Annotated in this window: 48 protein-coding genes and 1 pseudogene (1 of these 49 running past the window's edge); 19 read left to right on the forward strand and 30 right to left on the reverse strand. The window is 50.9% G+C overall.

The window, feature by feature from the left end:
- Window positions 1-1,074, forward strand: a complete 1,074-nt coding sequence (locus IAI47_RS21335; protein ID WP_008926788.1) for a RepB family plasmid replication initiator protein — start codon at window positions 1-3, stop codon at window positions 1,072-1,074.
- Between the two features lie 1,337 nt (window positions 1,075-2,411).
- Here IAI47_RS21335 and IAI47_RS21340 read toward each other — a convergent pair.
- The 4 genes from IAI47_RS21340 to IAI47_RS21355 form a co-directional block, all read right to left on the reverse strand.
- Window positions 2,412-3,599: a diguanylate phosphodiesterase gene (locus IAI47_RS21340; RefSeq protein WP_003850648.1), complete on the reverse strand. Its 1,188-nt coding sequence runs from the start codon at window positions 3,597-3,599 to the stop codon at window positions 2,412-2,414.
- 251 nt (window positions 3,600-3,850) lie between these two features.
- Window positions 3,851-4,057, reverse strand: a complete 207-nt coding sequence (locus tag IAI47_RS21345; RefSeq protein ID WP_008926787.1) for a DUF1471 domain-containing protein — start codon at window positions 4,055-4,057, stop codon at window positions 3,851-3,853.
- A 197-nt stretch (window positions 4,058-4,254) separates the two neighbouring features.
- Window positions 4,255-6,039 (reverse strand): GGDEF domain-containing phosphodiesterase, encoded by a 1,785-nt coding sequence (locus IAI47_RS21350; protein WP_003850652.1) that lies wholly within the window; start codon window positions 6,037-6,039, stop codon window positions 4,255-4,257.
- A 542-nt stretch (window positions 6,040-6,581) separates the two neighbouring features.
- A complete protein-coding gene (locus IAI47_RS21355; RefSeq protein ID WP_003850653.1) occupies window positions 6,582-6,782 on the reverse strand; it encodes a DUF3606 domain-containing protein in 201 nt (66 codons plus the stop codon).
- A gap of 367 nt (window positions 6,783-7,149) precedes the next feature.
- On the opposite strand from IAI47_RS21355, the gene IAI47_RS21360 reads away from it, so the two are divergent.
- Both IAI47_RS21360 and IAI47_RS21365 read left to right on the forward strand, forming a co-directional pair.
- Complete coding sequence (locus IAI47_RS21360) at window positions 7,150-7,389, forward strand: hypothetical protein (protein ID WP_008926786.1); 240 nt, start codon at window positions 7,150-7,152, stop codon at window positions 7,387-7,389.
- A gap of 175 nt (window positions 7,390-7,564) precedes the next feature.
- Entirely contained in the window at window positions 7,565-8,053 is a 489-nt protein-coding gene (locus IAI47_RS21365; protein WP_008926785.1) for an Hsp20 family protein, read from the forward strand.
- A gap of 71 nt (window positions 8,054-8,124) precedes the next feature.
- Here IAI47_RS21365 and IAI47_RS21370 read toward each other — a convergent pair whose 3' ends face one another.
- The 3 genes from IAI47_RS21370 to IAI47_RS21380 all read right to left on the reverse strand — a co-directional run bounded on the left by IAI47_RS21370 (window position 8,125) and on the right by IAI47_RS21380 (window position 10,689).
- Complete coding sequence (locus tag IAI47_RS21370) at window positions 8,125-8,889, reverse strand: MerR family transcriptional regulator (protein ID WP_003850659.1); 765 nt, start codon at window positions 8,887-8,889, stop codon at window positions 8,125-8,127.
- Between the two features lie 198 nt (window positions 8,890-9,087).
- Complete coding sequence (locus IAI47_RS21375) at window positions 9,088-9,297, reverse strand: CsbD family protein (RefSeq protein WP_003850662.1); 210 nt, start codon at window positions 9,295-9,297, stop codon at window positions 9,088-9,090.
- 174 nt (window positions 9,298-9,471) lie between these two features.
- Entirely contained in the window at window positions 9,472-10,689 is a 1,218-nt protein-coding gene (locus tag IAI47_RS21380) for a diguanylate phosphodiesterase (protein ID WP_008926784.1), read from the reverse strand.
- 955 nt (window positions 10,690-11,644) lie between these two features.
- On the opposite strand from IAI47_RS21380, the gene IAI47_RS21385 reads away from it, so the two are divergent.
- A complete protein-coding gene (locus IAI47_RS21385; RefSeq protein WP_008926783.1) occupies window positions 11,645-11,878 on the forward strand; it encodes a hypothetical protein in 234 nt (77 codons plus the stop codon).
- 82 nt (window positions 11,879-11,960) lie between these two features.
- Here IAI47_RS21385 and IAI47_RS21390 read toward each other — a convergent pair whose 3' ends face one another.
- Window positions 11,961-12,290, reverse strand: a complete 330-nt coding sequence (locus IAI47_RS21390; protein ID WP_008926782.1) for a hypothetical protein — start codon at window positions 12,288-12,290, stop codon at window positions 11,961-11,963.
- A 625-nt stretch (window positions 12,291-12,915) separates the two neighbouring features.
- Between IAI47_RS21390 and IAI47_RS21395 the strand changes: the two genes are divergently transcribed.
- Together IAI47_RS21395 and IAI47_RS21400 are read left to right on the forward strand one after the other, a co-directional pair.
- Window positions 12,916-14,574, forward strand: a complete 1,659-nt coding sequence (locus IAI47_RS21395; RefSeq protein WP_008926781.1) for a methyl-accepting chemotaxis protein — start codon at window positions 12,916-12,918, stop codon at window positions 14,572-14,574.
- A 589-nt stretch (window positions 14,575-15,163) separates the two neighbouring features.
- The gene (locus IAI47_RS21400) at window positions 15,164-17,089 is read left to right on the forward strand and encodes a methyl-accepting chemotaxis protein (protein ID WP_008926780.1); all 1,926 of its coding nucleotides are present in this window, start codon (window positions 15,164-15,166) and stop codon (window positions 17,087-17,089) included.
- Window positions 17,090-17,148: 59 nt separating this feature from the next.
- On the opposite strand, the gene IAI47_RS21405 is transcribed toward IAI47_RS21400, so the two are convergent.
- From IAI47_RS21405 to IAI47_RS21415, 3 genes are all read right to left on the reverse strand, one after another.
- Complete coding sequence (locus tag IAI47_RS21405; RefSeq protein WP_008926779.1) at window positions 17,149-17,949, reverse strand: MBL fold metallo-hydrolase; 801 nt, start codon at window positions 17,947-17,949, stop codon at window positions 17,149-17,151.
- Between the two features lie 77 nt (window positions 17,950-18,026).
- Window positions 18,027-19,142, reverse strand: coding sequence for a metallophosphoesterase (locus IAI47_RS21410; protein WP_008926778.1), 1,116 nt, complete (start codon window positions 19,140-19,142; stop codon window positions 18,027-18,029).
- A 242-nt stretch (window positions 19,143-19,384) separates the two neighbouring features.
- Window positions 19,385-21,712 (reverse strand): FdhF/YdeP family oxidoreductase, encoded by a 2,328-nt coding sequence (locus IAI47_RS21415; protein ID WP_008926777.1) that lies wholly within the window; start codon window positions 21,710-21,712, stop codon window positions 19,385-19,387.
- A gap of 341 nt (window positions 21,713-22,053) precedes the next feature.
- Here IAI47_RS21415 and IAI47_RS21420 point away from each other — a divergent pair, with 341 nt between their 5' ends.
- The gene (locus IAI47_RS21420; protein WP_008926776.1) at window positions 22,054-22,497 is read left to right on the forward strand and encodes a cyclophilin-like fold protein; all 444 of its coding nucleotides are present in this window, start codon (window positions 22,054-22,056) and stop codon (window positions 22,495-22,497) included.
- 173 nt (window positions 22,498-22,670) lie between these two features.
- Here IAI47_RS21420 and yajD read toward each other — a convergent pair whose 3' ends face one another.
- Window positions 22,671-23,018, reverse strand: coding sequence for an HNH nuclease YajD (yajD, locus tag IAI47_RS21425; protein ID WP_008926775.1), 348 nt, complete (start codon window positions 23,016-23,018; stop codon window positions 22,671-22,673).
- 496 nt (window positions 23,019-23,514) lie between these two features.
- Between yajD and IAI47_RS21430 the strand changes: the two genes are divergently transcribed.
- Window positions 23,515-26,616, forward strand: a complete 3,102-nt coding sequence (locus IAI47_RS21430) for an efflux RND transporter permease subunit (protein WP_008926774.1) — start codon at window positions 23,515-23,517, stop codon at window positions 26,614-26,616.
- Between the two features lie 59 nt (window positions 26,617-26,675).
- Here IAI47_RS21430 and IAI47_RS21435 read toward each other — a convergent pair whose 3' ends face one another.
- On the reverse strand, window positions 26,676-27,701 hold the full coding sequence (locus IAI47_RS21435; protein ID WP_008926773.1) for an alpha/beta hydrolase: 1,026 nt from the start codon (window positions 27,699-27,701) through the stop codon (window positions 26,676-26,678).
- Between the two features lie 65 nt (window positions 27,702-27,766).
- Window positions 27,767-28,891, reverse strand: a complete 1,125-nt coding sequence (locus IAI47_RS21440) for an MFS transporter (protein WP_223296464.1) — start codon at window positions 28,889-28,891, stop codon at window positions 27,767-27,769.
- A 202-nt stretch (window positions 28,892-29,093) separates the two neighbouring features.
- On the opposite strand from IAI47_RS21440, the gene IAI47_RS21445 reads away from it, so the two are divergent.
- Window positions 29,094-29,990 (forward strand): LysR family transcriptional regulator, encoded by an 897-nt coding sequence (locus IAI47_RS21445; RefSeq protein WP_008926771.1) that lies wholly within the window; start codon window positions 29,094-29,096, stop codon window positions 29,988-29,990.
- Between the two features lie 74 nt (window positions 29,991-30,064).
- Here the strand turns inward: IAI47_RS21445 and IAI47_RS21450 are convergent, their stop codons facing one another.
- Window positions 30,065-30,241, reverse strand: coding sequence for a general stress protein (locus IAI47_RS21450; protein ID WP_008926846.1), 177 nt, complete (start codon window positions 30,239-30,241; stop codon window positions 30,065-30,067).
- A 575-nt stretch (window positions 30,242-30,816) separates the two neighbouring features.
- On the opposite strand from IAI47_RS21450, the gene IAI47_RS21455 reads away from it, so the two are divergent.
- Both IAI47_RS21455 and IAI47_RS21460 read left to right on the forward strand, forming a co-directional pair.
- On the forward strand, window positions 30,817-32,790 hold the full coding sequence (locus IAI47_RS21455; RefSeq protein ID WP_008926845.1) for a methyl-accepting chemotaxis protein: 1,974 nt from the start codon (window positions 30,817-30,819) through the stop codon (window positions 32,788-32,790).
- 104 nt (window positions 32,791-32,894) lie between these two features.
- Window positions 32,895-33,911, forward strand: coding sequence for an NAD(P)-dependent alcohol dehydrogenase (locus IAI47_RS21460; protein ID WP_008926844.1), 1,017 nt, complete (start codon window positions 32,895-32,897; stop codon window positions 33,909-33,911).
- A gap of 207 nt (window positions 33,912-34,118) precedes the next feature.
- Here the strand turns inward: IAI47_RS21460 and IAI47_RS21465 are convergent, their stop codons facing one another.
- The 3 genes and pseudogenes from IAI47_RS21465 to IAI47_RS21475 form a co-directional block, all read right to left on the reverse strand.
- Complete coding sequence (locus tag IAI47_RS21465) at window positions 34,119-34,586, reverse strand: hypothetical protein (RefSeq protein WP_008926843.1); 468 nt, start codon at window positions 34,584-34,586, stop codon at window positions 34,119-34,121.
- A gap of 29 nt (window positions 34,587-34,615) precedes the next feature.
- Window positions 34,616-34,945 (reverse strand): tlde1 domain-containing protein, encoded by a 330-nt coding sequence (locus IAI47_RS21470; RefSeq protein ID WP_008926842.1) that lies wholly within the window; start codon window positions 34,943-34,945, stop codon window positions 34,616-34,618.
- 11 nt (window positions 34,946-34,956) lie between these two features.
- Window positions 34,957-35,448, reverse strand: a pseudogene (locus IAI47_RS21475) (Hcp family type VI secretion system effector).
- A gap of 459 nt (window positions 35,449-35,907) precedes the next feature.
- Between IAI47_RS21475 and IAI47_RS21480 the strand changes: the two are divergent.
- Together IAI47_RS21480 and IAI47_RS21485 are read left to right on the forward strand one after the other, a co-directional pair.
- Entirely contained in the window at window positions 35,908-36,687 is a 780-nt protein-coding gene (locus IAI47_RS21480; protein WP_008926839.1) for an MBL fold metallo-hydrolase, read from the forward strand.
- Between the two features lie 90 nt (window positions 36,688-36,777).
- A complete protein-coding gene (locus tag IAI47_RS21485) occupies window positions 36,778-37,782 on the forward strand; it encodes a GlxA family transcriptional regulator (protein ID WP_008926838.1) in 1,005 nt (334 codons plus the stop codon).
- A gap of 79 nt (window positions 37,783-37,861) precedes the next feature.
- Here IAI47_RS21485 and IAI47_RS21490 read toward each other — a convergent pair whose 3' ends face one another.
- Window positions 37,862-38,263 carry an H-NS family nucleoid-associated regulatory protein gene (locus tag IAI47_RS21490; protein WP_008926837.1) on the reverse strand — a complete coding sequence of 134 codons (402 nt, stop codon included), beginning with the start codon at window positions 38,261-38,263 and terminating at the stop codon, window positions 37,862-37,864.
- A gap of 271 nt (window positions 38,264-38,534) precedes the next feature.
- Between IAI47_RS21490 and IAI47_RS21495 the strand changes: the two genes are divergently transcribed.
- Entirely contained in the window at window positions 38,535-38,789 is a 255-nt protein-coding gene (locus tag IAI47_RS21495) for a hypothetical protein (protein WP_008926836.1), read from the forward strand.
- A gap of 341 nt (window positions 38,790-39,130) precedes the next feature.
- Here IAI47_RS21495 and IAI47_RS21500 read toward each other — a convergent pair whose 3' ends face one another.
- The gene (locus tag IAI47_RS21500; RefSeq protein ID WP_003850529.1) at window positions 39,131-39,532 is read right to left on the reverse strand and encodes an H-NS family nucleoid-associated regulatory protein; all 402 of its coding nucleotides are present in this window, start codon (window positions 39,530-39,532) and stop codon (window positions 39,131-39,133) included.
- 1,156 nt (window positions 39,533-40,688) lie between these two features.
- Here IAI47_RS21500 and IAI47_RS21505 point away from each other — a divergent pair.
- Window positions 40,689-40,877: a DUF2256 domain-containing protein gene (locus IAI47_RS21505; protein WP_072040393.1), complete on the forward strand. Its 189-nt coding sequence runs from the start codon at window positions 40,689-40,691 to the stop codon at window positions 40,875-40,877.
- Between the two features lie 57 nt (window positions 40,878-40,934).
- Here the strand turns inward: IAI47_RS21505 and IAI47_RS21510 are convergent, their stop codons facing one another.
- The 4 genes from IAI47_RS21510 to IAI47_RS21525 form a co-directional block, all read right to left on the reverse strand.
- Window positions 40,935-41,240 carry a hypothetical protein gene (locus IAI47_RS21510; RefSeq protein ID WP_008926834.1) on the reverse strand — a complete coding sequence of 102 codons (306 nt, stop codon included), beginning with the start codon at window positions 41,238-41,240 and terminating at the stop codon, window positions 40,935-40,937.
- Between the two features lie 108 nt (window positions 41,241-41,348).
- Window positions 41,349-41,891: a YfaZ family outer membrane protein gene (locus IAI47_RS21515; RefSeq protein WP_003850534.1), complete on the reverse strand. Its 543-nt coding sequence runs from the start codon at window positions 41,889-41,891 to the stop codon at window positions 41,349-41,351.
- Between the two features lie 61 nt (window positions 41,892-41,952).
- Window positions 41,953-42,189, reverse strand: coding sequence for a YgdI/YgdR family lipoprotein (locus IAI47_RS21520; protein WP_003850536.1), 237 nt, complete (start codon window positions 42,187-42,189; stop codon window positions 41,953-41,955).
- Window positions 42,190-43,737: 1,548 nt separating this feature from the next.
- Window positions 43,738-44,214 carry a WbuC family cupin fold metalloprotein gene (locus IAI47_RS21525; protein WP_003850539.1) on the reverse strand — a complete coding sequence of 159 codons (477 nt, stop codon included), beginning with the start codon at window positions 44,212-44,214 and terminating at the stop codon, window positions 43,738-43,740.
- Between the two features lie 323 nt (window positions 44,215-44,537).
- Here IAI47_RS21525 and IAI47_RS21530 point away from each other — a divergent pair, with 323 nt between their 5' ends.
- Together IAI47_RS21530 and feoB are read left to right on the forward strand one after the other, a co-directional pair.
- On the forward strand, window positions 44,538-44,762 hold the full coding sequence (locus tag IAI47_RS21530) for a FeoA domain-containing protein (RefSeq protein ID WP_008926832.1): 225 nt from the start codon (window positions 44,538-44,540) through the stop codon (window positions 44,760-44,762).
- Window positions 44,762-47,089: a Fe(2+) transporter permease subunit FeoB gene (gene feoB / locus IAI47_RS21535; protein ID WP_008926831.1), complete on the forward strand. Its 2,328-nt coding sequence runs from the start codon at window positions 44,762-44,764 to the stop codon at window positions 47,087-47,089. Before IAI47_RS21530 ends, feoB begins: the two co-directional genes overlap by 1 nt.
- Window positions 47,090-47,524: 435 nt before the next feature.
- Here the strand turns inward: feoB and IAI47_RS21540 are convergent, their stop codons facing one another.
- The gene (locus IAI47_RS21540; protein WP_008926830.1) at window positions 47,525-48,562 is read right to left on the reverse strand and encodes a tyrosine-type recombinase/integrase; all 1,038 of its coding nucleotides are present in this window, start codon (window positions 48,560-48,562) and stop codon (window positions 47,525-47,527) included.
- Between the two features lie 622 nt (window positions 48,563-49,184).
- On the opposite strand from IAI47_RS21540, the gene IAI47_RS21545 reads away from it, so the two are divergent.
- On the forward strand, window positions 49,185-49,655 hold the full coding sequence (locus tag IAI47_RS21545; protein ID WP_008926829.1) for an SgcJ/EcaC family oxidoreductase: 471 nt from the start codon (window positions 49,185-49,187) through the stop codon (window positions 49,653-49,655).
- Between the two features lie 296 nt (window positions 49,656-49,951).
- Here the strand turns inward: IAI47_RS21545 and IAI47_RS21550 are convergent, their stop codons facing one another.
- The 5 genes from IAI47_RS21550 to ssuD form a co-directional block, all read right to left on the reverse strand.
- Entirely contained in the window at window positions 49,952-51,163 is a 1,212-nt protein-coding gene (locus IAI47_RS21550; RefSeq protein WP_033743505.1) for a monooxygenase, read from the reverse strand.
- Window positions 51,156-52,616, reverse strand: coding sequence for an MFS transporter (locus tag IAI47_RS21555; RefSeq protein ID WP_008926827.1), 1,461 nt, complete (start codon window positions 52,614-52,616; stop codon window positions 51,156-51,158). Before IAI47_RS21555 ends, IAI47_RS21550 begins: the two co-directional genes overlap by 8 nt.
- A gap of 263 nt (window positions 52,617-52,879) precedes the next feature.
- Complete coding sequence (locus IAI47_RS21560) at window positions 52,880-54,292, reverse strand: LLM class flavin-dependent oxidoreductase (RefSeq protein WP_003850548.1); 1,413 nt, start codon at window positions 54,290-54,292, stop codon at window positions 52,880-52,882.
- A gap of 69 nt (window positions 54,293-54,361) precedes the next feature.
- Window positions 54,362-55,774: an FAD/NAD(P)-binding protein gene (locus IAI47_RS21565; protein WP_008926826.1), complete on the reverse strand. Its 1,413-nt coding sequence runs from the start codon at window positions 55,772-55,774 to the stop codon at window positions 54,362-54,364.
- A gap of 27 nt (window positions 55,775-55,801) precedes the next feature.
- Window positions 55,802-56,974 carry an FMNH2-dependent alkanesulfonate monooxygenase gene (gene ssuD, locus IAI47_RS21570; RefSeq protein WP_008926825.1) on the reverse strand — a complete coding sequence of 391 codons (1,173 nt, stop codon included), beginning with the start codon at window positions 56,972-56,974 and terminating at the stop codon, window positions 55,802-55,804.
- 276 nt (window positions 56,975-57,250) lie between these two features.
- Here ssuD and IAI47_RS21575 point away from each other — a divergent pair, with 276 nt between their 5' ends.
- Window positions 57,251-57,671 carry the beginning of a sigma-54-dependent Fis family transcriptional regulator gene (locus IAI47_RS21575; RefSeq protein WP_008926824.1) on the forward strand. It continues 1,469 nt past the right edge of the window, so only the first 421 of its 1,890 coding nucleotides appear in the window; its start codon is at window positions 57,251-57,253; its stop codon lies beyond the right edge, outside the window.

The following is a 57,671-nucleotide window of genomic DNA, read 5'->3' on the forward strand; positions in this document are numbered from 1 at the left end:
ATGCCAAGAAAAGAACCAGATATCCTGAACATAGCCGATGCGTTTAGCGAAACAGACAAACGCACAGGTGAAGTTGTTACTCTTACCCCCAACAGTAACAACACCGTGCAGCCGGTAGCGCTGATGCGGCTCGGCTTATTTGTTCCGACGCTCAAATCTACGGCGCGCAGTCAGAAAAACCAGATGAATGCCATGGATGTGACACAGGATCTTAAGCAGTTATCCCTGGTCAGGTCAGAAGGCTATGACAACATTAAGATTCTGGGTGCCCGGTTGGATATGGATAATGATTTTAAAACCTGGGTCGGGATCATTCGAGCATTCGCCACGCATGAGTGTCTGGGAGATACTGTAACGCTCTCTTTCGTTGAATTCGCAAAACTCTGTGGCATACCTTCGGTACGACTCTCCTCGAAGCTCAGGAGCCGCCTGGACGCATCCTTGACGCGTATCGCATCGAATACTCTGACCTTTACCAGTAAAGGCGGAGAAAACTACACGACGCATCTGGTGCAGTCGGCTAAATACAGCATCAAGAAAGATACGGTAACGCTGCAGGCTGACCCCAAAATCTTTGAGTTGTATCAGTTCGACAGAAAGGTTTTGCTGCAGCTGAAAGCTATCAATGAGCTGGCCCGCAAAGAATCCGCTCAGGCACTCTACACCTTCATTGAAAGCCTTCCTCCTAAGCCTGCCCCGATATCAATGGCGCGTCTGCGTGCCAGACTAAACCTGACGTCACGCGTGATTACCCAGAATGCGACTGTCAGAAAGGCCATGGAGCAGTTAAAAGAGATTGGTTATCTTGATTACACCGAAACACGGCGGGGCTCGTCAGTCTACTTTTGGGTGCATTATCGTCATCCTAAGCTGCGTCCGGCCGAACTGCCACTCAGCAACTCTGACCTGATCGATGATGAGATCGACGATTATGACGATCTTGATCTTGACCCCGGCGTTATTGATGTCAGCCTGCCTGAACCGATGATCGAAGAGGAGAACAGTGAACTGGTCATGGTGTCTCGTGAGGAAAAAGAATTACTCAACAAAATCAGAAAGCAGAAGAAGCTGTGACAGATTCGCTGTGTCGCTCTCGCCATTTTGCAGGGATAGGCTTCTTTAAAACGGTAACCACTGTAGCGAGTACTGCTACTCGCTACAGTGGTTAGTGAACAGTGATTAACAACAGATATCTTGTCTTAATAGCGTCGCTGCCAGCATGCTCACTTGTCATTTACTCTTTTTCTGAACTGAGTCCGGTGATTTTCATGCTCGCTACAGTGGTTACTCACTGTGTATAGGGACCTGTCTGTTAATCTGTTAAAGCCAGATAACCAAACAATGGCCTGTTATTCACTCGTTACAGTGGTTACTACGTCTGCTTCAGGCTGGCGATCGCTGGGTTAGAGAGACCAGATGCGCTACCGGGATAAAATTTGAGTTTTTATGTTACTCGCTACAGTGGTTAGTCCCTCCTGATTTCTGCTTAATCCTCTGATTTTCCTCTCCGACGCGCTCAGGCTTTACTCGCTATAATGGTTATCAGGCTAATTTTTCGTAAAAACGGCCAGTTAATGCTCAGATAACAACGATCAATAATGAAATGTTCTCGCTACAGTGGTTATTAATTGGGAGCAGAATTGTTTAGCTTACTCTCCATAGTGGTTGTTATTGTCAGGGACTTTTATGCCTGGCAATGAATCCCTGATTAAAGTGATTACTCACTATCATTTAATGCCTCTCCAGGTAAGGTTTTTGTTAACAGCTTCAATTAAACCTCTCCCTGAATTGTTACTCGTTACAGCCGTTAATAAAGATACCCACCTTTAGAATTTCGCTGACAAAATGCTTTATCGCATCCTTAAAAGCTCTTCTGTAAGGCCGCAGACTGCGACAATTGATGCAATCAAGAGTCAACTTTCATTATTGTGAAGGGGATTCGTCTTTTACTCTCTACAGTGGTTAGGGCATGACTAACGTGCACGGGTGCTGTTGAGGTGTGTTTAAAGCCAGAGTGGTTGAGTTGCCCTGAATGCTTTTTTCATTTACTCGCTATAGTGGTTTCCGAAAATCTGCATGAGGCCTGTCTACTCGCTACAGTGGTTAGCTGATGGATTTTGATACGAAATAAGGATCTGCTATCGCTGATTTCTCAATGCAGATGTTAAAAGGTGAGCTTTTCTCACTACAGTGGTTGCTCTGAGATCTTAGCGAGAATGAATAGTGAGACCAGAGATTTATCAACAATTGCAGTAAGAAGTGGCCGGGTTTCCCGATATCACAACACGGAGGGCAGTGGGGGAGGGCATGTTCAGAGGGATGAGGTTAAAGCGCTGAATGACTCTTTAAAGGACAGTTATCAAAGCGGCCGCACCCGGGCGCACCGCTTGATACTGTTCAGGCAGCTTGCCCTATATCGCTTCCCGATATTCGGGCCAGGCGACAGACTGGGCTTCGTAGCGGCCTGCAGCAGCGAACAGCGTGCCCTGGAAATTAATCACACCTGCGGCCTCCAGCCACATCCACTCTTCAGCCTGTACGATCCCTGCGGCAATCACATTGATCTCCAGTGCTGAACAGCATTTGATGATCGCCTGCACAACGGCCTGCTTTGGCCCACTGCGATGGACGTCACGAGTGATACCAGCATCTATGCGAATGCGGTCGGGCTGAATATGAGTCAGTAATGACAATCCTGCGGAACCGTCACCAAAATTGTCGATGGACAGACTAATTCCAGCCGCTTTTAGCGTGCGTACTGCCTCAGAGAAATCTTCCAGCTGCGAGATAACTGCGGTTTCACTTACGCCGATAACGACCTGCTCAGGAACCAGCCCCGCCTGATGAATGGCGGTTACAATCTGCTCAACAGCCTGAGGTATCACCACCAGTGTCATCGGTAACAGACTGACGTAAAGCGTCATACCGTCCGGGCAGACCAGCCCTGCATGGGCAAATGTCGCTTTAACGGTTTCCAGATCGTTAGCATAAAGCTGGTCCCCTGTTGCGTCATCAGCATGCGCAGGCCTCAGTGTGGTTGCTTCAATGGCCGTGACCTGACGAGCCAGGGGATCGACCACTGGACGGAAACTGACGCCTTCTGTCTCGGGACGGGAGTCAGGTACATCATTGTGTTCGGAAATAAACTCCCAGTAACCTGGCGGGAGAACTTCGTAGTAATTCTCTTTTTCACGTGACTCTACGAACGTGCGCAGGAATTGCAGTGCCCGATCATCATAGGTCAGGCGATATTTTGACGTCCCTTTATCCAGCACAGCCTGCAGCAGTGATGAGCGATCGTGTTCACGCAGGTCAAAGAGCGCCATACCCGCGTTACCAAAGCGGCGGTAAGGTGCATAATCGCGCATCAGCTCGACTACATTATGGTGTCGCCGATCGGCGCAAATTCGCTGATAGACAGCCTGAATGCCCGCTTCCGGACCTTCAAGCAGTTGAAAAAAATGGGTACCATTAAATAATAAAATGCCGGTCACGTCGTGAGCCGTATTTATTCTGTTGGCGTTGTCGACCATCGCGGGAATGGTTCTGATCGGAAAATCATCAGAAATATGGCTGCGATAAATTATGGTAGTCAGCATGTGCAGCTCAGCTTTATATGAATGTTGGGTACACGCTAACATTGTTCAATAAATGTTTCATCACTACTTATTCAGTGTCGCACAGACTGCACCAGAGCAGATGGCAGTAAGCGTAACGGCAAATTGATGGAGCGATTTCAATAATCGCTGACAGTATTAAAGACACGGATACTGAACAGACAACTGCATGCCTGCTACATAGTAAAAAAGGCCGCCATAATGGCAGCCTCGTCGTATTAACCTGATAAACGTTATTTAATCAGCTCAGCAGAGACGTAGGCACGGTTATCAACGCGTGCGCCGGTGATTTTATAAGATGCACCAGCATCTTTGGCCAGCGACGCGACTTTCGCTTCAGCAGCATCCAATGTCGAAGCAGTAGCGGTAATACTCTCTGCAAAACTACTAAAAGAAATCAGTAGTGCGGTAACAGCAACGAAATTTTTGATTGTTTTCATGGGCAGAATCCTCAGCATTTTCATTCAGGGAGAGGCGTTTTGCCTCGATGTAATGAATCATAGGCAAGATCATGCCGGACTAAAATAGCTAATATTTGCTGAAGTAATTCAATTATTTTGAATAAATGAATGTGAGGGTGTTTGAGAGGACCAGATGTGCGAAACGCGATCTGATATCAGATCGCGTTCAGGCCAGTTTAATGGCACTCGCCACGTAGCTTCCAGTGAAGCCAGTGATCGAGAGCTTCTTCGCGTAGCGGCTTTGAATAGAAATACCCCTGAGCCTGATCGCAACCATATTCAGTCAGGGATGACACCGCGTCCGGACACTCTACCCCTTCAGCCACCACGGTATAATCCAGCTCTTTGAGCATCGCGATAATGCTACGGGCAATGATGCGTGAAGCGGTATCTGAGGACAGTTCACTGATCAGGGAGCGATCCAGCTTAATCACATCCAGCGGCATACGGCGCAGATAACTGATGTTACTGTAGCCGGCGCCAAAATCGTCGAGTGAAATTTTGAATCCTCGTTCCCTTAGCATCTCCAGCCCGCGCAGAGCGGTGGGGCTTTCGAGAATACGTTCGGTCTCCAGACATTCGATGCCCAGCAGAGAAGTCGGAAGTTTAGATTTCAGCATCTTGCTTTCCAGCGCTGAAGCGAATCCCTCACGCGCAAAGTCGCGCACACTAACGTTTATGGTCAAGGGCAACTGGATACAGTTATTACGCAGCCTGCTGAGACGTTCGACCGCTTGATCGATAATCCAGATGGTCAATACAGAGAGTAGATCGGTCTGTTCAGCCAGCGGGATAAATGCAGCGGGTGAGAGCTCTCCCCGGCTGGGATGTTGCCAGCGGATAAGTGCTTCCAGACCCACCGGTTTACCACTTTGCAGACAAATTTTCGGCTGATAGACCATGTAAAGCCCGGTATTTTCACGTAACGCCGTTTTAAGATCGGTCATCAGCATGAAATCTTCTGAACGCTGGGTTTCCGATGCAATATTAAAGCACTGAGAAGGCAGCCCACGGCCAACAGCTTCATTCAATGCACTAACCGCGCGACGTAATATTTCTGATGCTGGCAGATGGCCGGCAACAAATCCCGTTTCACCAGTATGGGGAGTCAGTGCGACCGACAGACCTTCATCCATGTCTGCGCTGATACCCTCCAGACGACCGGCTACCCAGGCAGCACTGAGCCGGCTGTCCGCTCGCGTCAGGATAGCAAACCGGCCCGTTGCCACGGTATAGATCATCTCGCCAACTGCCGGGCGCAGGCGCAGCGGTAATAGGGTAGCCATATCTTTTAGCAGACTTTCGACCGGTGTCATTCCCATGGTCCGGGCCAGTTCGTAAGCGCGTGACATATCAATGCAGTCAATCAGAACCAGACGGCGTGGCGTCGTATCGCCGGCCAGGGCCAGATACTGCAAATCCCGTATCAGGCGTTGACGATTGGGCAGTCCGGTCACCGGATCGGTAAAACCCGCCGAGTGCCAGGCTTCCAGGAATGACATCACCAGTGTGGAGAGCAACGTCAATATCGTCACTTGCTCACTCGCAAATGCCTGTGGCTGGGTGTCGGTAACACAGAGTGTGCCCAGAATCATACCGTCGCGGGTTTTCAGTGGCACACCGGCATAAAAGCGAATAAAGGGCGAGCCCGTAATCAGAGGATGGGTGACAAAACGCGCGTCATGATATGTATCAGGCACAATAACGGCACTGTCACTGTCAACCACGTGGCGGCAGAGTGAATCTGCGCGGGTTGAGCGTTGCAGATCAAAATTGTGTGATGCCTGTACTGTTTGAAATTCATCATCCAGCACCGAGATAAAGCTGCCCGGGATACCCAGGGCCTGACTGGCTAGCCGGACAAACTTCCGCAGAACCTCGTCGCGGCTTTCATCTGGGGCGCGCAGAGCCTGTAAAGCGCGTCCTCGGCGCTCGTTGTCGCCGTCTGGATTGTTAAGCATGTGTGTAGAACCCCCGCACCGGCTGATTACAGTGCGAAAAAAAGAAAACTGTCCGGAACGAAATGTGATTCGGGCGGCAGGAAATAGAGTGTGATTTTTATTTTCAACTTAATGATAAGGGACTATGCACTGGGTGTCTCTTAATATTTTCTTTAACGCATTAAAAGCGTGTTTACGATTTGAAAATTTAATCGAAGAGGCATGAGACTATTTGAGCTTCTTCATTTTATAAATAAAAAAGGTAATTTTGAGAAGGGCTAATGTTTATCTGTCATCATGAGATGAATAAGCATTCAGGATGGTTAATATTATTTAAAAGGCAATTTTACACCGAAGCACAACGTTTACATGCAGAGCAATGGCAACTTGCGGGTCGAAGGACAGGTAACCGCATAAAAACACTAAGCAAAAGCCAGGATGTGATTTTGAACGGCAGATGTGACCTGTCAGCATAACGCTGTCTGATGCAGGTCAACCCACCGCATGGCTGGCGGAAAACCAGCGCTTCAGTCAGGATTTATTAAACTTTTAGCCCTCTGGGATTATGTTGGACGGCGTGGCGGCGGATTTTGCTCAAGCCAGTCCCGGACCTGTTCTGTCTGCGGCCCCCCCTCCCGGATAGCGCGCGTCAGCCTTTCCTGTGTTGTACCTAATTCCTGGGTCCAGTAAGTGATTTGCCACTGTTCGCGAATTTCCACCTGTGACAAATCATCAGGCGAGCGACGCTGGATAGGATTTTTCATTTATTATCCTCCTCTGGTTTCAATGAAGCAGCCTGAACATAATTCTCAAGCTAAGCATCTATCCTGATGAAGAAAGGCGTAATGAGGTAGCGGATTAATCCCTGAATGGACCTTAAGGCAAATAACAGGATAATTCCTGGCGGGAAGAATAAAGCACTCTAACGAAATAGAAAAATCGCCGATGAGTTGAAATATGCCGCTTCGCTTAAAAAATTTATGTCTGAATCTTAAGTCTGAAAATTTGACATTTATTCAAAATAGTCAATTATTCTCTGGTCTTGTCGTCCTCACCGCTTTCAGATCGCTTCGCTCAGTCAATCGCGAAGCGCTGTGCGTTTTCGTTTCATCGTGTTGAAGGAGTCTTTGTTTGGTTAACCGTCCCCCCCAGTCGCCTGTGGTTGTCCAGAGTAACGTGCGTGAACTTCGTCTTGCCGCCGGCCTGTCGCAGCAGAGTGCTGCTGAGCGTTTTGACCTTAGCCTGAGAGTCTGGCAAACCAAAGAAGCTGCAGGCAATCCAACGTTATTAAGTCAGGGCGAATATGAGTTGCTATTATTATTGGCTGGCCGCCATCCCCATTTCGTTCTTTCACCCCAGAGTAAGAAATAGACGCTGTGTTATCGCCCTTAGTGTTATTCCCTGCAATAACCGGCTGTATGATAACAATAAAAAAAGCCAGTTTCTGGCTTGAAAACTGACTGAACAACCCTATTTAGGAAGTTGACTGGAAGTGTGTTACCGGTCAGATGAACTTTTGGATGAACCTGTTCAGGAGATTATCACTATGTCAGTACAACACGTTTCTGTTTTCCCCTCCCTGTCTGATTCAGTTTTTTCAGACCGCTTTAATCGCATCGATAAGTTGTTTAGTCAGCTTACTGGCGACAGTCCGGTAAGCTCTGTTCCTGCTTATGATCTTAAGCATGTTGAGGAAAACCGCTATGCGTTGACCGTTAGCGTACCGGGCTGGAAAGAGCATGAACTGGAGATTGAGTTACGTGGCGATCGGCTTTCAGTCGCGGGGCACAGAGAACAAGCATCTCAGCACGCATCCGATGAGGCCGGCAAAGAGAGTGGCCGCTGGATACATCGCGGCATTTCCCGGCACGATTTCCAGCTGAGCTTTTCTATTCCGGAGCATATAAAAGTGACTGAAGCCAGCCTGGCGGAAGGATTGCTCAATATCGATCTGCTCCAGGAAATACCAGAGAGTGAGAAACCGCGACGTATCCCGATTGCAATCGGCGGTCAGCGTACGCTGGAACATCAATAATATGAAAAGGGCGGAGACGGCAAAGGCTGTTTCCGCCTTTTAAGTGCCGGCTGGTGAAAAGGTGACGGTGCTCAGGCGCTGGCAAAGATAAGATTATTTTGCGACTGCAAATCGATGTTAGTGCCAGTCAGCATGATGGGTTTACCCGCTTCAAGACTGGCATTAAATGCCGCCTTCATTGAGGCACTAATCCCATCACCACACCACATCAGATGATGTTCAAAACGACATTGTGCCACGGCGGGTTGACCAGAAGCGACTGCGGCCACTTCAACCCGAAAACCCTGTCCATTAAGCCGTATCGCCTCCATCCAGATCTCTGTTTCATCTGTAACGCTGACCGCTTCCAGGAACAAGGGAACCGTGCTGCGTCGACGGGCTGCCAGAGACAGGCGCTCCCATTGCGCGACAACCGCGGCATGAAAGCGTTGCAGACGCATATCCGCTCCATCACTCAGGTCAGCGCGCAGCCAGAGGTTAAGGGGTCGCAGGTAGCAATTAACGTAATCGTCACCACAGTAGTCGGTGTTCATCATTTGAAGTTCGCGATCGATATCAGCATCTGGATTATTGGCCAGCAACTGCAAAATATCCTCTTCGCGACAAGCCCACCCGCCTGACAGTGCCACGTTGGGCCAGTTAATTGCCGTATGGATATCGAACAACGTATGACCTCCTGACGTCATTTCACGCACACATAGCGCACGCGTGAGCTGATTATCTGAGTAGCCAGCAGGACCCGGTGGCGTGATTAGCCCGGCACGGCGCCAGCGACGCAGAGTTTCAGGAAGAACACCGACAAGGCCACATACGGTGTCGGTAGTGTGGTGAGGCATAGGTAATATCCGGACGATTTTGAGGTCCCATGTTCAGGGACGAGAGTCGCAGTATGCGCTTCATCGGCAAATAAAGAAATAATCATTTCCATAATCACTGCCCGCATCAGGCGCAGTTGACACTAAGTCGGGTGAATAAGGATTGAGGGAAATCAAAGCAGGTGCCGGGCGCTGTAACGCCCGGCGATTCAGAACGCATTACCAGTGATACTTATTGGAGTCTTCCCAATCTTTCACTTCTTTTTCAGCACGATCTTTTTCGTAGCCATAGCGTTCCTGAATTTTACCGACCAGTTGATCACGCTTCCCTTCGACAACGGTCATATCATCATCCGTAAGATCACCCCATTTTTCCTTAACCTTACCTTTGAACTGCTTCCAGTTACCGCTGATGCGATCTTCGTTCATGGTGATTCTCCCAATTTCGGTTGTTATCCAGGGACGTGATGAATATCTGTTTTGCCTGTTGGCTGCCAGATGAATAAAGCATGGCACAGCTTTTGCACTTTGCAGCGAGGAGGTGTGAGGCGGGTCAAACTCTGAGTAAAAGAGGAGAGATAAAAGGAACGCTCTCCTCTTTAGTCAGTCCGGGCGGCGCGATGGCCAGCTTACTGCAGGCAGCGCATTCAGGGCCGGGCGGGCAAACAGAAACCCCTGGTAATAGCGAACGCCAGCACCTTCCAGCCAGAGCCACTCTTCAATTTTTTCTACTCCTTCCGCGATGACCGTGATCTCCAGCGCCTGGCAGCATTTAAGAATGGCCAATACTATCGCCTGGCGAGGGCCGCTACGGTGAATATCGGTGATGAGTTTGCGATCAATTTTAACTTTGTCGGGCTGAAAATCGGCTAACAGTGACAGGCCTGCGAAACCGGCGCCAAAATCGTCCAGCGCCAGACTGATTCCGGCAGCTTTAAGTTGCTGTACGGCAGACTGAAACTCGTCAAAGCGCGAAATGATCTCATCTTCCGTCACCTCAATCACGACCTGCTCAGGTCGCAATCCTTGCTGAATGATTTGCTGGATAAGATGGTCTACCGCATGATCGATCACGACCAGCGACATGGGCAGGAGATTGACGGAGAGCGTCAGCTCCCGCAATCCCAGGTGTCTGGCCAACTTGAAAGCGTAGGCTTTAGAGTGCAGATCGGCCTGGTATCGCTCGTTCTCCTGCAATTGTGAAAAATAGTCGGCGGGTGGGGCGCCATGTGGGCCGCGTATCAGGGCTTCACAGGAAACAATCTGACGATTTGTTGCATCGACAATTGGCTGGAGCGCAAATTCACAGCGCTGCCCGGAAGTCTGTTGCCCGGCGGGCTGAACGTCTTGTTTAAGAGGTAAAGTCAGCGTCCATAGACTGGCGGGATCGATCTGAATAAACGTCGCTTTATCACGTCCTTCGACGAAAGAACGCAGGAACTTTACTACCCGGTCTTGTTTGATGCGCTCATCACTCAGAGTCACTCGCTTAAGCAGGGCATCCACCACGGTATGTTGCGGATAGTCACGTAAATCAAACAGGGCCATACCAGCATTTCCAAAGCGACGTGCGGGCGCATAATCTCGCATCAGCTCAATCAGATTAAAGTGTCGATCATCCTGACAGATACGCTGGAAGACAGTCTGGACATTATCGACTTTTCCTTCCAGCACCTGAAAAAAGTACTGCCCATCATAGAGCAGGATTCCAGTGACCTCAGCCTCGGCATTTTTAATACTGGCGCGTTCCACCAGCGCCAGTAATCTCTCTGGCGAGACAGAAGCCACAAGCTGGCTGCGATATATAAGGGTGGAGAGCATAAGCAAACTCATATGGCCAAACATTACTGATTAACCATATCACAGAAAAATTGATGGCTAAGGGCACAACTGTAGCCATTATGACCTTTTGCTTACAGCATTAATCGGGCTATCAATTTATGGCGTGGTCAGGATTGTGAGGATTGACGTATTGCATCGCTCAGGAGCGGGAAGGTGATAAAGGAATGAGTAAAATAAAAAGCCCCCGCAAAAGCGGGGGCGAATATCGGATATAGCGCATTATTATAACGTTACGACATCCCTGGTGAGGCGCCGGTCAAAACAATAGTGACTGATTATTACGCGTTTTTTGTTCTCCTTACCATGGTGATTTGGCGAGCTTTTTTAGCAGATAAGAGTTGTTCTTTAGATATTTCATAAAAAATACCTTTAAATTCAAACAACTGTTTTTAAGTGTTGATAATTTAAGCCCGGCTGATGAATCATCAGGTTACAAATACACCATTTTTCCAGACAGCGCATTAACGTAGTCACCACATTTTCGCTAAATACACGCATATTACCCGTCAGCATAAACTCGCGAATGTCGTCACCTGTGTTATCTGAAAAAGTGCCCCCTGTAAAAGGGGGCAAGGGTAGGAGTCAAATCACTCTGTAAAAGAAGTGGATTTCATTACAGAGCCATTTAAAGATAGGGCAAAACCATCTTTTATGCCGCTGTGTTTAACAGTTTTTTTATTTAGATATCAAATAATTAAAATGCTACTTATGGTACTTGCTTTTTTTATCAATGACTTAATCTGATGTGAAAACGATTTCTAAGATTAGGATTAAAGTCCCCTCAAACCTGCCGCTTCTGCTAAAAGTGGCCGGAACAGTGATGTCTCACAGTGTCTGAATCAGGCTTTTCACGAAGACTTGACCGCATCAAAAACAAATTGTACTGTTTGTATATACAGTTATTTTAGGCCTGAGCCAGAGCGGGGTAAATGTGATGTCACAGGATGATGAGGTCTGGACAGCATTCAGGGAGGCGATGAGGCAGGATGATGTCGGTCAGTGCACAGTAAGCACCCGGGATTTTGTCGCTGAGCTTGAACAGCGAAATGCCTCTTACACATTTCGCGCCGCGAACACCTGGATTGAAATGCATATAACCACTTTCAGCGATATTTCGATTGAGGATGGTGATTGTCGGCTGTTTCAGGTGCCCGCGGCGCGCACTTAAAACGTGCCGCAGAATCGTTATACACAACAGACAAGAGAGCGTTTAAGCCTGCCCGCGTTAACGCTTGCAGGCTGAATAAACATCAGAGCCTTGACGTGTTGTGGCGCAAATCTGACCGATCCTGAAACTTAGGATTGGCGGAATAACTTTTGTCGCACGCCATGCGAGCCAGATTCAAAGCAACTTTGCGTTTTTTAAGCTTTAACTTCGGTAGCCACTCTTTGAACTGGGCTGTCAGTGACGCAGCCTGCTGCTCGTTGGCGACACGGCAGATAAACAGCTTGCTTTTAGTCTGACGGCTGACGTCAATGGCGTAGATTTCAACGCCAGCGCTGCAAAAGTCATATTCAACATCCGTAAACTGCATGTGTGGCCAAAGACCCGTTCTGGTTTCAAATGTGGCTAAATCCATGATTACTACCTTTTTTATTTTAAGCGATATTGCTATCCGACAGACTAAAGCCTGGTCGGGCCAGTGAGCATAGACCAGAATCAGCATTCCGCCAGTCATTTCACTGATTTAATCTGGGCCTGCCACGAATGGCTAAAATCCTATGCCTTCTCCTTTAAGCCTCTGGACAGTCAATAACACATACATCAGTGCCACTGATGATAAACAGAGGTTGTGATTTTGGCTCTCAGTCTTCGCTTAGTAATCCCTTTCCTATTTTTACTGGGTCTGTAGCAAGATTTCTCTGGGGTTGCCCTCCTTCTGACAGATGATTATTGTCAGTCAGGCTGTTGAATTAGCTCGCTAATCATTAGGATCAAATGAATGGCTGATATGTAACAAAGATGACCTTACTGCATGTAAAAAAACACCATTCTGAAAAAGAGGAAATTATGTAAATACGACTAAATGTAAAACTTTATGTCCTGATGGTAAGCATCATTTTGATAGATAGTGCATTCTCTGAGATTCGCCAGAACAATTAAAAAAATATATTTACCCCAATTAATTAAAGCACTGCTGACCAGAGCCGATAAGAACGATCCAGCTTTCGATATATTCAAATTACTCTTTTTTAAGGGCTCGTATGACTATTACACAGCGTCTCGTACTGATTTTTTCACTGCTGGCAATGTCACTGATTGCGCTGGTTATTATCTCATTGTCTGTGATCTCGGGTTTTCAGTCGCGATTTGAATATGTCCAGGTCAACGCGATACCCAGCATTCGTGATCTCAATAAATCAATCAGCGTGACCAATCAGCTAGGTATTGCGCTTTATCGCCATCATAGCACCAGTGATGCGACGAAATTCTCCGCGGCAGAAGAGCGCATTGAGAGTTTGCTTTCGCAGATTAAGTCACTCAATGATTATTATATGGCGAACGACATCTCGAGCGATGAAGATAAAGCGATGACTGAGCAGGCCGATAAAAATCTGGATGCAGTCCGTAACGCATTGCCGGCCTTTATTGCTGCATCACGCGCCCACAATGATGCGGTCACACTGCCGTTATTACAGAGTGAGAATGGGATTGGTGCTGCAGCGCGTAAGATGGAGGCAGATTTCACCCGTCAGATTCAGCTGAACATCGATATTGGCGAACAGCTTAGAACTGAGAATAAGCGTGTTTATAACAAGACGCTGTGGATGATGTCTGGCGGGTCCTTGCTGCTTATTCTGATACTGGCCGCTTTTTCCACGAAGGTGATTCTGGGCATCAAAAAGAGCCTCTCAGGCATGGTGAATACCATGACCCAGGTCAGTCATACGCTTGACCTGACCCACACCGCTGAAGTCCGCAGTAAGGATGAGATCGGTAAAACGGCAATGGCATTTAACCAGCTGCTGGCACGCGTTTCTGGCACGCTTCTGTCGGTCAGTCATGCCGCACAATCGGTCAGTACCGGGTCAACGCAGATTGCCGCAGGCAATGAGGATCTCTCTGCGCGCACGGAAGAACAGGCTGCTTCACTGGAGCAGACGTCTGCCAGTATGGCCACACTGAGTGAAACGGTGCGTCAGAACTCAGAAGGTGCGCATCAGGCCAGCAGCCTGGTGAATAATGCCAATAACATGTCAATCCAGAATGGGTCAGCGGTGAAGCAGATGCTCAGCACTATGGATGAAATCCGCGGCAGCTCTGCCAAAATCTCTGAAATCACCGGCCTGATTGAAGGCATTGCGTTCCAGACCAATATTCTGGCACTGAATGCGGCCGTTGAAGCCGCACGTGCCGGTGAGCATGGCCGCGGCTTCGCCGTTGTCGCCTCAGAAGTGCGTAATCTGGCGCAGCGCTCCTCTTCTGCTGCCCGGGAAATCAAAGATCTTATTTCAACGTCGGTTTCGCAGGTTGAGCACGGTTTAGCGCAGGCCAGCGGCGTTGGTGCAAACAGTGAAAATGTCCGCCAGGCGATTCAGCAGGTGGCCGATCTGGTCAATGAGATTGCCGCAGCAACCTCTGAGCAGAGCAAAGGCATTGAGCAGGTTCATCAGGCAATTGGCCAGATGGATGAAGTGACGCAGCAGAACGCCTCGCTGGTGGAGGAGGCATCATCTGCTTCTAAGTCGCTGCAGGAGCAGGCAGAGACACTGGCAGGGTTGGTGGCGACCTTTACGCTGGAGAGCAATCACCGTGTCGCTCAGCCGCAGCAGGCCGCAGCTCTGCGTCGTCCGGTATTGCAGGCAAAGCAGCCTGAGCGGCAGGCCATCGACATGACGAAGGCGAACTGGGAAAGTTTTTAACAGTTTACCAATAGCATAATGGCCTCCACACTGTGGGGGCTTTTTTTTAGCATTAATCAATAAAATAACTTCTTTTAAATAAAATGAAATCGATTTCATTACTAAAACAGAAGTAACTCTTTAGAGTTATATGATTAGGTTTGTTTTTTTCGTGGTTTTTATATTCGGCTAATAGCGTAATGATAATTAATCAGATAGGGTGCGGATATTTGTTATCGGCGATTTCCGAGTCGACTTTAATTTCTTTATTTTCAAAACAATAATGCTGAAGACACGCTAACGGCTTAATGTGTCCGCCGAAGGGTTTGTTTTTTATCTTTATGATAAATATGGTTATTTTTAAGTTTGAGTTAGGTTAATCTTGCAGTAAATATCGTCATTTTATTCACTGAAAAATAACGGAACGCAATCTATACTCCTTTCTGTTGTTATATGTGTTTCTGAATTTCATACAAAACTCATCTCTTCATACCAATACTGTGCTGCATGAAGCACGTCTGGATATGTAAAAGAAGAAGTAAAAATAAAATTACAAACCTTATTTTGTCCAGGGCTCACCTGCACGCCTCATACATCAGAGCGGAAAAGAATGAAAAAAATACTCGACCGAATTAATCTGCCAGCGAAATTCCTGTTACTGGGATCTTTTGCGCTGGTCCTGTTTATATTACCTACATTTTTGTTTATTCAGACAGGCAATCAGCTTATCGATACAAAAAAAGTTGAGCTCACCGGTATTCCGGTTGAGAAAAAAGTCCTTCAGTTACTGAACCTGCTACAGCGTCATCGGGCTGAAAGCGCAATCGCAATCGGTCAGAACAAACCGGATAATCCGCCGCGTATGGCGTTGGTGACCCAGATTAACAGTTTGTCTGAGAGCATTGCTGACGATTTGCGTCAAAGCGATGAGCAGGCACAGCCATTAAAGCGACTTGAGAAGGTTAATCAGGAATGGCGTCAGCTGCAAGAGGAGCTCAATGGTGGCCGACTGACGCTGGCGAGCAGCCTGGTGCAGCACACTCATCTGATTCAGGTGCTGCTGGACACTAATCAGGATGTGCTGGATTTCTATCAGCTGTCGCTGGATGCTGACTTAAATACCTATCAACTGATTGTTAGCATTTTTGGCCGACTGCCGCTGCTGACTGAAACGCTGGGTCAGATTCGCGGAAATGGTGCTTCATTGATTGCCAGCGGTAAAGCCTCTGATGCTGATCGCAGCCGGCTGGCATTTCAGATTGATAATGGCAAAACGGTACTGTCGCAGTTCAGCAGTAATATGGATAAGGTGTTTATGATTGAACCTGATCTAAAGGCGACTTTTGGTGACCTTGCGCAGAATGCAAAACAACAGGCCCTGAGTGCATTACAGCTGGCTGAAGGTGCCATCATAACCGGACAGGTCAGTATTACGCCGGTTGAATATGTGAGGGTCTTAACCGAGGCGATTAACCGCTACGCCATGCTGGGCAATCAGAGTAGTGGTCGACTGCAGGAGCTACTGCAATCTCAAATTGATGAACGTCGTCAGGCGCAATACCTGCTGCTGGCAGGCCTGCTCACCGTCGCGCTGCTGGCTATTCTGCTGGCTGTCATGATCACCCGTTCAGTCACCCGTCCGGTCAAAGAAGCGGTCGAAGTTGCCAGCCGTGTTGCGGCCGGCGATCTGACGGCAGCGCTGACTGTTTCCGGCAGCAATGAAATGGCTGAACTATTGAATGCGCTGATGCGGATGCAGCAGCGTCTTGCCCAGCTGGTTTCGGATATCAAAGGTAACGCAGCCACTATCGCCAATTCCTCTGAAGAGATTGCTCGTGGCAATGGCGACCTTTCATCACGCACCGAACAGCAGGCTGCATCTCTGGCTGAAACAGCGGCCAGTATGGAACAACTGGCATCAATCATTCAGCAGAATGCGGATAACACCCGCTTTGCCTCTGATCGCGCAGAATCAGCCACTCAGGCGGCACTGTTAAGCGGTGCGGCGATGGATTCCGTGATGCAGACGATGCAGAAAATCCGGGGCAGTTCTGGACAGATTGAAGAGATCACCTCCGTCATTGACAGCATCGCTTTCCAGACCAATATCCTGGCACTGAATGCGGCCGTTGAAGCGGCACGTGCGGGTGAGCAGGGCAAAGGCTTTGCGGTTGTCGCGTCGGAAGTGCGTGCGCTGGCACAACGTTCAGCCAGTGCAGCGAAAGAAATCAAGAGCCTGATCGAGCAGTCGGTGACGCATGCGCATGAAGGGATCGCGATGGCGCAGAATGCGGGTGACAAGGTGAAGCAGAGCGTCAGCGCGATTGAACAGACCTCTCAGCTGATGCGCGATATTTCTGCTTCATCTGAAGAGCAGAGCAGCGGTATTTCGCAGGTTAATATTGCGGTGAACCAGATGGATCAGGTGACGCAGCAGAACGCCGTGCTGGTCGAAGAGTCTGCCTCCTCTGCAGAGGAGCTGGCTTCGCGCGCAGGTCAGTTGCGTACGATGGTCGCGGTATTCCAGACCGCATAAGTGAGTTAAAACAGCCGCCACCTGTGGGCGGCTGTTCTCTTCTCCGTGTTTATCGTCCGCTACGCCTGATGTTCCTGCAGACAGGCCAGATACTTCTCTCCTGACCGCATCACTTTCTCTTTTGCCTGATGATGAATATCCTGACCTTCGAACGCGCCATAAAGCTGTCCGAACGTCACGCCGGAAAGCCGATGCATGATGTCACTCACGGTGGCGGCTGACAGTGGCAGCATATTCGGGTAGCTCCACAAAAACGACACGCCATGCGCACCCGGCGTGACCTGAATAATATCACCCGCCAGCATCACGCCTTCGCCTTCATCCCAGTGCAGCACGCAGCCGCCGGGAAAATGACCGCCCAGCCGTAACAGCGTCACACCGGGCATCAGCGTCAGCGACTCACCCTGCCAGAGCTGGATATGCGGACTCAGCCGCACAATCCATTGCCTGTCGCGGGCATGCAGATGAATAGGCGCGTTAAAGACCTCAGCCCACTCCTGCATGGTGGTGTAGTAATGCGGATGTGAAATCGCGATAGCATCAATGCCACCCAGCGCGGCAATAAGCGTATAAGTTGCATCATCCAGGTTGGCAATACAGTCCCATAGCACGTTGCCATGCGGCGTACGCAGCAGAAAAGCGCGCTGGTTGATGGCAAACTCAGGCACAGTTTTAAGGCTTAATAGCGCATCGCTATGGGCCGTCCACTTATTGGCGTGGCTGCCGCGCAGTTCATCAAATGCGATCCAGCGCTGACCCGCAGCCGGAACATACTGGCGTTCATCCTCACAGATTTTACAGTGCTCATCAGGGGCAGCAGAGGGATAAGCGGTTCCACAGGCGGTACATAACATCGTCATAGTGATCTCCTTTGTTTCACTCAAGCTTATGCACACCTGCGAAAACCGCACTTTCGTGAGGCTATTTCGTCACGCGATTAGGGCTGGCGGCGCAGGGTAATCCGGGTCAGTTCGGAGGGACGACCCAGCCTGACCGCCATGCCTGGCCAGAGCGCCGTGCCGTTATTCACATAGAGCTGCATTCCGTCGACCTGATAAAGCCCGGACACAAAACCGCCATTGGGTTTAGCAAACAGCCGGTCCAGCCCGATAATCAGTCCGCCATGCGTATGGCCGGAGAGCTGCACATCTACCCCCTGCGCCGCGTTCTGGCGGGCATTTCGTGGCTGATGATCCAGCAGAATCACCGGCGCGCTTTCAGGTGCCTGTTCAAGTGCGCGGGCCAGATCCGGACCGGTCGCGTTCCTGCCTGGCGCGGAGGCGTCCGGCAGGCCAGCAATCACCAGCTTTGCGGCTCCGCGCTCAATAACGGTATGGTTGTTGAGCAGAGGCTGTAGCCCCAGTGAGGCCAGATGCGCCGTCCAGATTGCCTGATGGAAGAAATATTCGTGATTGCCGGTGATGGCCCATACGCCGTCGCGCGCGGCCAGCTTCTGCAGCGGCGCGACGTCATGCCGACGATGCTCCAGGCTGCCATCGATCACATCGCCTGTCACCACAATCAGATCGGCTTTAAGAGACATCGCTCTTTCAACCATCCTGGCGGTCCAGGCGGCATTAAATAACCGGGTGATGTGAAGATCGGTCAGCTGAAGCAGCTGATAGCCATCGAACTCTGGAGGCAGGTTGGGTAGCACCAGCGTCACCTCTTTGACCGGGGGCACCCGTATCGCCTGCTGAACACCAAAGGCAGCCAGCGCCATTGCCAGCACGACGGCCAGATAGCGAATACCGGGAACCAGCTCCAGCGGATGCCGTAACAGCAGGGCAATCAGCATGACCGCATCCATCAGCATCTGCAGCAGCGCCAGCAAAAGTACGGTGCTGTATGCCCAGTTAAACAGGATGATGATGATGCGGGGCATTTCGGCGGAAAAAATTCCGCCTGAGGTAAAGCGGCTTACCAGCAGATACTGTGAAGCCAGCAGCACCAGTGTGGAGAGCAGGATCTTGATGGCCAGAGGCATAGATAATGGAATAATGACGCGCGCAATAACATACCAGCTGGGTAAGCTGAAAATCAGGTGAAACATGGCATTTTTCCGGTAGGGCGCTGAATATCCGCGCAGGCAAAAAAGAGACAAGGGTTTATAGAGCCGTTTTCAGCACTGTAGTGTATACGATGCTGCCGTCAGGGTTACTTCACGCCAGGTGCTTTAACGGGGATAAAGCAGAGAGAAAGGATGAGCAAAAACATCTCTGCAGGGCGGAAAAACAAAAAAGCGTGACCGGTGCACCGGCCACGCTGACAACATTCATATTCTGACATGTCCGATTAGCGTAGAACGCCTGAGGTCGTCTGCGTCTCGTCGGTGACGCGCGTCATGGAGATAGGAATGCTTTTATAAGCGGGGATACCGCTTTTGGTATCGTGGCTGTCGAGCGGAACCATCACATTCGCTTCCGGATAGTAAGCGCCAACCGAACCTGAGGCCATATCGATAATCACGATAGTCAGGTTTTTCATCTGGCGAGAAGTGGGATTGCCATCCGGGTCCAGCGCCATCAGATCGACCCGGTCACCTACCCGCAGCCCTCGTTTCTCTGCCTCTTCGGCATTGATAAACAGCACATCGCGTCGGCCTGTCACGCCCCGATAGCGGTCATTCAGGCCGTACAGCGTGGTGTTGTACTGGTCGTGACTGCGCAGGGTGGTGAGCACCAGATCATGACACTTCAGCGAGCGGGGATCTTCATTGATGCCCTGCATCACCTTAAACTGAGCACGGCCAGATGGCGTCAGCCAGACGCGTTCTGACGCAGCGTTATGAAGCCGGAATCCACCCGGATGCTTAATCCGTTCATTGAAGTTTTCAAACGCCGGGAACACCGCTTCAATGGCATCACGGATGCGGCTGTAATCGGCAGCCATGGCTGACCAGTCAACCACGCTCTCTGGCAGAGTTGCCTTAGCAAGGGAGGCCACCAGCGCTGGTTCAGATTTGAGATGAGGCGAAGCCGGTTCCAGCGAGCCGCGTGAGGCATGCACCATCGACATTGAATCTTCAACAGTCACGCTTTGAACACCGGTAGCCTGAACATCGCTTTCAGTACGGCCCAGTACTGGTAGCAGATAGTTGTGCTTACCGAGTAACAGGTGTGAGCGGTTGAGTTTGGTGGCCATATGCACCACCAGATCCAGTTTGCGCATCGCCGGGAACGTGACCTGTGGGTCGGAAATCGCCTCTGCCAGATTGCCGCCCAGACAGAGCAGCGCTTTAGCTTTGCCGTCGCGCATCGCCTTAATCGCCTCAACTGCGCCGTGACCATGCTTCTGCGGCGGGTGGAACCCAAACACCTTCTCTATGCCATCCAGCAGCGACTGCGGCGGGATCTCCGTGATGCCCACCGTGCGATCGCCCTGCACATTGGAGTGACCGCGTAACGGACAAATACCTGCGCCAGGCTTACCGATGTTGCCGCGCATCAGCAACAGGTTGGCAATTTGCTGCACGTTCTGGGTGCCATACTGGTGCTGGGTAATCCCCATGCCGTAACAGATGATGGTGCGTTCAGCACTGGCGTAGAGCCGGGCGATATGCTGGATCTCTTCGCGCGCCATGCCAGAGACTTTCAGAATATGCTCCCAGTCGGTACTCTCCAGGTCGGCTTTCAGGGCGTCAAAACCTTCGGTGTGTTCAGTGATAAAGGCTTCATCAATGACGCCGGGTTCGCCTTTGCTCAGCGCCTCCTCGTGCATAGTGAGCAGGATCTTCATCACCCCTTTCAGCATTGCCGCGTCGCCACCCACCCGCACTTTGTAGTAGGTCGAAGCCAGCTCAGTGGAGCTCATTGACAGCATCTCAATCGGGCTCTGCGGTGAAGTAAAACGCTCCAGCCCGCGTTCACGCAGCGGGTTAATCGCCACGATAGTCGCGCCGCGCTTAGAGACCTCACGCAGCGTGCCCAGCATACGCGGATGGTTGGTACCTGGGTTGTGGCCGATACAAAGCACCAGGTCGCAGTGATCAAAATCTTCCAGTTCTACCGTGCCTTTGCCGACACCAATTGATTCCGGCAGCCCGACGCTGGTCGGTTCGTGACACATGTTTGAGCAATCGGGGAAGTTATTAGTGCCATATTCGCGGGCGAAGAGCTGCCACAGGAACGCCGCTTCATTCGAGGCGCGACCCGAGGTATAAAACTCCACGCTGTCCGGATCGTCATAGCTGCGCAGATGCTCACCAATTTCACGGAATGCCGTATCCCATTCAATAGGCTGATAGGTGTCGGTAGCGGCATCGTACTTCATCGGATGGGTCAGCCGTCCTTCGCCCTCCAGATGGAGTGCGCTGCGCTCCCACAGTTCAGTCACGGTATGAGCCGCAAAGAACTCTGGCGTGGTGCGCTTGCTGGTCGCTTCCCACGAGACGGCTTTTGCGCCGTTTTCGCAGAACTCAAAGGAGGAAGCATGTTGCGGGTCGGGCCAGGCGCAGCCCGGACAGTCGAAGCCCTGCGGCTGGTTGACTTTAAACAGGGCGATCACATCCTGCTTTACTGACATCTGGCCGCGGATCGCATCCGCAACTGCCTTAAGTGCGCCCCAGCCACCGGCAGCCCCCCCATAAGGGGCGATGCCATTTGTGCGATTTTGCTCTTTCATAATGCTCCACAGTGTCTCTATTGTTATCCGATAAGCCTGGTACAGAAACAGTGGCAACAACGTGGAAACTGGCTGTAATTCAGGGAAATTATTTCTCAAAATGTTTCGACAGCCCGAAACGTAAGCCGCACATCAGATGAAGCGCAGCGCATCCGGGCTGTTGCAGAATAAGCAGCGCACGAGTTCCGCCGACAGGATGATGAGGCAGGGAAAGGGGGGAAGTATAAATCTTTACCATCAGGCAACGGCGGGTAAGTGAGCCCGTTTATTATGGCTGGACGGCGATCGCAGTAACGCACGCCATGTCTGAACAGATGCACCATAATCCGGAGAGCAACCTTATGAAAAGAGCCTTACTTTTGCTGGTTTTACTTTCCATTTATAGTCTGATGCCCGTTAAAGCCAGTGGCGCGGATCGGGCTGGAGAGCTGCTTCCCATGAAGATTATTATGACGATCAACCATCAGTCGTATGAGATTGCTCTGGCGGATAACCCCACCGCGAAAGCATTTTTACAGCAACTTCCGCTAACCATGACGATGGAGGAGCTGAACGGCAACGAGAAGTTTGCAGACCTGCCTGCTGCCCTTAAAAACGATCCGCATAAACCCGGCACGATCCAGCAGGGCGATGTGATGCTGTATGGCAATAAGACGCTGGTGCTTTTTTACGAGACATTCCAGACCTCCTATAGTTACACGCCGATAGGAAAGATGCTGTCGACAGGTAGTCTCAAAAAGAGTGTCGGTGAGGGGGGGATTGACGTACGGTTCACCCGGCCATGACGGATATCAAAATCTGCAATAACCGGCTGGTAAAGGATTTATATCGCGCGGAGTCTGGTTAGGGTGGCATCTGGCATGAAGTTCTACGCTGCGTTGTGGCTAAGGCCAGACGTTGTGATCCTCTTCGGGAAGCGAGACTGTCGGGCCGAACGGCCAGCCTGACAGTTAAGCCATTACTTCTTCTTATTGAGCATCGACTTCAGGTCAGCAAAGGGATTGTAGGTAGCCTCACCGACATCTTTTTGTGCATCCTCGCCAGCCACTACGCGGGTGCCATACTGGTCAGCCTCGGTGTACTTTGAGTGCTCGTGGTCATGACAATACAGACACAGCAATTCCCAGTTACTGCCATCTTCCGGATTGTTGGTGTGGTCGTGATCGATATGGTGAACCGTCAGCTCGCGCAGGTTTGAATAGACAAACTCGCGTGAGCAGCGTCCACACACCCATGGATAGATTTTAAGTGCTTTCTCACGATAGCCGCCTTCCAGCCGCGTATAGTTTTTGGGGATCAGAGCCATTGCCGGGAATACCTGTTATTCAGAGTAAATGTCACGAGAGTGCAGCTAATATATCCCACAACGGAACCGAAGGAGAAATCATCGTGTTCCGCGGGAAGGGAAGCGATACAATCCGGTATGACTATGCCACCTGCCTAACGAGGCCTGTTTTTAATCTTTATGCGCTTAAGCTCCACCGCCAGCCTGATAATCATCCCTTTGCATGCGTCTTGCTTTCCTCTCATTCAGCGTCTTACCCGCCGCAGTTCATCATCTCCAGTCCGGGATAAAAGCGACGGTTTTATACGGCTGCTCAGATCAGCTCAGAGAATCACCATCCTGCCAGCGCTAACCTGGCTTGTCAGCAGCTAAGGGGCAAAATATCGCTGCATTCAGCCTGGTGTAAGAAAAGGTAATGTCAGGATGTTTATCCGAAAGGTACAACCTATAATCAACGCAGTTTGTTGGCCCGCAGGAATGCAGGTCTTGCCCCCGCCCAAAGGAAGAGATCCCGCTGATGTTTTCTCGTTTTTTTATTTATCGTCCCGTCTTTGCATGGGTTGTTGCCATTTTAATTATGCTGCTTGGCGCACTCTCTATCACCCTGTTACCGGTGGAACAGTATCCCGATGTTGCACCGCCCTCAGTGAATATCAGCGCAACTTACACCGGGGCGTCAGCGGAAACGCTGGAGAACAGCGTCACGCAGGTGATTGAACAGCAATTGACCGGGCTGGATAACCTGCTCTATTTCACCTCCAGCAGCAGCTCGCAGGGGAACGTGTCAGTCACTGTAACGTTCAGCCAGGGCACTGATCCCGACACCGCTCAGGTGCAGGTACAGAATAAGGTGCAGCAGGCGCTTTCCCGTCTGCCCAGCGAGGTGCAGCAGCTTGGTGTCACCGTGACGAAATCGCAGTCAAATTTTCTGCTGGTGATGGGGCTGTATGACACCACGGGTAAAAGCAACAGCACAGATATCGGTGACTGGCTGGTCAGTAATATGCAGGAGCCGCTGGCCAGGACCGAAGGGGTCGGCGACATCCAGGTGTTCGGCGGTCAGTACGCGATGCGCATCTGGCTCGATCCTTTCAAACTAAACGCTTATGCGTTGCAGCCGTCTGACGTGTCGGCGGCGATACGCTCGCAAAACATTCAGGTCTCAGCCGGTAAAATCGGCGGCCTGCCATCACCCGATAATCAGCAACTCACCGCCACGGTCAGAGCGCAGTCGCGACTGCAGACGCCAGAGCAGTTCCGCAATATCATCGTCAAAAGTGATAAAAGCGGCGCGATCGTGCGGGTGGGTGATGTGGCGCGGGTGGAACTGGGCGGCGAATCCTATGACATGACCACACGACTTAACGGGCATCCTGCAGCCGGGGTCGGGGTGATGCTGGCACCGGGCGCGAATGCGCTGGCCACCGCGACGCTGGTGAAAAACAAAGTTGAAGAGTATCGCCACTCAATGCCGCAAGGCTACGAAGTGGCCTATGCGCTCGACAGCACCGATTTCATCAAAATCTCCGTTGAGGATGTGGTGATCACCCTGATCGAAGCGATCGCGCTGGTCGTGGTAGTGATGTACCTGTTCCTGCAGAACATACGCGCGACGCTGATCCCGGCGCTGGCGGTGCCGGTCGTGCTGCTCGGCACCTTCGGTGTACTGGCGTTATGCGGCTACACCATCAACACCCTGACGCTTTTTGCCATGGTGCTGGCCATCGGGTTGCTGGTGGACGATGCAATCGTAGTGGTCGAGAACGTCGAACGCATCATGCATGACGAAGGTTTGCCGGCACGAGAGGCAACGGAAAAGTCGATGAAAGAGATCTCCGGCGCGCTGGTGGCTATCGCGCTGGTGCTCTCGGCAGTCTTTCTGCCGATGGCGTTTTTCGCCGGATCGACCGGTGTGATCTATCGACAGTTTTCTATCACCATCATTGCGGCTATGACCTTCTCCGTGGTGGTGGCGCTGACCCTGACGCCCGCGCTGTGTGGCATGCTGCTAAAGCCGATATCACCGCACAGCAAAGGATTTTTTGGCGGTTTTAACCGCTTTTATGCCGCCACCGAGCGCCAGTATCGCCACAAAGTGGTCAGCACCTTGCGTCGTCCACTAATCATGGTATCGCTTTATGCGGCAATGGGTGTGGTGCTGTTTGTGATGTTTACCCGCCTGCCGGGCAGCTTCCTGCCCACCGAAGATCAGGGCAGCATTATGCTTCAGGCGACATTGCCAGCGGGCGCAACCGCCAGTCGTACAGAGGCCGTCAACCAGCAGATTGTTAACTGGTTTCTGACTGAAGAAAAACAGAATGTTGATGTGATCTTCACCATCAACGGCTTTAACTTCAGCGGTGCTGCGCAGAATGCCGGTATGGCGTTTATCAAGCTTAAAAACTGGGACCAGCGACCCGGCAGTGAGAACTCCGCCGAGGCGATTGCCGGACGCGCGACCTATGCGCTGGCGTCGATTCGGGATGCGCAGATCTTTGCACTGACGCCGCCATCGGTGCCAGGTCTGGGACAGAACAACGGCTTCACCTATGAGCTGCTGGCCAGCGGTGGCACCACGCGTGAACAATTGGGTAACCTGCGCGATCAGCTATTACAACGCGCAGCGCAAAGCCCGGAGTTAACGGGCGTGCGGGCGAATATCCTGCCGCAGACCCCGCAGTTGCAGGTTGACATTGATACCAGCAAAGCGGTGGCGCTGGGACTGAATTTGGATGATGTGACCGATACGCTGACCAGCGCCTGGGGTGGTGCTTATATCAATGACTTCATCGATCGTGGACGGGTGAAGCGGGTCTATGTGCAGGGCGACAGTCAGTATCGTTCAGCACCGTCAGATCTGAATAAGTGGTACATCCGGAACAGTGAAGGCACCATGACGCCATTCTCGGCCTTTGCCTCGACCCGGTGGACCATGGGACCAGAAAGCCTTGATCGTTATAACGGCTCTGCCGCCTATGAAATTCAGGGTCAGAATGCCGAAGGGTTTAGCTCCGGCGATGCCATGAATACGATTGAGCGGCTGGCTAATCAATTACCTGCAGGCACGACGGGCGCGTGGAGCGGGCTTTCGCTGCAGGAAAAACAGGCGGGCGGGCAATCGACTACGCTTTATGCGATCTCGATTCTGGTGGTTTTCCTCTGTCTGGCTGCGCTGTATGAAAGCTGGTCGGTGCCGTTCTCAGTGCTGCTGGCGGTGCCGCTTGGTGTGTTGGGTACCGTGCTGGCAGTGGCGCTGCGGGGATTGAGCAACGATATCTATTTCCAGGTGGCGTTGCTGACCACGGTCGGACTGACCTCTAAAAACGCGATATTAATCATCGAATTTGCAGAAGATGCAGTGCGCCGGGGCAGTTCGCTGAGTGCAGCTGCATTGCAGGCAGCACGAACCCGTTTGCGGCCGATTATGATGACGTCACTCGCCTTTATTGCTGGCGTGATCCCGCTGGCGGTGGCAACCGGTGCGGGTGCTAATAGCCGCATTGCCATCGGGACCGGCATCATCGGTGGCACGCTGGCAGGCACGGTCCTGGCGTTGTTCTTTGTTCCGCTGTTCTTTGTGCTGGTGAAGCATTATCTAACCCGCCATCGCAAAGGCTAATCACGCAGACAGCCCGTCTGCAGTTTTCTGCAGACGGGCTGGAGTCGATGAGCAGAAGATTACAGATTCTGTTTAAAGAAAGCCGTCAGTTTCGCGAACGGGATCAGATCAGTGCGATCATAAAGGTCGACATGACCTGCATCAGGTACGATATACAGCTCTTTGGGCTGAGCTGCGCGCTGGAAAGCATCTTCACTGAACTCGCGTGAGTGCGCTTTATCACCGGTGATGAAGAGCATTGGGCGCGGAGAGATGGTCTCAATATCATTGAACGGATAGAAGTTCATGAACTTCACATTGCTGGTGAGCGTCGGGTGCGTGGTTAGTGCAGCTGACGAGCTTTTTGGGGTGAACTCGCCCCGAGGTGTCCGGTAAAAATCATAAAACTCTTTAGCAACTGGCGGTGAATCAGCATCAATTTTGTGTGGTGTACCGCCTGTGTAAGCGATTTTACCCCCGGTAAATTCCGCATAACGTTGCTGTGCCGCTGCTTCAATGATCTGCTTGCGCTGAGCCAGCGTCTGGCTTTTATTCAGCGCATTACGGTTGGCTGAACCCATGTCATACATGCTGACGGTAGCTATCGCCTTCATGCGGGGATCGATCTTTGCCGCGCTGATGACGAAACTGCCACTTCCACAGATGCCCAGCACACCAATTCGATTGCGGTCGACAAATTCGCGTGTCCCCAGGTAATCGACTGCGGCACTGAAGTCTTCGGCATAGATATCCGGAGAAACCGCATTACGTGGCTGGCCTTCACTTTCGCCCCAGAATGAGAGATCGATTGCCAGGGTAACAAAGCCCTGCTCAGCCATCTTTTGCGCATAGAGACTGGCGCTCTGCTCTTTGACTGCGCCCATCGGATGCCCCACCACTATCGCCGGAAGATGCGCTGTTTTACTCGCTTCTTTAGGTCTGAACAGGGTGCCGGTGACGCCCATCTGATACTGGTTTTTAAACGTCACTTTTTCGCGGGTCACTTTATCGCTTTGATAAAAGTTGTCGGCGCCGCGTGACATATCGGCAGCGCTGGCTGCAAATGAACTGATCAACAGTCCAAACATCAGGGTTAATGCTCTCATGAAAGGATCCTCAGGGTTGACGAGAAGTGGGCAACAGGCTGCCCGGTTAAACAATGAATCTGCTATCAGGCGGCGCTTTCTTTGCGCGCAGTGATCAACGCCAGTCCAGCGGCAGCGATGAGTAATGTGGCGCTGATGGCAAAGGTGATCTGCCAGCCTGCATGGTCAAAGGCCAGACCGCCCAGCGTCGATCCCAGAGCAATCGACAGCTGGACAATGGCAACCATTAATCCGCCACCCGTCTCCGCATTATCCGGGAAGGTTCTGGCGACCCAGGCCCACCATCCGGTGGATGCGGCAGTTGCCACCAGTCCCCAGATGCCCAGCAACGGTGCCACCAGCCACAGCTGATGACCGAATACCATGAGCAGCCCTGCGACTGACGCCATGATCAGTGGAATAATCATCAGGGTGAGATAAAATCCACGCTGCAGAACAACCCCGACGATCAGTGTTCCGATAAAACCGGCAACGCCAATGGTCAGCAGCACCAGCGATAGCGTAGAAACGTCAACCTGCGTGACGGTTTCCAGAAACGGACGGAGATAGGTAAAGAGGGTGAATTGCCCCATAAAGAGCAGTCCGCAGGCGGCAAGACCTATTGTTACCAGCGGTGAACGCAGCAGCTGAAGGAGGTTTGCGCTTCGCTGCCGTGCTTTATCGACGGGCATTGACGGCAGTGTAAATCCTTGCCAGAGCAGGGCGAGCAAGGCCACCGGCACCAGGCTGAAAAAAGCGCCACGCCAGCCGATGACAGAACCGAGATAGCTCCCCAGCGGTGCAGCGATAACTGTCGCCAGCGCATTACCGCCGTTAAAAATAGCCAGTGCACGCGGCACCTGCCCGGTGGGGACCAGCCGGATAGCCACCGCAGCTGACATCGACCAGAACCCGCCAATCACCACGCCAATCAACGCCCGGCCAGTCATGTAGGTGAGATAGTTGGGTGCCATCGCGACCATCAATCCGGACAGCGCCATTAGAAGTGTCAGCGTCAGCAACAGGATTTTGCGGTCGAGATTGCCTGCAATACGGGTGATCAACAGGCTTGTCATCACCGCCAATGCGCCGGAGATAGCAATGCCCTGTCCGGCCTGACCTTCACTGACCGCCAAATCACGTGATAACGGTGATAAGAGGCTGACTGGCATAAATTCAGATGCGATCAACGCGAATACGCAAAGCGTCATCGCCCAGACGCCACCCCAATGAGCGACGTTGTGCTGAGGGGAATATGCTGTTGTTTCCGGAGAAGTCATGCTGAATCCTGTTTCATTGGTGGTGGTCATGATGAACTCAGGAAATTTTACGGTTTAACTTTATATTGACTAGCTAATGAATCCTTAATGGGGTTATAACCAGCGATTATGAATCCACCAATGGGAGCGCAACATGAAGCGCAACATGAATGATCTGCAGGCTTTTATTACCGTAGCGCGTGAGGGCAGCTTTACCCGTGCAGCGGCACTGCTGGGCGTTACGCAGCCCGCGCTGAGTCAGACGATTACTGCCCTGGAAAACCGGATGGAAATTCGGCTGCTGACCCGCACGACGCGAAACGTCTCACCGACCGCAGCAGGTGAACGGTTAATCCTGGCGATTGGCAATCGATTCGATGAAATTGAGGCGGAGCTGGATATGCTGACCGCGATGCGTGACAAGCCCGCCGGCACGGTACGCATCACTTGTGGCCCGCATATTCTCAGTTCACTCCTGCTGCCAAAACTGACGCCACTGCTGGAGGCTTATCCGGATATCCGACTCGAATTCGATGCGAATCATGGCTTGCGAAACATCGTGGCCGATCGGTTTGATGCCGGAGTCAGAATGGGTGACACAATTGATAAAGATATGGTGGCGATGCCCATCACCCCACCGTTACGAATGGCTGCGGTGGCGGCGCCAGACTATTTTCGTCGTCATGCTGCGCCTCAGGTCCCACACGATCTGCTGCATCACAACTGCATTAATATGCGACAGGCAACAGCGGGTGGGTTGTATGTCTGGGATTTTGACGGAGAAGAAGGGCCGGTGAATGTGCGGGTAAATGGACAGTTAACGTTCAACACTTCGGCACACATTGCAGAAGCGGCAGTGGCCGGTTTGGGAATTGCTTTTCTGCCTGAACAGGAAGTCGCAGAAGGGCTGGAGCAGGGCACGCTGATCCGGGTACTGGAGCGCTGGTGCCAACCGTTTCCCGGTTATTATCTCTATTATCCCAGCCGCAAGCAGCATTCACCGGCTTTTAACCTGGTCAGAGAAGCGTTGAGGCTAAAAGAGGGGGAATGATGAACAGATTCAGAGTGTTGATGGAAGAGATGCCACTCCATGGCGTAATACGTCCTAAAGCGCTTTATTCAGAATTACTTAGAAGGACGTCGACTAATCTTGCCTCCTTTCCGACCGGCTTCCCTGGCCTTTTCAGGATCGTTTCTGAAGTTGCCCCCACTGACCTTGCCTCCTGCACTGCCAGCTTCACTCGCTCGTTCTGGATCGTTGGCAAAATTGCCGGCACCACCTCTGTACTTCTGTTGTGTCATAGGAAGACCTCATATCAATGTTCCATTAGATAAAAAGGACTAGCTAGTCACACCAGGAAGCATAGTCGTCCGCTTCGTTTATGCAAATGCACAGACTGAAGTTGTTGATAATGCTGACATTAATTTTTAATAAAGCGCTGGCGTCGGCATGGTAAGGAGAGATGAACTGCGCATAAAGGCCTGACGAAAAAGGAGAATGTTATGAGTAAAGCGACCTTGCTCGACACGCGGGGAGATTGGCGGGGATCTGCCCGCCGTAGCACGCAAACGCTGCGAAAAGCAGAGGCAACAGATGAGTGACAGATAAACAGGAATAGTGCCAGGCCCTCATTCTGGCTTATTTTATGCTACTAAAATGTAACAACTTCATTCATTAAACCAACTGCAGCAATTGCTAAAGGTTTTCCCGCTAGTGGCGATAACCCAATGGCGTTGAACGCGCCGATCAATGATGAACCCGGTACTCAGCGACGAGTTCTGAACGCGAACGGACCTGCATTTAGCCCTCCTTTTAAAAAACACCAGCAAGCGCGAGTTTAAGCGCAACCTACTCTGATAAAAGCGAAAATAATAATATGTCGATCATTAAGACGATCAAAAGTCGCCTGCCTGTTGCCCGTCTCAGGCGTAGCAGCCAGCCAGCGAATGGCACCTGGGATTGTCGTGCGCTGCCGGAATCACTCTCTTCCATCGGGTTAAGCTCGCGCGCGGGCGGGATCCTGATGACTTTTGTTCCGCCTGAAGCCGATTTTCAGCGGGTCAGTCAGGCCTGGCAACGCTTTAATTCCGCCGATTTGACCGTGCTGACACTCTCTTCCAACGGTGCGCTGAGCAGCAGCCGATCGCAAAGTACTTACTGTGATGGCAATGGCCCGGAGGGAAGTTATCTCTGGCTGCCTGACACGCTGATCGCCAGCCATGAGACGCACATTGTCGACCTGCATGTCGCGGACACTCAGACTGCCAGCCAGCGTATTACCGCCATCCAGCAGGAACTGATGCGGTTGCAGGTGCGGATGCCACTTTCGGCAGACCGTACTTTCGCGATGATTTATTGCGACGGATTGTCCGCGTCCGAAGGTTTTCTGATGCAGGCCTGGTACAACTGCGGACGTTTCCCATGCCTGGCGATTGGCGGTTCAGCGGGCGGTAAAATTACCTTTGATGGCACCTGGATCGGTACTGGTGGCAAGGTGCTGCAGGGCAAAGCTGTGATTATGTTCTGTCAGATGGCACCCGGAAAATCATTTGCTCCGTTTAAAAGTCAGAACTTTACGCCACGCGAACAGAGCTGGCTGATTGCCGAAGCCGATCCGGTTGCGCGCACCGTCACCTCTGTGTTTAATCGCCAGGGTCAGCAGCAGCCGTTTGTCGCATCGCTGTGTGAACACCTTAACTGCACTGAAGCGCAGCTGACCGAACGGCTGAAAGGGTTAACCTTTGGCGTTAAAGTCGGCGGGGAATACTTCATTCGCTCGATCGCCAGAATTGAATCGGGTGGCGTGCAGTTTTTTTGTGACCTCGAGTTTGGTGACCGGCTGTTCCTGATGGAGGAGAAAGACTTCAAACAAGCGACGCAGCAGGAGTGGCAGGCTTTTACCGCGCAGCATGGCAAACCGGCGGCGATTCTGATGAACGACTGTATCCTGCGTCGTGTCGGTAATGCTGATAAGCTTCACAGCGCCCACTTTTTTAAAGGCATCGCTGCCGCCGGCTTCTCCAGCTTTGGCGAAATTCTGGGCGTGCCAATCAATCAGACGCTCTCTGCACTGGTGTTCTTTAATCATGACGTTAAAGCGATGAGCCAGTTCCCGGTGGAGTATGCCGGTTACGCCGCACATTACGCGCAGCGTGCGTTGCGTCGCTGGGAAGCGCTAAACAGTATTCAGACGCGGGTCCTTGATCGGGTTATCAACTATCAGCAGGCATTGACGCCGCTGATGGAAGCGTTGCCAGTGCTGGAAACGGCTACCCAGAGCCAGGGTGAAACGTTGAGCCTGGCAGAAAGCAGCATCCGTAATATCAGCAATATCGCCACTGAGAGTCAGCAGGCTCAGGGACGACTGGACGATGGGTTGGACGATCTGGAAAAAATCTCCAACGGCATCAATGAGATTACGCATGGCATCAGCAATATTGCTTTCCAGACCAACATTCTGGCGCTGAATGCCGCAGTAGAAGCGGCACGTGCGGGCGAGGCTGGCCGCGGATTTGCCGTGGTCGCGGGCGAAGTCCGGCGTCTGGCGCATTCATCGAAAGAGCAGGCTGAAGCCACAGCCAGTAACATTGGTGAGGCGGTCAGCACCATCTCACGCATCCGGCTGGTGGCCAGTGATTCGGCGCAGACCGCCGCGCAGATGGCAGAGCGCAGTATTTCAGCAGCCGATACGCTGGCGGCGATGAACCAGCAGACGCGTCATGAGCGCGCCGACATCGCGAAGCACCTCGGTAGCCTGCGCGAACTGACGCAGGGAATGGATGCGATGCAGGAAGCCGTCGCGCAGCTCAAGGTGTTACAAACTCTTTCAGGTGCGCAGGTTAAAGGCTGAATTATCTGAATAAAAGACAAAAAAGTGCGGTGTAAGCGCAACGGCCAGGCAAGGCCGGCTTTCAGTTGTTACACTTGTCTGTGATTAATCACGCAGAGGTATGAATGAAAATTAAAAGTTATGCAGCCATGCAGGCTGGCCAGGCCCTTGAACTCTATGAGTACGATGCCGTCGAGCTGGCAGCCGAAGAAGTCGAAGTCCAGGTCGAATATTGTGGCGTCTGCCACTCAGACCTGTCGATGATCGATAACGAGTGGGGCATCTCTCAGTTCCCGGTGATTGCAGGACATGAAGTAATTGGTCGGGTTTCTGCCCTGGGCGAAGCGGCCAAAAATAAAGGTCTTTCAATCGGCCAGCGTGTAGGAATCGGCTGGACAGCAAAAAGCTGTCAGCACTGCGATGCCTGTATTAACGGCGAGCAGGTTAACTGTCAGCAGGGCAGCATCCCGACCATCATGAACAAAGGTGGTTTTGCCGAGAAGCTGCGCGCCGACTGGCAATGGGTTATCCCGCTGCCGGAAAAACTGGATGTAGCAAGCGCCGGTCCGCTGCTGTGTGGTGGTATCACCGTGTTTAAACCACTGCTGATGAGTAACATCACGGCGACCAGCCGCGTCGGTGTGATCGGTATCGGTGGGCTGGGTCATATTGCCATCAAAATCCTGCACGCGATGGGTGCAGAAGTCGTGGCATTCAGCTCAACGCCAGATAAGAAGCAGTCAATCCTGGATATGGGCGCAGATGAAGTGGTTAACAGCCGCGATCCTGAAGCCCTGAAGCAGCAGGCGGGTCGCTTTGACCTGATTCTGAGCACTGTGGCGGTCGATCTGGACTGGAAACCTTATTTCGCCGCGCTGGCACCTCAGGGTAAATTCCACACCGTGGGCGCAGTGATGAAGCCGATTGAAGTGAGTGCTTTTGATCTGATTCTGGGCGACAAAGCGGTAACCGGTTCATCAACCGGCTCACCAGGTCAGCTGCGCTCGCTGCTGCGTCTTGCTTCCCGTGCAGATATCGCCCCACAGGTTGAGTTCTTCCCGATGTCGGACATCAATAAAGCGCTGGATCACGTCCGCGCCGGTAAAGCCAATTACCGTGTCGTACTGAAAGCCGATTTCTGATGGGAATCTAAATGATATGCCGCAGCCTGCTGCGGCATTTTTTTTGCCTTTATTTTGTCAGCAGTCCATCAGACAGGCCAGCCGCAATCACGCTGATTGGGTTTAAGGGTCAACAGTTTAAAAAACCACGCTAAGATTATAATGTATTGTTTTTATTAATAAGTATTCGTTCAGAAAACCCGGCAAGCGTCAGGTTTGTTCTGAGGATTAATGTCCTGAATTTTTTGCGGTTTCTTGTCTGACTTCGTCAATCGTGTCACGCATATTGCTCAGACATTTTGCAGCAGCAGCTCCAGCTTTTTCCAGCACGGGTTCTGCCTTCGCGAAATACTCCTCAATTTTCATCTGATTTGCATGTGTGATTAAAGGTATACCGCATACCATTGATGTGCCAAATCGCTGCTTTAAGGCGTCGGTACTTTTGTCCAGCGAGTTGGTTGCGTTAATTACAGATATTGGATCTTTAATTAACTTCATGCTAAGAGCTGTGGTCAATTCCTCTGTATGAGCAGCGTCAAGGGTATCACCAATACTGTCAATTTTTCCCGGAAACGCATGGAGCGTTTTGTTGTCTGCCTGCTCAATCAGTTGGATATAAGCTTTCCATTCATTTGATGATGCTATGCAGGAGGACGGAATAGTGCAGGCGATCAGCAAGATGATTCGCAAAATCATCTCACTACCTCCAGCGTTTTATCTGTTGACTAAATGATTTTTGTGCGAATAACCGGCCCAGGGATTATGCAACCCTCAGAAGCGAATCCATGTACTTTCGGCGGCTTCCTTTCACCGTGTATACGAAATAAAGAGCGGCCATAACTTTCGCCAGAGGTTTGTGTCAAAATTATGGTAAATGGTCCCTTTGAACTGGTATGTCCGCCAATATGCCAGGTACCGCGAGGAATTGGCCCCATACCTTTAACGTGTTGACGATCCGGGTTGTTTTTGTTGGTCAGGCTCCCTGAATAACCTTTACCCATTAACTTACCGCGGTGCCACAGTTCGCCGGTACTCTGGTGGTATATCCATGCCATATGTTGTTCTCCTATGCCGCGCTACGCTCTTTCCAGGAATCAGAGTGAATAATATTGCCGTCCAGATATTTCCAGGTGATTTTTTCATACGTCATTTCGAGCACTTCAAGGTGATCGTGACGTTCGTAATCCCGGTCCTTAACATCTTCCATAAAGGGTACGACACAGGTAATGCGGACATTTTCAATAAATACGTTTAAATATTCTTCTTTCTGTCCGGCGTAATTAATGCGATAGAATTTAAGCTCGGCAGACTTTAAAAGCTTTCCGGCGCTGACGAACTGATAAAGGTATGGACTTGAAGAGTCCAGCGCTTTGGTCAGCATAAAGGGCGCATGCTCGCGAGTGGCCGTTATCTTACCGGACAGATTATCCGTAGGGAGTCATATGCCGTGAGCCAGTGCGGTTATTTCTATACTTCCTTCTCGTTGCTGCACATCAACAGAGCCTTTGACGGGATTTCCACCATCATCCTTCAGCCATAAATAAACAGGGATAGCCATTCTGTGAACTCCTGTTTCGTGATTAAAGAGCAGGGATTATCGCCTTCTGTTCCTTTATGGCGGAAATGCCAATTGAGTTTTTATTGATTTAAATCAATGGAATGAATTGCTTTTAATTTTCGTTTCGGACGGAAATATGTGGCGCGGGATATGCCCGTTTTCTCTGCCGCTGTTTTAAATGACTGCCCCGGGCGGATGAATCTCAGTGCTGATAATGTCGCACTGTGTGGTTTTCAGCCGAACTTCACAGCGGACTCCCTTGCAGCAGCCCGACCGTCATTGGTCCGCTCTTTGAGACCAGTTCTCCCACCTGCCAAAAGATAATTTCACATTTTGGCCCGATCCCATCGAATGCTGACCTTTGGGCCTGTCATGCACACGATGAACAGTGACGTAAAGTAATCGCATAAGCGCCAGTAAAGCTGGCTGATTTCACTGAAACTGTTTATGGAGCCTGGCATGAAGCTGACCCAAATTCGCAACGCTACGCTGTTACTGGAGTATGCAGGAAAAAAATTCCTTATCGATCCTATGCTGGCCGAAAAAGAGGCCTGGCCAGGCTTTGCCGGCAATGCCCGACCTCACCTCAGAAATCCGATGGTAGATCTGCCAGTCCCGCGGGACGAACTGCTGGCAGTAGATGCGGTCATCATCACCCACACCCATGCCGATCACTGGGATGAAGCTGCGCAACAGCAGGTGCCAAAGAATATGATGATTTACAGCCAGAATGAAAGTGATGCTGCGCTGCTTCGGTCAGAGGGTTTTGAAAACGTGCGGATGCTGCAGGATGAAAACCGTTTCATCGATGGTCTCACTCTATATAAAACCGATGGGCAGCATGGCAGTAATGCATTGTATGCTGACAAAGCAATGGGCGAGATTCTGGGTGATGCCTGTGGTCTGGTGTTTACTCATCCGGCAGAAAAAACGCTGTATGTTGCTGGCGATACGGTGTGGGTCAAACCTTATGTCAGAAGTCTGCAACGTTTCCAGCCGCAGGTTGTGGTGTTAAATATTGGCAATGCTACCAACGATCTCTATGGTCCGATTATTATGGGCAAAGAGGATACGCTGCGTACCCTGAACATCCTCCCTGGCGTGATAATTGTTGCTTCTCATATGGAAGCCATCAACCACTGCCTGTTGACCCGTGCTGAACTGCGCGCCTATACCTCAGAACAGGGTATTGCTGACAAAGTGCTGATCCCGGAAGATGGTGACTCCATGACGTTCTAATCGACCCTTCACTGAAGCGAAGGCGCTTTGTGAACGGCTTATGCTTTACAATCGGTTTCCACCGGCATGCTTGTTCAGTGAGGGAAGATAATGGCTGGGCTCAGAGTCGCAGTGCTGGCAACCGCAGGTTTTAGTCCATTTCACTTTTCAGTTCCCTGCATTTTATTTGGATCGGCTATGCCCCAGCAGGCGCTATTTCAGGTTGATGTTTTTGCAGAAAAACCTGGCGTGGTTCGTTCCGATATGGGACTGTCAATCACCGTAGAGTATGGCCCTGAACTCCTTGATCAGGCGGCGATTATTATAGTTCCCTACTGGCACAATCCGGCTGAGAAACCGGCGCAGGCGCTGCTTAATAAGCTGGTAGCGGCCTGGCAGCGTGGTGCGGAAGTCGTCGGACTGTGTCTGGGCACATATGTACTGGCTTATGCAGGTTTACTTGATCAGCGCCGGGCTGCCACACACTGGGAATTTGAGCAGGACTTCAGTTCCCGCTTTCCGGCCGTTCAGCTCGATAGCAACGCGCTCTATGCCCGTGACGATCGTCTGATAACCTCTGCTGGTACCGCTGCAGGGATCGACTGCTGTCTGGATATCATCCGTCATCACTATGGTAGTGCCATTGCCAATCGGGTAGCGAGACGAATGGTGGTGGTGCCCTACCGTGAAGGCGGTCAGGCGCAGTTTATTGAGCGTCCGGTTCCGGAAACAACGCGTGACAGTAAGATTAATGCACTGCTGGCGTCACTGCGGGAGAATCTGCATAAGCCGCAGAATCTTGATTCCCTCTCGCGCAGGCTCAGCATGAGCCGGCGAACGCTGACCCGTCACTTCCAAAGAGCAACGGGTATGTCTCTGGGTGAGTGGTTGACGGCTGAGCGCCTTCAACGCAGCCAGTGGCTATTGGAAACAACCACTATGAATATTGAAAGTGTGGCCGAAAAGGTGGGTTTTGAGTCGCCGGTTTCATTTCGTCAGCGTTTTAAATCGCGGTTTGGTGTTTCACCCAGCGAGTGGCGTCGAACGTTTCGTGGTTCTGAGCCAGTGATGGCTAATGATAACGTGGAAAAGAAGGACGCCAGGACACCAGGATAAATATCTGTGCCATGGGACTCTGCGGACCGGAATATTGCCGCCCATTGGCGGTCAACATTCCGGCAAGAAATTAGCGCGATTAAATCAGGAAATCATCCAGTGACTGGCCATTTTCGATCGCAGTTTTAATGGCTGAAGGGGTTCGGCCCTGACCCGTCCAGTAACGAACCTGACCGTTTTCATCATTGTAACGATATTTAGCCGGACGCTTCGCCCGTTTCTTTTTGCCGGTTACCAAAGGAGAAGCGCTATTTACCAGTTCCAACGGATTAATTCCTTCTTCCATCAGCAACTCCTGATAAAACGCCAGCTTTTCAGCTTTCTTACGAGCTTCTGCCTCTCGTGCACTTTCCTCTTCACGACGCTCATTTACCACTGTTTCTAATTTCTGGTGTAGCTCTGCCAGCAGATCCAGCGTCATATTGCGTGCCTCAGCACGCATTGTGCGGATATTATTCAGGCTGCTCAGATTCTTACTCATACCAATCCTCAAATACTCAAGTTAATCAATAAAGTGCAAATTATTCAGCCAGCAAGGGTAACATTTCCGTACGCGGTATTTGAAGGGCCAATGCGGGTTTATTCGCTGTTTATCAGGTGAGAATGGTGGTATCTAATCCAGTAAATCGTACAGTTTAAGCGTAATCTGCTGGCTAATGCCTGGTTTTCGTTATAGAAGCGGCGCTGGGTTTAGCATTTTCTTTTTTATTAACTGTGCGTGAATCAGAAATGAGGTTTTATTCAGGACAGGCATGATGCCTTGCCATGATAGTGGTTGGCCATCGCCAGAAATTCGTCGTGGTTTTGAAGCATTATCCTTTGAGATGTTCTGCTCATCATCTTGCAGTGTTGCGCTGGTGCGGGTGCAATCTGACAACAGTAAAGATACGCCGCCGGGTCCCTTTGGTTATATTGGTGTGGCCTTTACCCGTCGTGAAGGGATAGATGTCAACGTTGCCCGCGCACGGCTTGACGGTGTTTTGCCTAAGGGACGCTCAGCAATCTGATGCACCAATGGGTAACCGGGCGTTTTTTCCGACCCTGATGGCAATACGCGTGAACTCTCTTATAGTCAGCAGATCGGCCTGGAAATTATCAGCGCTCGTAACATGTAAGCGCTGAATAAATAAATCAGCTCAGGGGAAGAATGAAGCCGGGTGTCTGTTGCGGAAGATGTTCAGCAACTAAGTGTAGTGAAACGCCTGGGAAGAACTGTAGATTGACGAATGAAACAAATTGCAGAAGGGCGGGGTAAGGGCCGACGGATAATGTCAGAGCTACTACCGGATGTCGATGTGATATAAAACAGCCTGCTTAAAGCAGGCTGTTTTCATGTATGCAGACTGAGTTAAATCAGGAAATCATCCAGTGATTTACCTGCATCAACGGCTGATTTAATAGCTGAGGGTGTACGGCCCTGGCCAGTCCATTGCTTAACTTCACCATTTTCGTCGGTGTACTGATATTTAGCTGGTCGAGGTGCGCGTTTTTTCTTCTCAGCGGGTGCAGTTGGCATACCATTTAACAGTTCATTAGGATCGATACCCTCCTGCAACAGTAACTCGCGATATTTTGCCAGTTTCTCGGCTTTTTCACGATTAGCTGCTTCCGAAGCCTGAGCTTCTTCCCGACGCTCACTCACTACAACTGACAGTTTTTCCAGCATTTCTTCCAGGGCAGCCAGGTCAAGCTCGCGAGCGTTTGCGCGAAGGGTACGGATATTATTCAAGCTGTTGAGAGTGTCACTCATCAAAGTCACCATAGTCATGTTCAGATAATAAAATACAGAGCGGGTTCACGCTGATGCTTTTCGTCAGACCTGCTTTTTTAGAATGCTTGCCTTCGAAGAATCAAAATACAGAACCGATAGTTCAACGCTAACATATTAATCGCTTTCTACAAGAGTTTAAACTGTAATTACCGTATCACCCTTAAATTGAAGCAGAGTTACTCTTTGCGGTGCTCTTAGCTCAAAATGTCAAAAAAAACGACATCTGAAAAGTTAGTTAATTGGGAGCGGGTATAGGGAAATTGTGCTTTAACGCTGTTTTCAGCAAAGTCGCTTCGCAAATCCTGTACACGCATTGCTCTGAAAATTAAAGGTAATGATTCAGGGCAGACAGCTAAAACTGGATAAGATCATGATGTTAATCGTAATTTTGTTGAATGACTGGCACGGTGACGCTTTAAATAATTAGCCCACTGATTAACTGTGGTTATTTGTAACGCCATGATAATGGGTTGTTTTTTTCTTATGCAGCGCATAGGGTTATTTAAGAGCGGGCCGGCCTGCGTTATGGCTGATTTAAGCGTTTGCATCCACCTACAGCCATCAAATAAATGGATACAAACTCGTCAAAACGAGAGCCACCCGTTGTGGGCTAAAGTCAATTATTTACAAGAGTCATGATTTTTGAAGCTCTGTAAAGATTCAAAGAGGGAGGTAGTTTACAACGTAATCATAGACAGCATTATTTCCCCACGTTATTACCCTGTTGTCATTGATGCTGATAACGGAAGCGATAGCATTTTTCATCGATATTCATTCAGCTCAGTCCGTGAACCATGTGATTTTGCAATCACCTCGCCAGCCTGTCCCAAAACACATCGATGGACATGCTGCCAGACACTGAACTGAAAACGGTGTGCCAGGAAGCGGCTATTATTAACCTGGCTAATTAATTCGTCGTCAGCAGCGCATAATGCCAAAAACCTGTAATAGATATTTCACAGTACAATGTCAGAGCAAATGGGGTCGTCGAAGAATAATCATAGAACAAGAGAGTATGAAAAAAAGCAGTCTGCTAACTTTGTCGCCCATTGTCATCAGTTATCCAGTGCGACGGTTAGCTATACTGTATATGGCATAGGCTTTGTCAGTGTCCTGGGTTTTCTGGAGGATTGACGTGTTCAAAGGCAATAAAAAGTCACTACCGGTGCGCTACTGCAAAACGTGTAACAAACCGATGTCATGGCGAAAAAAATGGGAAAGGTGCTGGGAAGAGGTTCTGTATTGCTCGGAACGGTGCCGTCGGCAGCGTACTGCACAGCAGCAGCAGGATGATGCCCGAATAAATTCCGGCCACAATCGATAAAACCTGTCGGGTCAGTGCTGGCCAGGATTTTACCTGGCCTCTGACAGTTCAATGTCGTTAGTGCTGAATCTCAATCTGTTGCCAGCCTTGTTTGAACATACAGTCTTTCACCAATATGTCTCGCTGACTTTCATTAGCATCGCTGGTTGAGTAATTCGTATCAGTTGTCTTGTGTTTCTTGTCTTTTGAGGTGTATTTACCGCTAACGACATTGTCTGGCGGTAAATCCCTGAGTGCCTGAGCTTTACAGGCTGTTTCTGCCACGAACTCCTGCTGCTCAGATGCGTCAGGCTTGACCCATTTATACTGGACACATCCTGTCAGACAAAGGGTAAATAACATCAACATGAGTGGTTTCATCATCTGTTTCTCACTGCTTTCCGTCAGAGTCATAACGAAAAATGGGTAAAGAAACCGATCAGTCAAGCTGGCTGGTTTCCTCACCCTATAGAAGAGGAGCGTTATCTGATATTAAAATGTCAGGCCGCCACCAATGTAAGGCCCATCGATCAGGGTATGGCCCGGGCGTCCATCTTTGCCATCAACACCTGCATAACGGTAGCCGGCTTTCAAGACCAGCGGCCCCAGCGGTGACCAGCTTATGCCGGCGTTCGCTTCCACAAAATTCTTAACGCTGTTAGTCAGTTGTTCCGGAGCAGAATATCCCTCACCATAAATCGCAAAATCAGCGGGCAGATTGATTTTCACACCGCCACCGACAGGAAATGCGACGCCGTTATCCCCTTTCTTGCCACCAAGATAAGTGGCTTTGGCGCCAGCAGTCAGCATTACCGGACCAAGTTCAAGATTATAACCGGTACCCGCCTGACCAATCTGAACACCATCCGCCGTATTTTTGATCCACTGGCTATCCAGATAAATTCCGCTGGATGAGCGGCCAATTTCTGCGTCCAGCGCAGTGGTATTTTTACCTTGCTCCACATTCAAGCCAATGGCCATTGCAGACGAAGAGACGCACAGCAGCATACCCATGCTGATTACAGAAAGTTTCATTGTTCAGTTCCACTGCTTTTAAATTTTAAAATTAATGATTACGATTGCTGGCTGAATTGATTTATTTTTGTACAATTTCTTTAACGTCGTGCTGCTGCAACTGATGCATATTTCCGTCTGCATCTTTATACGAGATCATGCCAGTTTGTTTATCTTTGGCGGGTTTACCATGAGTCGTGATCATGTGCCCGTCATTGGTAGAGATGACATAATTGCTTGAGCAGGCGGTCATGGATATTACTGCAGCCGTCATCACAATAGCGCAGACGAATTTTTTGCCAGAATTGAAAGATGTCATTTCACTGTCCTGTCATTAGTTTTTAAGAAGATGTGGCATTATTAGCTAAAATTGTTAAACGACACGATAACAATTCCAGCCTTCGGAAAATTATCTGCCAAAAGACTGATGCAGATCAATTGTAATGTGTTGGGGTGTATGATGATTAAGCATGTTTTGTTAAAAAGCTGCAATAGAAAATCAAACATGTATTTGCGATAAATGAAACTTTCAATTCAGATAAAGAAAATCCTGAATGTGCATCTGATTATAAAATGAACGACGCACTATTTAAATAAGCTGAACTTAAATTTATAACCGCTTTTCTCAGATGATAAAAAATCGGGATGTGAAGGGAATAAGTGTTAGCCGTTCCACAGGAAAATGGAAAGTATAATTTATATTAAGTGATAAAAGAGCAATAACGCGACAGGTTAGTTACAACACCCTGTTAAATTAGTTTCAATAACACGAGAAGGCCTGCTGATTTTGTGTGTTTATTGACGTACTAAAAACAAAGTTATTCTGGAATTCCGAGTGCCTTTTGACTAGCCGCCCCCGCGCCCCGAAGGGGCGTACATAGACGTGATAGACTTATGTATGATGTAACTAATTTTCTGCAAGATCCTGTTTAAGTGCTATTGTTGGGTTCTGATTTTTCCCTTTAAATTGATGAATGTATTAACTTTTAGCAGCGATCCCGTAACTGTCCTCTAATCCTGAACAGCTACAACATTAAAACTTGCGTAAGGCTCATATCAGCAAACTATAAATACGTTCCAGCTAACTTCAACGGCGGTATAATCAGCCCTTAAACGCATAGGCCGTAGCCTCAAAGGGCATGTTTCGGTTTTGGCTCTGCCGTTTTATCAATGGGAGGATTAAGACTTGCTACATGCCATGATAATCAACCGTAAATGCCCTTGCAGCAAATAAAAGAGGGAAGATCAGTGTGTTTTTTCACTACTCAGAAACGATATCATCTGAATCGACAAAAACCACAGTTTTATAATCGGTAAGATTCTTTTACGAAGTCCAGTGAAGCTGGAGAAGCGTCATTTTTAACAGAGTGTCCGGGAATATTGTAGTGGTTACACATCCGTAATGCGCACTCCCCATAAATCAATACCGTGAACCGCTGGTGTATCCGCCATTTAAACTACGGTTATAGAGGATGAATTATAAAAATAACTTTTCAATAAAGCTCAAAGGTGGTTAAAAGACAAATTCCTCAGCCTTATTTCGAATGTAAGGCTGATGACGTTTATTGCCTCTCTGACCTCAATAGTGCAGTGGAGACGTCTGAAATGGCGCTGCCTGACCTGATAGATGGCTTAATGCTCAATTTACTGCATCATCCGAATGGTCTGTTTCAAATGCTAAGCTACTACCGGAACCTGATTAAGCCTACTTAGTTACTGTGTTCGGATACCCGTTTTTTACATCTCAAGGGTTCGTAAAAGCCAATCTCTGGATTTAGAGATGAGTGCAGGCAACCCTGAAAATTGCCAGATGTCACCTGAAGGACGGCATCGGCCACCATACCGCCCGCTGCAAATAAGCTAAAAATTATCGAGTGAAACTACCATCACCCACCTGCGCCTGTTCGTACCATGCCATCAGTTCCATGGTGCCAGGCTCATTCTCGGCGGGTGCCCATGGGGCAAGATCCTGTTCAGTAACTGGCTGGTAACCGCCATGCTTTACCTCAAAAATAACCCCGCCTTTATCCATGGAGAGTACCGCATGCCAGATGCCGGCATCCGTTTCGAGCACCTTGCACTCTTCACCCAGCATCACCCGCTGGGTCACATAACCATTGTCATCAAAATTTAATACCAGGAAGCGTCCTCGAAGAGGCATCAGCAATTCAAAAGTATGCGGATGGCGGTGTGGGCGCACATAAGTGCCCGGCTCCATAGCGATGGCCAGACGTTGAACCGGATCGCTTAATTCGGGATGTAGATTACGATTAGCTCGCAAGCGAGGAGAGTGTGCAGCCTGTTCGCTTTGTTTCTGGAGGTCACTCAACGTAATTTGTTTCATATAATCCTTATTGATCCAGGGCTGCTCTCTACCCCAAGGTTACCGTAAGATTTTGTGCCATTCATTATGGCCGAATAGCCTCTGTAGTTGCCTGACATTGTCACCGCTTATGATGCAGGTCTGACTCAGTGGCAACAAGCCATGATGTCTCTATTTACACGTATCAGGCCATCTCACCCGTCACCAGGCTCCTGTGAAAGGATACGTTTTCTTCCACATACGCATTGACGACATGTTTTCTCTCGATTGCTCATTCCAGATCAAAAAGCGAAACGCTTATCATTTATAAAATGAGTGCTTCTTACCTTGAGGCAGAGCGTGTTATGGCAATTAACATGGGCAGTACCTATCGAATTCTTGGCTATAAGCCGTCTGTAAATTTCGCCTGGCGTCAGAAATTACTGACGATGGGCATGCTTCCCGGCGCCGTTTTTGAGACGGTTCGCGTGGCGCCAATGGGGGACCCTGTGCAAATTCGCACGCGCCGTATCAGTCTGGCAGTTCGACAGCGGGACCTGTCCTCTATGATCCTGGAGGAAATCGTCTGATGAAAAAGATCACCATCGGGCTGATTGGAAATCCTAACACCGGCAAAACCACGCTATTTAATCAGCTTACCGGAGCCCGGCAGCAGGTCGGTAACTGGGCGGGTGTGACAGTTGAGCGTAAAGAAGGGCAATTTTTTACTGCACAGTCAGATGTCAGGCTCATCGACCTGCCCGGAACTCGTTCGCTGACGACGCTGTCTGCTGAAAGCGCCATTGATGAGAGCATCGCCTGCCAGTATCTCTATCAGGATCACGCCGATATGGTGATTAACGTGGTCGATGCATCCAGTCTGGAAAGTAATCTGTTCCTGACCCTGCAGCTACTGGAGCTTGGCGTGCCCTGCATTATCGCCCTTAACATGCAGGACGTTGCCGCCAGTCAGAACATCACTACTGATATTCAGGCGTTATCTGCACGTCTTGGCTGTCCGGTTGTTTCCGTGACCTCAACCCGGGGCGATGGTATTGCCCAGCTCAAAACCCTGATCGATCAGGCTCATGTTTACTGCGCTCCGGAACGGGTGCGTTACCCGGCCGCGATTAACTCAGCAATTGAGCAGCTGTGTCTGCAAATGCCCGAAACGATAGCGCCTCAAAAACGTTACTGGCTGGCATTGCAGCTGCTGGAGGGTGATATTAACAGCCAGAAGCTTTGCCCGGAGCTGCTCCCGCATTTGCCTGAGATGATGAAGCAGGCGGGCAACGACACCGGCGTACAGATTGCCGATTACCGTTATCGTGCCATCAACGCACTTTGCGCAGCCGTGAGTAATATTCATCAGGTATTACCTGCCGGTCGGACCCGTCAGATTGATAGTATCGTGCTGAATCGCTGGCTGGGCATTCCGATATTCCTGGCAGTGATGTATGTGATGTTTGTGCTCTCAATTAATATCGGTGCCGCACTGCAGCCACTTTTCGACAGTGGTTCTGTGGCCATATTTATTCATGGCATGCAATGGCTGGGCTATGTCGGCCACTTCCCGGACTGGCTGACCGTTTTTCTGGCCCAGGGCATCGGATCCGGCATAAATACCGTGCTGCCGATCATTCCTCAGATTGGCCTGATGTTCCTGTTCCTTTCTTTTCTGGAGGATTCAGGCTACATGGCGCGCGCTGCTTTTGTGATAGATCGGCTTATGCAGTCGCTGGGCCTGCCGGGTAAATCCTTTGTGCCGCTAATCGTCGGCTTTGGCTGTAATGTACCGTCAGTCATGGGCACCCGGACACTCGACACACCGCGTGAGCGCTTGCTTACGGTCCTGATTGCACCTTTTATGTCGTGCGGGGCGCGGCTGGCGATTTTTGCGGTTTTCGCTGCAGCATTTTTTGACGCGCATAGCTCCAGCCTGGTTTTCTCACTCTATTTGCTGGGCATTGTTGTTGCGATCATCACCGGGTTGGTACTCAGGCACACCCTGCTGAGCGGGGAAGCATCCCCGTTTATCATGGAAATGCCGGTCTATCACCGGCCTCATCTGAAAAGTCTGCTGTTGCAGACCTGGCAGCGGCTGAAAATGTTTGTCGTCCGGGCCGGACAGGTCATCATTTTGGTGAGCATGCTGGTTGGCGTACTGAGCAGCTTTGCATTTAATGGCCAGCTGGTCGAAGACATTAACCATTCTGCACTGGCGGCATCCAGTAAAGCGATTACACCTGCGTTGTTGCCGATTGGTATCACTCAGGATAACTGGCAGGCGACCGTTGGACTGGTGAGTGGCATTATGGCTAAAGAGGTCGTGGTCGGCACACTCAACAGCCTTTACACCACTGAAGCGCTCCAGAACAACGCGTTTGATCCGCAGACTTTTAACCTTAAAGCTGAGCTGACCGATGCGCTGACACAGACCTGGGCGGGGTTAACAGCTGCATTGAGAATTGATGCACTGGCTCATCCCATCGATGCCAGCAAAGGTGATGGTGAGATGGCATCCGGCTCTATGGGCATCATGTCAGCCAAATTTGGCAGTGGCTTCGCCGCATACAGTTACTTAATCTTTGTCCTGCTCTATGTGCCCTGTGTTTCAGTCATGGGCGCTATTGCGCGCGAAGCCGGCAGAAAGTGGATGATGTTCTCATTCTTCTGGGGACTGAATATTGCTTACACCACGGCCACGCTGTTTTATCAGACCGTCACGTTTACCGAGCATCCTGCATTTAGCGCAACCTGCCTGATTGGCATACTGTTGCTTAACATGGTCATTCTGTTTGCACTGCGAAAAGCAGGAAGCCGGGTGCAGGCAATACCAGGCATGATGCAGGAGGGAAAGGGACGTTGTCACGGCTGCCACGGCAGCTGCGATAAACAGAAAGGCTACGCACAATAAAAAGAAACAACAGATTCAATTACTTTATCCGCTGGGTGACGGGCTTTTCAGCGCCACAGCGGATAAGTGACGTTGATGATATTGTTCAGACAGATGTAAGCTGAATTAAAGTTCATCTGGAGTGATGTAAACCGCCTGAGAAGACCTATTAACAACCCCTGTCAGGAGACATGATTTTCCAGTGTGGGAAGCTGATGTTATAGAAGGGTGTGATGCTGGCAGCATCCCTGATCCTGGCTTCTGAAGCGAAATCTTTTTCCAGAACAGATGAGCCTAAAACAGCATACCTGGTGAATAAATGCTTTAAATCAGCGAGATAATGGGAACAAAGGCCAGATAACGACCTATTCAGTACAGGCTTACACACAGGCTGTCCACTTTTTCTGTGGATAACTTTAGCCTGAATATAGCTTCAGATGGCCTTTTTAGAAGCTATCAGTCAGATAAGTCAGTGTCAGCATACTGGTCCATAAACTCTACCATTGCGCCTTTATGTGCATCCACATGACGGATATACCGCATCAGGGTTTCCGGTTTTTTCCATGTGCCTTCCTGCATAATACGGGCAATCGGATAACCATTATCCGCCATATCCTGAGCGGCACCCACCCTGGCACTGTGGCCACTCCAGCCACTGTAGCGATTTTTGTTAGCTTTCACCGCGCCAACGTTCCCAGCGCTGCGCCATGCACGGTTAAAGATCTGTTCCAGAGCCCGGGTACTCATTGGCTTTTCGGCAACCAGTACGCGGCCAGATCGATGAACTGCGGTAAACAGATAAGCATCGGGCTGATTAGAGAGTCCGGAGGCTTCTATCCACTGTTCCAGACGTTGGGTTGAGCGGGTGCCGAGCGCCTTGATTAATCCACCGGTCTGCACAATCGTTTTTGTCCAGGCAACATCCAGAATGATACGGCCATCAACGGCGTGCATCACATCACGCACCCTTAATCGCGACAGTTCACTGATACGGAGTAGCGTGGCATAGGCTACGTGTAAAAAGGCCAAATCGCGCACTAACTGAAGGTTTTCAGCTCCTGACCATTTTCCATCCAGTACCAGCAGGTCAGTAAGCCTGAAGGGAACAGCCTGGCCAGCACGTTCACCGTTCATCACGGCCACGCGATTTATCTTCTTTATGGTACGAAAAACCAAAGGAGATACATTCGGCACCGGCAATCCGGCGTTACGGTGTAACATCGAGATCAGGGCCGCGTGTGAAGTAATCGTTGAAGAAGCCCGACCACTTTGAGCAAGAAACGAGAGATAGTCGCGCAGGTCATCAGCGCTCATCGGCAGGAAGCTGCGCTGGTTATCTTCCGACCAGCGATTACAGATCCGCATGACGCTAATCAGCTGCCGCCAGGTGTTAGGTGAGAAAGCCTCTTTATCCTGGACGAATTGCCTGAGGCGTTCTGTGATGTCGCTGTTCGGATCCACACTCAAATAGGTGACAGGCTCTAACTCATTCATTTTTGCTCACTTATCAACCAAAACATGTCCTGACAACGCTACGTGAATTCTGAGAAGTTAGCAGGGGATTACCTGCCAGAATTCACGTAGCGTTGTCATCTATCGGTGTGGCATTGTTATAGTTTCCATCATAACCCGGCAGCATCAGCCTGTCATAACTTCGTATAAGAATAATTATACGAAGTAAGAATGTCTGATACCGTTCAACGTATTGTTAGCCCTGCCGAAGGTGGGATCATGGGACGAGGAGATCTGCATCGCCTCATAGAGCAGTAAATCTCATACTCACTGAAGCATTTGTAGGTGCATCAGCTATGCGGCGAAAAATTGATGACTGTAAGTCATTAACGCTAATAAACATTCTGTAATACTGAATATTTAATTAATAACCCTATGAGCCATCATAAAAAAATAGTTGATAAAATTCAGGATGAAAACAGATTACAATTACGCTCTTGATTGAATTTATTTAATTATTCTATTGTCGCGCTAATGTGCAAATAATTATGCGTTTTTCACATGGACTTGGATATTTCTTTATTACCTCACTTAGCACAGGCGGTGACTCCAGCCAATGGCGTGGTACAGCGATTACGCTGGAAAAAAATGAGGTGTCAAAATAATGAAAAAAAGTTTACTCGCACTGTGCCTGCTGGACTTTATCACTGCACCAGCGATTACGTTAGCACAGCAACCGGTTACCTGTATAAAAGTGTCTGAACAGGATGTCGCCAACCTGTTTGATAAATGGAACGATTCTCTGGCAACCGGCGACGCGACAAAAGTCTCTGAGTTATATGTCAGCGATGCCGTTTTACTGCCAACCATTTCAAATAAAGTACGATTAACCGATCAGGAACGTATTGATTATTTCAAAGACTTCCTGAAAAAAGGTCCAAGCGGCAAAATCGATTCGCGCACCATCAGAATGGGTTGTAATAAGGCTATTGATACCGGCGTTTATACTTTCACCTTCAAGGACCATACGCACGTCACAGCACGTTATACGTTTACTTATGTCTGGGATGGTCAGGGCTGGAAGATTTTAACTCACCACTCCTCAGCAATGCCAGAGCCTGTGAGCCTGCCTTAACAGCACGTTCGGCAGGATGATAACCAGCTTCGCATTGCGAAGCTGGTTTTTTAACTCCGGCACTGCAGGATTATCATATAACTGCCCCCGTTCCCGGCAGGCAGTTAATTAATGACACAATCCAATTAAATTAATTGGACACCTGAAAATTATAAAAACCATTGGAGCTTAAAATCCTGGTGCGAATCTTTTTTTGCGGATTGCATCTGTAAAGCGAAAATAAACGCCAGATAGCGTTCGAATTAATTATCAGACTGAACGTTACTGCCGCACCCCATTTTCTATCGACAATATATTTAATCGCCGTTACCAATCTGCCAGATAAACGTCGGATCGTTACCGTTTACCTCCCAGTCACCCACGTTACGTATTTTGTAGATCACTGGATTATGTGATGAGACCGTCCGGGCATTGCGCCAGTGCCGGTCCAGCACCTTGCTGACACGGGTGTCGGAAGCGCCAAGGGCATTGAAGAATTCCGTGGCGGCACGCGTCACTAACTCAACCGCGACCACCTGCGCCCGGGCGGACTCCACCTCTGCCTGTACGTTAGCCGCGTGAAGCTCTGCTTCTTCAACACCGCTTTGTTGCAGTTCAAATGCCCGCTGTAATGAGTGGGTCGCCCGATCCACGGCGGCTTCAGCAGCCCAGGTCCAGCTGCTGATCTGACCGACCACCTGTAAAACCTGCACATCCTGTTTGACCTGAGACGCGTTGCCGTGGCTGTAAATCCTCTTACGGTGCGCAACACCCTGAGACACATCACGAACTATGGCCCGACCTATACCCGCCAGCGTGGCTAATAATACATGCTGATAAAATGCGGTCTGGTAACGAAAGCGCTCACTGAAATCATAAACGTGCGGCTGCTCCACATAGGCATGATTAAAGCGTGTTGTGCCGCTACCGGTCAGACGCTGCCCGAAGCCATCCCAGTCGTCATCACATTCCACCTCACTCTGATGGGTGTTTACCAGAGCAATCACGTCACGACCGTTGTCAGTACGCTTTGCATAGACATCAATCCAGTCCGCATAAAGTGTGCCGGTGCTGTAAAACTTTTCGCCACTGATCCGCCATCCTCCCTCTGTGGGTGAGACCTGAGTGTTGACCTCACCCAGCTTAACCGCCCCGATCTCGCTCCAGCCGCTACCCACCAACTCACCATCCACGAAACGTCGAAACCAGCGCCGCCGATCTTCACTTTCTGGCTGGTTCAGACGATCTTCGATAAAGGCAAAGTGCGCGCGCAGGGCCTGCGGCAGATTCGAATCAGCCTCGGCCAGGCCAGTCAGCAGGGAAAAGAGCTGCGACAATGAAACACCAAAACCACCTTCCTCTTTTGGGATACGCAGGGTGCCGAATCGCGCCGCTTTCAGCCAGCGAATCGGCTCATGCAGCAGAGTGCGATCGGCTTCACGTGCGGCGGCACCCTCAGCAATGCGGATAAACAGTGGCCTGAACTGTTCGGTCAATGCGGCAAATTCAGTGCGACTTAATTCAGACATGATTTTCTCCTGATTCGGGGTGTTCATCAATGTCCTGTCGGGTCGGTTCAAACCGGATAATCAACAGGAAAATAATGGGAATAAGGGCGGCGAGAGATACGATCCAGAACATATTAGTGCCATAACGAGCCTGCAAAACTGGCAGGATAAACAACGCCAGCGCACTTCCGATGCCAGAGAGCGAGCGACTAAAACCAACACCGGTTGCACGAATGTGGGTCGGATAGGAGAGCGCCGGATAGATCATTAACTGCGCGCCAGGTCCAAATCCTTCGGCAAACAGCCAGAGTCCCAGCAACAATACAGCAAACACCACACCGAGGGTGGCCTGCGGATGACCGATCAGTGCCAGCGAAATCAACGCGATAAACTGCAGCGCAAAGCCGGCAATCGCTACATGCCGTGAAGGGAATTTCCAGGCCAGCCGCATGCCAAGCAAACCGCCGGTAAAAGCAAACAACGCATTCAGACCCAGCGAAGCGGAAATCGTCTCAAAGACGCCCGCCCCAAGGAACTGCGCCAGAATGGAGGGCAGGAAGAAAGCAATGGCAGTGTACTCAAACGAGATACAGACGTTCATCACTGCGCTGACGACGGTACGTTCCAGGTAAGGCTTCTGAAACAGTACGCGGATACGCACTTTCGGTGTCGCTTTAATAGTTTCGGCTTTAGCGGGCTGCTCCTCATGCGCAACAATGCCGTAGGAGTCACGCAGAATACGCACGGCACCGCTCAGATCGCCCTGATTAGCTGCCCACAGTGGTGACTCATTCATAAACTTACTGCGCACCGCGATAATCAGCAGCGCCGGTACGGCGCCAAACAGCAGCGAGGCACGCCACAGCCAGTCGATGTGTTCAGCGGGCAGCAGGAAATAGAGTGCAAAAATAATAAAGAAGCAGACTGATGAGGCGGCATACCACATCGGACACCACGCCGCGAGCCGCGACGCTTTGTTTCCCTTGCCGGAGAATTTAGAGAACTCCGCCAGATAAGCCATGGCCACCGGCAGATCGATTCCTACTCCGACTCCCATCAGAAAGCGCGCTCCGATCAACACCCAGACATTGGGTGCCAGGCCCGCAGCTATAGCCGAAACCACAAAGAACAGCATGTCCGCCATAAACACTGAGTAGCGGCCATATTTATCAGTCAGCCAGCCGCCGACCAGATTACCGACGATGGTGCCAATCATAATCGAAGAGGTCACCAGTCCGGTCAGGACTGGGGTTAAGCCAAACTCTTTCACTACATCGTCAATACCATAGGAGAGCGTTGTGAGATCGTAAGCGTCGAGAAACACGCCCCCCAGTGCCAGGAAAACGATCCAGCGGGCATAGCTATTTTTCTCTGTATGACTGTTGATAAGCCGGGCCACATCACTCACCGAACCAACCGGTGAGGAGTGAGGCGGCGGGGCGGTCAGGGTGTCGTCAATATTTAATGTACTCATCGTATCCTCGTTATTATATTCAGCAGGTAACGAGGGTTTTATAGGCATTTGCGGCCCAGCTAACAAGCAACAAATAAAGATAACTATTTCAATATATTCAATAAGTTATTCACTCAAACTAATCACGAAAAAAGCCGGATGAATAGCTGGATTCATCCGGTAAGAAGCAAAGCATTTGTGTTTTTAAAACCTGAAAATCACGGTTTACTGCCAGCCCATAAAGCGTGGGTTCAGGCGTGACACCAGGCAGTGAACGTCCCGTCTCATCCCGACATTTCGGCGCTGTTTATCTGCTGTTCTGTGTCCGCGGTCCGACGATAACCGGCTCCGGGATGCGGCAAGGCCAGTCGTGGCCCCTGTCCAAACAACTTTTCACGCAGCGTGCCGGGCTGATAGTCCTGTTTGTAGACGCCACGCTTTTGCAGTTCCGGCACCAGCAATTCCACCACATCGGTGAAGGTTTCATGGGTCACGGCGTAGGCGAGGTTAAACCCGTCAACGTCGGTTTCTTCAATCCAGCTCTGCAATTCATCAGCCACGGTTTCGGCGCTGCCTGCCAGCAGCGGACCAAAGCCGCCAATGCCCACCCAGTCTGCCAGACCCTGCACCGTCCACTGCCGATGAGGATCGGCAGTAGAGAATGTCTCAACCGCCGACTGAATGGCATTGGTATGGAGATGCTTCAGTACCTGATCCGGCTGATACTGCCCGAAATCGATACCTGTCCAGCCCGAGATCAGCGCCAGCGCGCCTTCGTAACTGACATAGCTTTTGTACTCCTGCCATTTCGCCTGCGCCGCCAGGTCGGTTTCACCCACAATAACCGTCTGCAGATTGAAGATCAGTATTGAACGCGGATCGCGTCCTGCCTCTGCTGCCCTTTGTCGAATATCCGCTACGGTTTTCTTTAGCAGCACTTTTGACGGTGCCGCGACAAATACACATTCAGCATGCTCCGCTGCAAAGGCTTTACCGCGGCTGGAGGCGCCGGCCTGATAAAGCACCGGCGTGCGCTGCGGTGACGGCTCGCAAAGATGAATGCCCGGCACCTGGAAAAACGTGCCCTGATGATTAATCGGATGGATTTTTTTAGGGTCGCTGAAAATTTGACGTTCACGATCACGCAGGACAGCACCGTCTTCCCAGCTACCTTCCAGCAGCTTATAGATGACCTGCAGATACTCATCGGCATAGTCGTAGCGCGCATCGTGGTCGGTCTGAGCCTGATGCCCGATATTGCGCGCACCACTTTCCAGATAGGAGGTCACAATATTCCAGCCAATGCGACCTTTGGTCAGATGATCCAGGGTCGAGATCCGCCGCGCAAACGGGTAGGGATGTTCAAAGGAGAGCGAGGCAGTCAGGCCAAAGCCCAGGTGTTCTGTCACCATGGCCATCGGCGTGATCAACGCCAGCGGATCGTTTACCGGCACCTGCGTAGCCTGACGGATAGCGGCATGGTTATTGCCGTTGAGCACGTCATAGACACCCAGCACGTCAGCAATAAACAACCCATCAAACTTACCGCGCTCCAGCAGGCGCGCTAAATCGGTCCAGTACTCCAGGTCTTTGTACTGCCATGAGCGGTCACGGGGATGCGCCCACAAGCCGGGTGACTGATGACCGACACAGTTCATATCGAAAGCATTCAGGCGAATTTCACGTTGCGATGACATAGCGACTCCTGAGCGGATGCGGCAATCGCTTGCCGCCCACTATTAATAATGTGGTTTAAGGTCGGGGATTTAGTAAGTCAGTGAGCCAGGACATCGCTCGCTGAGCGACAGCGGCGAGGTGCTAAGCAGTTGCCGTGCGACAGATTCAGCATGTTCCGCCACCTGCGGTAATCCCATCAGCTCGCCAAAACGACCCCGAGCGGCAGGCCCGGCGACGTAAAGACTGGAATTCGCTTCACCGTTAACATTCAGCGTCTGTGACAGCGCATTAACATGGATTCCCAGCGCCAGCGGATCGGGCTGAATCACGCCGTCACCCTGCAGCTGTCTCAACAGCGCGTTGCTGTTAAGCAAAGCGTTGTGCGCGGGGCCGGTGGTGACAATCACTCTCTCCACCTCAAGCATGTGCGATTGCGCGCCACGCAGGCGCAGCGTCAGCCGGAGCGTTTCGCCACCCGATTCGGCTGCGATCAGGCGCGCCGCCAGCAACGACAGCTGACCGCTGGCCTGCTGCTGGCTGAGAACCTGGCTCACCTGCGGTGCAATCCGGTAGCGATGGACGTCCCACCAGGGGCGAAGATGATGCAGAAAGCGTTGCTGCTCGTGCAGCGACAGACTCTGCCAGATGCGCTGACCGTTACGGCGGATGTCATCCAGTACCAGCTGCCAGGGCAGATTCATCGCCGCCGCATTTCTGACTTCCTGACGCACCCGATGTAACCAACTGCGCGCGGTAGCAGTCTGCGGCTGACTGTAATCCAGCGTGTAGTTCTCTGAACTGCCACTGAGGTTTGCACGCGGAAGCTGTCCACGGCGGGAGAAAGCGGTGATCGCTCCACGATGCTTCTGACGATGTAGCGACGCCACCACATCTGACATCGTCAGACCTGACCCGATGATTGCGACCCGATCATCAGGGCCGACCTTTGTCAGCGCATCGCTCTGCCACGGGTTAGCAATCAATCCCGGATGGTTCTGAAGCGACTTCAGCAGAACAGGAAGGTCCGGCGGTGGATGGCTGATCGCCAGCACGACCTGATCGGCCCGGATCTGCTGCCCTGAAGCCGTGGTCACCACCCCATTCTTAAAAGCGACCGCACTGTCACGAAGATGATTAAGTTTCACTGGTGAGCGCTGCTGTTGAGACTCAAACTGCGCATTGACCCAGCGACCAAACTCACCACGTTGCGGATAGACGTTATCGTCATGCCACAGTGCCTGCGAATCGGCGCTAAAAGCCGGTGATGCGCGATAGTCGCGGTCGAATGCGCCCTCGTCATCACCTGCCAGCTGCATTCTGGCGGCTGGCACATTAATGCGGTGAGCTGGATCGGTAGTGCCATATGCCACGCCCTGCGCAAGCTGCGCGCGCGGTTCAATGACCGTTACCTGCAATCCCGACTCACCCAGCCGGGCCAGATGGATCGCCAGCGCGGTACCGGTGAACCCACCGCCGATAATGACAATCTGCTGTTGTAACATACACAAGCCTTCTCTTCTTTTAACTGGCTAACTGGCGCTGGCCTGTTTGTCAGGACGACGGTCACCGCCAATGGTTTCACCAAACGGACCTGTGTTCACGCTGCGCTGTTTCTTTTCGGTGTTGGCGGCCAGCGGCAATAGCGGCATCACCAGTTCAGCAAAGCGGTGTGCCTCTTCGAGATGCGGATAGCCCGAGAAAATAAAGTTCCCGATGCCCAGCGCCTGATACTCCCGGATGCGATCGGCAACCTGCTGCGGATTGCCCACCAGCGCGGTTCCGGCACCGCCGCGCACAAGACCGACGCCTGCCCAGAGATTAGGGGCGATGCGCAGGCTCTCTCGCGAGCCCTGATGTAATGCACTCATCCGTGCCTGTCCGGCTGAATCCATACGCGCAAAGATTTTCTGCGCGGCGGCGATAGTCTCTTCATCCAGATGAGAGATCAGCCGATCCGCAGCCGCCCAGGCCTCCTCTTCGGTTTCACGGACAATGACATGCAACCGGATGCCATAAGAGAGAGTACGGCCGCTCTCCTGCGCCCGTTGACGCACCACCGCCAGCTTTTCCGCCACCTGTTCAACCGGCTCGCCCCATGTCAGATAGGTGTCGATCTGATTCGCTGCAACATCGATTGCCGCATCCGACGATCCACCAAAATAGAGCGGCGGCCCCTTTTCCTGCACCGGCGGGAAGAGAATTTCTGCGCCTTCTACGCGGATATGCTCGCCCGCAAAGTCGACCTTCTCGCCTTTCATCAGGCGGGAGTAAACCTCAAGAAACTCCCGGGTCACTGTATAACGCTCTTCATGGCTCAGAAAGATACCGTCACCTTTGTTCTCCACCGGATCGCCACCTGTAACCACGTTAATCAGCAGACGTCCGCCGGATAGACGATCCAGCGTGGCCGCCATCCGCGCCGCCAGGCTCGGCGGTTGCAGACCAGGGCGAACCGCCACTAAATAGCGCAGCGTTTTGGTGACCGGCGCCAGGGCCGAGGCAACCAGCCATGAATCCTCGCAGCTTTTACCGGTCGGGATTAATACACCGTAGTAGCCCAGATTATCTGCCGCCAGCGCAATCTGCTGTAAATAGGGTAAATCAACCGCTCTGCCGCCTTCTGTGGTGCCCAGATAGCGCCCATCACCGTGGGTGGGCAGAAACCAGAAAAGGTTAAGATTTTCCTTTGTCGCATGGCTCATTAGCAGATTCCTTTATAACGATATTTTAATTTATTACATAGGGACTAACGCTTTGGTTATATCGCTATTTGCAGAATGTGTGCCAGTGTGTATTTTGTTTTTTTATCATTAAAATTCAATTGGTTATAACAAACAGGAATTGCGCTATCCTGCTGCATTTGCGGCAGATAAAGCTGCAGACTGCTGCAATGGCAACAACCCGGCTCGTTTCGCCCCCTCGTTTCCGCCACTGCCACGCGGTATGGTCATGGCTTTCCTGTTAATCCGGTAAACAAGATGCAGATATCCAGCCCTGAGTTAATTGATCCCGCATCGCGCGCCTTTAAAAGCGTACTGGATCAGCTCGCGCCTACCGATGCAACGGTATTGATCATCGGTGAAACCGGCACCGGCAAAGAGGTGATGGCGCGCTATCTGCATCATCATAGCGCCCGCAGCCGGCAGCCATTTCTGGCGGTCAATTGCGGGGCACTCACCGAGAGCCTGGCGGAGTCAGAGCTGTTCGGTCATGAGAAAGGGGCCTTTACCGGCGCGCAGGATCGCCATCGTGGCTGGTTTGAAGCAGCAGAAGGCGGCACGCTGCTGCTGGATGAAGTCGGTGAACTCAGTCCGTCGCTGCAGGTGAAGCTCCTGCGCGTACTACAGGAGCGCGAGATCATTCGCGTGGGCTCGTCTAAAGCGATAAAGGTCAATGTGC

Origin of the sequence: Pantoea sp. MT58, assembly GCF_014495885.1 — a bacterium.
Lineage (GTDB): Bacteria > Pseudomonadota > Gammaproteobacteria > Enterobacterales > Enterobacteriaceae > Pantoea > Pantoea eucalypti.

What these genes read in the sequence shown, in the direction of transcription:
- IAI47_RS21335 (WP_008926788.1), top strand. Translation starts at nt 1, where the DNA reads ATGCCAAGAAAAGAACCAGATATCCTGAACATAGCCGATGCGTTTAGC.
- IAI47_RS21340 (WP_003850648.1), bottom strand. Translation starts at nt 3,599, where the DNA reads ATGCTGACTACCATAATTTATCGCAGCCATATTTCTGATGATTTTCCG.
- IAI47_RS21345 (WP_008926787.1), bottom strand. Translation starts at nt 4,057, where the DNA reads ATGAAAACAATCAAAAATTTCGTTGCTGTTACCGCACTACTGATTTCT.
- IAI47_RS21350 (WP_003850652.1), bottom strand. Translation starts at nt 6,039, where the DNA reads ATGCTTAACAATCCAGACGGCGACAACGAGCGCCGAGGACGCGCTTTA.
- IAI47_RS21355 (WP_003850653.1), bottom strand. Translation starts at nt 6,782, where the DNA reads ATGAAAAATCCTATCCAGCGTCGCTCGCCTGATGATTTGTCACAGGTG.
- IAI47_RS21365 (WP_008926785.1), top strand. Translation starts at nt 7,565, where the DNA reads ATGTCAGTACAACACGTTTCTGTTTTCCCCTCCCTGTCTGATTCAGTT.
- IAI47_RS21370 (WP_003850659.1), bottom strand. Translation starts at nt 8,889, where the DNA reads ATGCCTCACCACACTACCGACACCGTATGTGGCCTTGTCGGTGTTCTT.
- IAI47_RS21375 (WP_003850662.1), bottom strand. Translation starts at nt 9,297, where the DNA reads ATGAACGAAGATCGCATCAGCGGTAACTGGAAGCAGTTCAAAGGTAAG.
- IAI47_RS21380 (WP_008926784.1), bottom strand. Translation starts at nt 10,689, where the DNA reads ATGCTCTCCACCCTTATATATCGCAGCCAGCTTGTGGCTTCTGTCTCG.
- IAI47_RS21385 (WP_008926783.1), top strand. Translation starts at nt 11,645, where the DNA reads ATGTCACAGGATGATGAGGTCTGGACAGCATTCAGGGAGGCGATGAGG.
- IAI47_RS21390 (WP_008926782.1), bottom strand. Translation starts at nt 12,290, where the DNA reads ATGGATTTAGCCACATTTGAAACCAGAACGGGTCTTTGGCCACACATG.
- IAI47_RS21395 (WP_008926781.1), top strand. Translation starts at nt 12,916, where the DNA reads ATGACTATTACACAGCGTCTCGTACTGATTTTTTCACTGCTGGCAATG.
- IAI47_RS21400 (WP_008926780.1), top strand. Translation starts at nt 15,164, where the DNA reads ATGAAAAAAATACTCGACCGAATTAATCTGCCAGCGAAATTCCTGTTA.
- IAI47_RS21405 (WP_008926779.1), bottom strand. Translation starts at nt 17,949, where the DNA reads ATGACGATGTTATGTACCGCCTGTGGAACCGCTTATCCCTCTGCTGCC.
- IAI47_RS21410 (WP_008926778.1), bottom strand. Translation starts at nt 19,142, where the DNA reads ATGTTTCACCTGATTTTCAGCTTACCCAGCTGGTATGTTATTGCGCGC.
- IAI47_RS21415 (WP_008926777.1), bottom strand. Translation starts at nt 21,712, where the DNA reads ATGAAAGAGCAAAATCGCACAAATGGCATCGCCCCTTATGGGGGGGCT.
- IAI47_RS21420 (WP_008926776.1), top strand. Translation starts at nt 22,054, where the DNA reads ATGAAAAGAGCCTTACTTTTGCTGGTTTTACTTTCCATTTATAGTCTG.
- yajD (WP_008926775.1), bottom strand. Translation starts at nt 23,018, where the DNA reads ATGGCTCTGATCCCCAAAAACTATACGCGGCTGGAAGGCGGCTATCGT.
- IAI47_RS21430 (WP_008926774.1), top strand. Translation starts at nt 23,515, where the DNA reads ATGTTTTCTCGTTTTTTTATTTATCGTCCCGTCTTTGCATGGGTTGTT.
- IAI47_RS21435 (WP_008926773.1), bottom strand. Translation starts at nt 27,701, where the DNA reads ATGAGAGCATTAACCCTGATGTTTGGACTGTTGATCAGTTCATTTGCA.
- IAI47_RS21440 (WP_223296464.1), bottom strand. Translation starts at nt 28,891, where the DNA reads ATGACGCTTTGCGTATTCGCGTTGATCGCATCTGAATTTATGCCAGTC.
- IAI47_RS21445 (WP_008926771.1), top strand. Translation starts at nt 29,094, where the DNA reads ATGAAGCGCAACATGAATGATCTGCAGGCTTTTATTACCGTAGCGCGT.
- IAI47_RS21450 (WP_008926846.1), bottom strand. Translation starts at nt 30,241, where the DNA reads ATGACACAACAGAAGTACAGAGGTGGTGCCGGCAATTTTGCCAACGAT.
- IAI47_RS21455 (WP_008926845.1), top strand. Translation starts at nt 30,817, where the DNA reads ATGTCGATCATTAAGACGATCAAAAGTCGCCTGCCTGTTGCCCGTCTC.
- IAI47_RS21460 (WP_008926844.1), top strand. Translation starts at nt 32,895, where the DNA reads ATGAAAATTAAAAGTTATGCAGCCATGCAGGCTGGCCAGGCCCTTGAA.
- IAI47_RS21465 (WP_008926843.1), bottom strand. Translation starts at nt 34,586, where the DNA reads ATGATTTTGCGAATCATCTTGCTGATCGCCTGCACTATTCCGTCCTCC.
- IAI47_RS21470 (WP_008926842.1), bottom strand. Translation starts at nt 34,945, where the DNA reads ATGGCATGGATATACCACCAGAGTACCGGCGAACTGTGGCACCGCGGT.
- IAI47_RS21480 (WP_008926839.1), top strand. Translation starts at nt 35,908, where the DNA reads ATGAAGCTGACCCAAATTCGCAACGCTACGCTGTTACTGGAGTATGCA.
- IAI47_RS21485 (WP_008926838.1), top strand. Translation starts at nt 36,778, where the DNA reads ATGGCTGGGCTCAGAGTCGCAGTGCTGGCAACCGCAGGTTTTAGTCCA.
- IAI47_RS21490 (WP_008926837.1), bottom strand. Translation starts at nt 38,263, where the DNA reads ATGAGTAAGAATCTGAGCAGCCTGAATAATATCCGCACAATGCGTGCT.
- IAI47_RS21495 (WP_008926836.1), top strand. Translation starts at nt 38,535, where the DNA reads ATGATGCCTTGCCATGATAGTGGTTGGCCATCGCCAGAAATTCGTCGT.
- IAI47_RS21500 (WP_003850529.1), bottom strand. Translation starts at nt 39,532, where the DNA reads ATGAGTGACACTCTCAACAGCTTGAATAATATCCGTACCCTTCGCGCA.
- IAI47_RS21510 (WP_008926834.1), bottom strand. Translation starts at nt 41,240, where the DNA reads ATGATGAAACCACTCATGTTGATGTTATTTACCCTTTGTCTGACAGGA.
- IAI47_RS21515 (WP_003850534.1), bottom strand. Translation starts at nt 41,891, where the DNA reads ATGAAACTTTCTGTAATCAGCATGGGTATGCTGCTGTGCGTCTCTTCG.
- IAI47_RS21520 (WP_003850536.1), bottom strand. Translation starts at nt 42,189, where the DNA reads ATGACATCTTTCAATTCTGGCAAAAAATTCGTCTGCGCTATTGTGATG.
- IAI47_RS21525 (WP_003850539.1), bottom strand. Translation starts at nt 44,214, where the DNA reads ATGAAACAAATTACGTTGAGTGACCTCCAGAAACAAAGCGAACAGGCT.
- IAI47_RS21530 (WP_008926832.1), top strand. Translation starts at nt 44,538, where the DNA reads ATGGCAATTAACATGGGCAGTACCTATCGAATTCTTGGCTATAAGCCG.
- feoB (WP_008926831.1), top strand. Translation starts at nt 44,762, where the DNA reads ATGAAAAAGATCACCATCGGGCTGATTGGAAATCCTAACACCGGCAAA.
- IAI47_RS21540 (WP_008926830.1), bottom strand. Translation starts at nt 48,562, where the DNA reads ATGAATGAGTTAGAGCCTGTCACCTATTTGAGTGTGGATCCGAACAGC.
- IAI47_RS21545 (WP_008926829.1), top strand. Translation starts at nt 49,185, where the DNA reads ATGAAAAAAAGTTTACTCGCACTGTGCCTGCTGGACTTTATCACTGCA.
- IAI47_RS21550 (WP_033743505.1), bottom strand. Translation starts at nt 51,163, where the DNA reads ATGTCTGAATTAAGTCGCACTGAATTTGCCGCATTGACCGAACAGTTC.
- IAI47_RS21555 (WP_008926827.1), bottom strand. Translation starts at nt 52,616, where the DNA reads ATGAGTACATTAAATATTGACGACACCCTGACCGCCCCGCCGCCTCAC.
- IAI47_RS21560 (WP_003850548.1), bottom strand. Translation starts at nt 54,292, where the DNA reads ATGTCATCGCAACGTGAAATTCGCCTGAATGCTTTCGATATGAACTGT.
- IAI47_RS21565 (WP_008926826.1), bottom strand. Translation starts at nt 55,774, where the DNA reads ATGTTACAACAGCAGATTGTCATTATCGGCGGTGGGTTCACCGGTACC.
- ssuD (WP_008926825.1), bottom strand. Translation starts at nt 56,974, where the DNA reads ATGAGCCATGCGACAAAGGAAAATCTTAACCTTTTCTGGTTTCTGCCC.